The organism is Sphingopyxis sp. DBS4, assembly GCF_024628865.1.
Taxonomy (GTDB): domain Bacteria; phylum Pseudomonadota; class Alphaproteobacteria; order Sphingomonadales; family Sphingomonadaceae; genus Sphingopyxis.
Genome location: NZ_CP102384.1, coordinates 814,942 through 872,384, shown reverse-complemented (window position 1 = coordinate 872,384; position 57,443 = coordinate 814,942). Strand labels below are relative to the sequence as shown.

50 protein-coding genes and 2 riboswitches (2 of these 52 only partly in view) are annotated in these 57,443 nt (G+C 65.0%); of the genes, 28 read left to right on the top strand and 22 right to left on the bottom strand.

What is annotated here, in order from left to right; genetic code table 11:
- Positions 1-1,034: the 3' portion of a TonB-dependent siderophore receptor gene (locus NP825_RS03990; protein WP_257548631.1), read on the top strand. The gene continues 2,023 nt to the left of window position 1, outside the view; the window shows 1,034 of its 3,057 coding nt (coding positions 2,024-3,057); its start codon lies off the left edge, out of view; the stop codon is at positions 1,032-1,034.
- 208 nt (positions 1,035-1,242) lie between these two features.
- Here the strand turns inward: NP825_RS03990 and NP825_RS03985 are convergent, their stop codons facing one another.
- Positions 1,243-2,640 (bottom strand): L-serine ammonia-lyase, encoded by a 1,398-nt coding sequence (locus NP825_RS03985; protein ID WP_257548629.1) that lies wholly within the window; start codon positions 2,638-2,640, stop codon positions 1,243-1,245.
- Positions 2,641-2,660: 20 nt separating this feature from the next.
- Positions 2,661-2,723, bottom strand: a riboswitch (glycine riboswitch).
- 3 nt (positions 2,724-2,726) lie between these two features.
- A riboswitch (glycine riboswitch) is annotated at positions 2,727-2,814 on the bottom strand.
- Positions 2,815-3,397: 583 nt separating this feature from the next.
- Between NP825_RS03985 and NP825_RS03980 the strand changes: the two genes are divergently transcribed.
- Positions 3,398-3,790, top strand: a complete 393-nt coding sequence (locus NP825_RS03980; RefSeq protein ID WP_257548627.1) for a VOC family protein — start codon at positions 3,398-3,400, stop codon at positions 3,788-3,790.
- Positions 3,791-3,817: 27 nt separating this feature from the next.
- Here the strand turns inward: NP825_RS03980 and NP825_RS03975 are convergent, their stop codons facing one another.
- Positions 3,818-4,240: an SgcJ/EcaC family oxidoreductase gene (locus NP825_RS03975; protein ID WP_257548625.1), complete on the bottom strand. Its 423-nt coding sequence runs from the start codon at positions 4,238-4,240 to the stop codon at positions 3,818-3,820.
- A gap of 90 nt (positions 4,241-4,330) precedes the next feature.
- On the opposite strand from NP825_RS03975, the gene NP825_RS03970 reads away from it, so the two are divergent.
- Positions 4,331-4,813 carry a GFA family protein gene (locus NP825_RS03970; protein WP_257548623.1) on the top strand — a complete coding sequence of 161 codons (483 nt, stop codon included), beginning with the start codon at positions 4,331-4,333 and terminating at the stop codon, positions 4,811-4,813.
- Between the two features lie 15 nt (positions 4,814-4,828).
- On the opposite strand, the gene NP825_RS03965 is transcribed toward NP825_RS03970, so the two are convergent.
- Complete coding sequence (locus NP825_RS03965) at positions 4,829-5,305, bottom strand: methylated-DNA--[protein]-cysteine S-methyltransferase (protein WP_257548620.1); 477 nt, start codon at positions 5,303-5,305, stop codon at positions 4,829-4,831.
- A gap of 110 nt (positions 5,306-5,415) precedes the next feature.
- Between NP825_RS03965 and purT the strand changes: the two genes are divergently transcribed.
- From purT to NP825_RS03950, 3 genes are all read left to right on the top strand, one after another.
- A complete protein-coding gene (purT, locus tag NP825_RS03960) occupies positions 5,416-6,597 on the top strand; it encodes a formate-dependent phosphoribosylglycinamide formyltransferase (RefSeq protein ID WP_257548618.1) in 1,182 nt (393 codons plus the stop codon).
- Between the two features lie 335 nt (positions 6,598-6,932).
- Positions 6,933-9,746, top strand: a complete 2,814-nt coding sequence (polA, locus tag NP825_RS03955; protein WP_257548616.1) for a DNA polymerase I — start codon at positions 6,933-6,935, stop codon at positions 9,744-9,746.
- A 5-nt stretch (positions 9,747-9,751) separates the two neighbouring features.
- Positions 9,752-10,249, top strand: coding sequence for a hypothetical protein (locus NP825_RS03950; RefSeq protein ID WP_257551280.1), 498 nt, complete (start codon positions 9,752-9,754; stop codon positions 10,247-10,249).
- Here NP825_RS03950 and NP825_RS03945 read toward each other — a convergent pair whose 3' ends face one another.
- A complete protein-coding gene (locus NP825_RS03945; protein ID WP_257548615.1) occupies positions 10,250-10,876 on the bottom strand; it encodes a DUF805 domain-containing protein in 627 nt (208 codons plus the stop codon).
- A gap of 195 nt (positions 10,877-11,071) precedes the next feature.
- Here NP825_RS03945 and NP825_RS03940 point away from each other — a divergent pair, with 195 nt between their 5' ends.
- Positions 11,072-11,743, top strand: coding sequence for a CDP-alcohol phosphatidyltransferase family protein (locus tag NP825_RS03940; protein ID WP_257548614.1), 672 nt, complete (start codon positions 11,072-11,074; stop codon positions 11,741-11,743).
- 10 nt (positions 11,744-11,753) lie between these two features.
- Here NP825_RS03940 and NP825_RS03935 read toward each other — a convergent pair whose 3' ends face one another.
- Positions 11,754-12,644: a prephenate dehydratase gene (locus tag NP825_RS03935; protein ID WP_257548613.1), complete on the bottom strand. Its 891-nt coding sequence runs from the start codon at positions 12,642-12,644 to the stop codon at positions 11,754-11,756.
- A gap of 167 nt (positions 12,645-12,811) precedes the next feature.
- Between NP825_RS03935 and NP825_RS03930 the strand changes: the two genes are divergently transcribed.
- The 7 genes from NP825_RS03930 to rnd all read left to right on the top strand — a co-directional run bounded on the left by NP825_RS03930 (position 12,812) and on the right by rnd (position 20,644).
- On the top strand, positions 12,812-13,480 hold the full coding sequence (locus NP825_RS03930; protein WP_257548612.1) for a cytochrome c family protein: 669 nt from the start codon (positions 12,812-12,814) through the stop codon (positions 13,478-13,480).
- The gene (locus NP825_RS03925) at positions 13,480-13,917 is read left to right on the top strand and encodes a cytochrome c family protein (protein WP_257548611.1); all 438 of its coding nucleotides are present in this window, start codon (positions 13,480-13,482) and stop codon (positions 13,915-13,917) included. Before NP825_RS03930 ends, NP825_RS03925 begins: the two co-directional genes overlap by 1 nt.
- A 407-nt stretch (positions 13,918-14,324) precedes the next feature.
- Complete coding sequence (locus NP825_RS03920) at positions 14,325-16,502, top strand: TonB-dependent receptor (RefSeq protein WP_257548610.1); 2,178 nt, start codon at positions 14,325-14,327, stop codon at positions 16,500-16,502.
- Between the two features lie 2 nt (positions 16,503-16,504).
- Entirely contained in the window at positions 16,505-17,854 is a 1,350-nt protein-coding gene (locus NP825_RS03915) for an MFS transporter (protein ID WP_257548609.1), read from the top strand.
- Entirely contained in the window at positions 17,851-18,567 is a 717-nt protein-coding gene (locus NP825_RS03910) for an SDR family oxidoreductase (protein ID WP_257548608.1), read from the top strand. The genes NP825_RS03915 and NP825_RS03910 overlap by 4 nt, the downstream gene beginning before the upstream one ends.
- Positions 18,568-18,588: 21 nt before the next feature.
- Positions 18,589-19,350, top strand: coding sequence for an SDR family oxidoreductase (locus NP825_RS03905; RefSeq protein ID WP_257548607.1), 762 nt, complete (start codon positions 18,589-18,591; stop codon positions 19,348-19,350).
- Positions 19,351-19,456: 106 nt separating this feature from the next.
- Positions 19,457-20,644, top strand: a complete 1,188-nt coding sequence (rnd, locus tag NP825_RS03900) for a ribonuclease D (RefSeq protein ID WP_257548605.1) — start codon at positions 19,457-19,459, stop codon at positions 20,642-20,644.
- A 113-nt stretch (positions 20,645-20,757) separates the two neighbouring features.
- Here rnd and NP825_RS03895 read toward each other — a convergent pair whose 3' ends face one another.
- The 4 genes from NP825_RS03895 to NP825_RS03880 all read right to left on the bottom strand — a co-directional run bounded on the left by NP825_RS03895 (position 20,758) and on the right by NP825_RS03880 (position 26,604).
- On the bottom strand, positions 20,758-22,215 hold the full coding sequence (locus NP825_RS03895) for a Ppx/GppA family phosphatase (protein WP_257548603.1): 1,458 nt from the start codon (positions 22,213-22,215) through the stop codon (positions 20,758-20,760).
- 33 nt (positions 22,216-22,248) lie between these two features.
- Positions 22,249-24,420 carry an RNA degradosome polyphosphate kinase gene (locus NP825_RS03890; RefSeq protein WP_257548601.1) on the bottom strand — a complete coding sequence of 724 codons (2,172 nt, stop codon included), beginning with the start codon at positions 24,418-24,420 and terminating at the stop codon, positions 22,249-22,251.
- Positions 24,421-24,670: 250 nt separating this feature from the next.
- Complete coding sequence (locus NP825_RS03885) at positions 24,671-25,333, bottom strand: DnaA/Hda family protein (RefSeq protein ID WP_257548598.1); 663 nt, start codon at positions 25,331-25,333, stop codon at positions 24,671-24,673.
- Entirely contained in the window at positions 25,333-26,604 is a 1,272-nt protein-coding gene (locus NP825_RS03880) for a heavy-metal-associated domain-containing protein (RefSeq protein WP_257548596.1), read from the bottom strand. The genes NP825_RS03885 and NP825_RS03880 overlap by 1 nt, the downstream gene beginning before the upstream one ends.
- 85 nt (positions 26,605-26,689) lie before the next feature.
- On the opposite strand from NP825_RS03880, the gene purM reads away from it, so the two are divergent.
- The 3 genes from purM to cls all read left to right on the top strand — a co-directional run bounded on the left by purM (position 26,690) and on the right by cls (position 30,540).
- Complete coding sequence (gene purM / locus NP825_RS03875; protein WP_257548593.1) at positions 26,690-27,796, top strand: phosphoribosylformylglycinamidine cyclo-ligase; 1,107 nt, start codon at positions 26,690-26,692, stop codon at positions 27,794-27,796.
- 120 nt (positions 27,797-27,916) lie between these two features.
- Positions 27,917-28,897: a phosphoribosylglycinamide formyltransferase gene (gene purN / locus NP825_RS03870; protein ID WP_257551277.1), complete on the top strand. Its 981-nt coding sequence runs from the start codon at positions 27,917-27,919 to the stop codon at positions 28,895-28,897.
- Positions 28,898-29,094: 197 nt separating this feature from the next.
- Positions 29,095-30,540 carry a cardiolipin synthase gene (cls, locus tag NP825_RS03865; protein ID WP_257548591.1) on the top strand — a complete coding sequence of 482 codons (1,446 nt, stop codon included), beginning with the start codon at positions 29,095-29,097 and terminating at the stop codon, positions 30,538-30,540.
- 60 nt (positions 30,541-30,600) lie between these two features.
- On the opposite strand, the gene ndk is transcribed toward cls, so the two are convergent.
- The 4 genes from ndk to NP825_RS03845 all read right to left on the bottom strand — a co-directional run bounded on the left by ndk (position 30,601) and on the right by NP825_RS03845 (position 33,736).
- Positions 30,601-31,023, bottom strand: a complete 423-nt coding sequence (gene ndk / locus NP825_RS03860; protein WP_179499098.1) for a nucleoside-diphosphate kinase — start codon at positions 31,021-31,023, stop codon at positions 30,601-30,603.
- Positions 31,024-31,111: 88 nt separating this feature from the next.
- Positions 31,112-31,633, bottom strand: coding sequence for a hypothetical protein (locus tag NP825_RS03855; protein ID WP_257548587.1), 522 nt, complete (start codon positions 31,631-31,633; stop codon positions 31,112-31,114).
- An 80-nt stretch (positions 31,634-31,713) separates the two neighbouring features.
- Positions 31,714-32,178, bottom strand: a complete 465-nt coding sequence (locus NP825_RS03850; protein ID WP_257548586.1) for a DNA polymerase III subunit chi — start codon at positions 32,176-32,178, stop codon at positions 31,714-31,716.
- Between the two features lie 112 nt (positions 32,179-32,290).
- Positions 32,291-33,736: a leucyl aminopeptidase gene (locus tag NP825_RS03845; protein WP_257548585.1), complete on the bottom strand. Its 1,446-nt coding sequence runs from the start codon at positions 33,734-33,736 to the stop codon at positions 32,291-32,293.
- Positions 33,737-33,867: 131 nt separating this feature from the next.
- On the opposite strand from NP825_RS03845, the gene NP825_RS03840 reads away from it, so the two are divergent.
- From NP825_RS03840 to rsmA, 4 genes are all read left to right on the top strand, one after another.
- Positions 33,868-36,171, top strand: coding sequence for an LPS-assembly protein LptD (locus tag NP825_RS03840; RefSeq protein WP_257548584.1), 2,304 nt, complete (start codon positions 33,868-33,870; stop codon positions 36,169-36,171).
- Between the two features lie 169 nt (positions 36,172-36,340).
- A complete protein-coding gene (locus NP825_RS03835; protein ID WP_257548583.1) occupies positions 36,341-37,681 on the top strand; it encodes a peptidylprolyl isomerase in 1,341 nt (446 codons plus the stop codon).
- On the top strand, positions 37,681-38,700 hold the full coding sequence (gene pdxA, locus NP825_RS03830) for a 4-hydroxythreonine-4-phosphate dehydrogenase PdxA (protein ID WP_257548582.1): 1,020 nt from the start codon (positions 37,681-37,683) through the stop codon (positions 38,698-38,700). The genes NP825_RS03835 and pdxA overlap by 1 nt, the downstream gene beginning before the upstream one ends.
- The gene (gene rsmA / locus NP825_RS03825) at positions 38,697-39,545 is read left to right on the top strand and encodes a 16S rRNA (adenine(1518)-N(6)/adenine(1519)-N(6))-dimethyltransferase RsmA (protein WP_257548581.1); all 849 of its coding nucleotides are present in this window, start codon (positions 38,697-38,699) and stop codon (positions 39,543-39,545) included. Before pdxA ends, rsmA begins: the two co-directional genes overlap by 4 nt.
- A gap of 530 nt (positions 39,546-40,075) precedes the next feature.
- Here the strand turns inward: rsmA and NP825_RS03820 are convergent.
- From NP825_RS03820 to lipA, 5 genes are all read right to left on the bottom strand, one after another.
- Positions 40,076-40,621, bottom strand: coding sequence for a hypothetical protein (locus tag NP825_RS03820; RefSeq protein ID WP_257548580.1), 546 nt, complete (start codon positions 40,619-40,621; stop codon positions 40,076-40,078).
- A gap of 1 nt (position 40,622) precedes the next feature.
- Positions 40,623-44,837: an RHS repeat domain-containing protein gene (locus NP825_RS03815; RefSeq protein WP_257548579.1), complete on the bottom strand. Its 4,215-nt coding sequence runs from the start codon at positions 44,835-44,837 to the stop codon at positions 40,623-40,625.
- A gap of 38 nt (positions 44,838-44,875) precedes the next feature.
- Positions 44,876-45,103 carry a hypothetical protein gene (locus tag NP825_RS03810; RefSeq protein ID WP_257548576.1) on the bottom strand — a complete coding sequence of 76 codons (228 nt, stop codon included), beginning with the start codon at positions 45,101-45,103 and terminating at the stop codon, positions 44,876-44,878.
- A 239-nt stretch (positions 45,104-45,342) separates the two neighbouring features.
- Positions 45,343-45,786, bottom strand: coding sequence for a type II toxin-antitoxin system RatA family toxin (locus NP825_RS03805; RefSeq protein ID WP_257548574.1), 444 nt, complete (start codon positions 45,784-45,786; stop codon positions 45,343-45,345).
- On the bottom strand, positions 45,787-46,719 hold the full coding sequence (lipA, locus tag NP825_RS03800) for a lipoyl synthase (RefSeq protein ID WP_257548572.1): 933 nt from the start codon (positions 46,717-46,719) through the stop codon (positions 45,787-45,789).
- 62 nt (positions 46,720-46,781) lie between these two features.
- Between lipA and NP825_RS03795 the strand changes: the two genes are divergently transcribed.
- The 5 genes from NP825_RS03795 (at position 46,782) to NP825_RS03775 (ending at position 51,220) form a co-directional block, all read left to right on the top strand.
- On the top strand, positions 46,782-47,420 hold the full coding sequence (locus NP825_RS03795) for a carbonic anhydrase (protein ID WP_257548569.1): 639 nt from the start codon (positions 46,782-46,784) through the stop codon (positions 47,418-47,420).
- Positions 47,421-47,433: 13 nt separating this feature from the next.
- Positions 47,434-48,012, top strand: a complete 579-nt coding sequence (locus NP825_RS03790; RefSeq protein WP_257548567.1) for a DUF2846 domain-containing protein — start codon at positions 47,434-47,436, stop codon at positions 48,010-48,012.
- A gap of 245 nt (positions 48,013-48,257) precedes the next feature.
- Complete coding sequence (locus NP825_RS03785) at positions 48,258-49,436, top strand: VWA domain-containing protein (RefSeq protein WP_257548565.1); 1,179 nt, start codon at positions 48,258-48,260, stop codon at positions 49,434-49,436.
- Between the two features lie 124 nt (positions 49,437-49,560).
- A complete protein-coding gene (locus NP825_RS03780) occupies positions 49,561-50,367 on the top strand; it encodes a lipid II flippase Amj family protein (RefSeq protein ID WP_257548563.1) in 807 nt (268 codons plus the stop codon).
- Positions 50,348-51,220, top strand: a complete 873-nt coding sequence (locus NP825_RS03775; RefSeq protein WP_257548561.1) for a DUF817 domain-containing protein — start codon at positions 50,348-50,350, stop codon at positions 51,218-51,220. Before NP825_RS03780 ends, NP825_RS03775 begins: the two co-directional genes overlap by 20 nt.
- Here NP825_RS03775 and NP825_RS03770 read toward each other — a convergent pair.
- Genes NP825_RS03770 through NP825_RS03760 form a run of 3 tightly spaced genes read right to left on the bottom strand, consistent with a single transcriptional unit; the run spans position 51,205 to position 54,235 of the window.
- Positions 51,205-52,455, bottom strand: coding sequence for a Xaa-Pro peptidase family protein (locus NP825_RS03770; RefSeq protein WP_257548559.1), 1,251 nt, complete (start codon positions 52,453-52,455; stop codon positions 51,205-51,207). The genes NP825_RS03775 and NP825_RS03770 overlap by 16 nt on opposite strands.
- Positions 52,456-52,463: 8 nt before the next feature.
- Positions 52,464-53,669: a DUF1343 domain-containing protein gene (locus tag NP825_RS03765; protein ID WP_257548557.1), complete on the bottom strand. Its 1,206-nt coding sequence runs from the start codon at positions 53,667-53,669 to the stop codon at positions 52,464-52,466.
- The gene (locus tag NP825_RS03760) at positions 53,666-54,235 is read right to left on the bottom strand and encodes a DOMON-like domain-containing protein (protein ID WP_257548555.1); all 570 of its coding nucleotides are present in this window, start codon (positions 54,233-54,235) and stop codon (positions 53,666-53,668) included. Before NP825_RS03760 ends, NP825_RS03765 begins: the two co-directional genes overlap by 4 nt.
- A gap of 180 nt (positions 54,236-54,415) precedes the next feature.
- Between NP825_RS03760 and tyrS the strand changes: the two genes are divergently transcribed.
- Both tyrS and NP825_RS03750 read left to right on the top strand, forming a co-directional pair.
- Positions 54,416-55,642, top strand: coding sequence for a tyrosine--tRNA ligase (gene tyrS, locus NP825_RS03755; protein WP_257548553.1), 1,227 nt, complete (start codon positions 54,416-54,418; stop codon positions 55,640-55,642).
- 76 nt (positions 55,643-55,718) lie between these two features.
- Positions 55,719-56,060 carry a PilZ domain-containing protein gene (locus NP825_RS03750; protein WP_257548544.1) on the top strand — a complete coding sequence of 114 codons (342 nt, stop codon included), beginning with the start codon at positions 55,719-55,721 and terminating at the stop codon, positions 56,058-56,060.
- On the opposite strand, the gene recG is transcribed toward NP825_RS03750, so the two are convergent.
- Positions 56,057-57,443, bottom strand: the 3' portion of a protein-coding gene (gene recG, locus NP825_RS03745; RefSeq protein ID WP_257548542.1) for an ATP-dependent DNA helicase RecG. The gene runs 680 nt beyond the window's last position; the window shows 1,387 of its 2,067 coding nt (coding positions 681-2,067); the start codon falls outside the window, past its right edge — the gene reads right to left on this strand; it ends in the stop codon at positions 56,057-56,059. The genes NP825_RS03750 and recG overlap by 4 nt on opposite strands.

Genomic DNA, 57,443 nt, shown 5'->3' with positions numbered 1-57,443 from the left:
TCCGCGCCCCGACGATCTATGAGCTCAACCTGGCCGACCAGACCTCCTTCTTCGGCTATTTCGACCCCTGCCAGCGCTACGGCGACGGCGCGAGCGACGCCGTCGTCCAGAATTGCCAGGCAGAGGGCTTCGCGCCCGATTTCTCGCCGATCAACGACGGCATCCTCGGGGTCAGCGGCGGCGGCAAGGGCCGGCTGAAGGCGGAAACCTCGACCAACTTCAACGCCGGCGTGGTCATTCGTCCGGGCTTCGCGAACCTCCAGCTCGCGGTCGATTATTACGACATCAAGGTGAAGAACGAAGTCGACACCTTCGGCGTCAGCAATATCGTCAACAGCTGCTATAATCTGACCGGCGCGCAGCGTGACAGCTTCTGCAGCCTGATCACCCGCGATCCCGTGACGCGAGCCATCTCTCAAGTCGACGATCGCTACATCAACCTGTCGCAGCAGCGCGCCCGGGGCATCGATTTCGCGCTCCAGTTCGGCTTCCCACTTGGGACGGACGCCAATCTCGGGTTCGAGATCCGGGGTACGCGCGCCCTCGAAAATTCGATCACGCGCGACGCGCTCAGCCCCGAGCTCGACCGCAACGGGCTGTCGGGCTTTCCCAAGCTCACCGGCTATGCCGAAGCGCATCTCGACTACAAAAAGCTGACCTGGTTCGTCGGCGCCAATTATGTCGGCCGCGTCGACGACACCCGCTATTGGGAGGAACAGGGCGCCTTCATTCCCGGCACGGATCATTTCCGCTTCTATGGCGCCTATGCCGGCCGGAATGTCTACGGCAATTCGAACGATTTCGCCGAGGTTCGCGAAAAGCTGTCGGTCGCCGCCTATGTGACGGCCTACACCTCGGTTCGCTGGCAGATTCTCGACAAGACGACATTGCTCGCCGGGGTCAGCAACATCTTCGACCGGAAGCCGCCGGTGATCGGCCCCGATGCCTATACCTATCGGATCGGATCGGTCGCCGGGAATCAGTATAATCTGACCGGGCGCACCTTCTTCATGCGTCTCAACCAGTCATTCTGAGGTCCGGCCCTCCTTCCATCGACGCAGACCATTGTTCGCGTCGATGGATTCGGAGCGGCTGCCAAGAATTGGCGGCCTTGATCGTGCGGCCCCGGTGGTGGCCTGTCCGTCGAATTGCCCTGACACGCTGAAGCTTCGATGATATTCTTCACCTCGCCACGCATTTGGCGCTCAGCGCCCGCACCCGGCGGGGAATGTTACCAGCCCGTCAGCATTCGACGACGTTGACGGCCAGACCGCCAAGACTCGTTTCCTTATATTTCGAGCGCATATCCTCGCCGGTCTGGCGCATCGTCTCGATGACTGCATCGAGCGGGACGACGTGCCGGCCGTCGCCCTGAAGCGCGAGGCACGCGGCATTTATCGCCTTGACCGCCCCCATTGTGTTGCGTTCGATACAGGGAATCTGAACGAGCCCGCCGATCGGGTCGCAGGTCAGTCCGAGATTATGCTCCATCCCGATTTCGGCGGCATTTTCAATCTGCTCATTGGTGCCGCCGAGCGCGGCGACGAGGCCTGCGGCCGCCATCGAGCACGCGACGCCCACTTCGCCCTGACAGCCCATTTCCGCAGCCGAGATCGACGCGCGCATCTTGTAGAGGAATCCGATGGCGGCGGCGGTCGCGAGCAGGATGCGGCTTCCCTCGCGCGAAGCGCCCGGGGTGAAGGATTCATAATATTTGAGGACCGCCGGCAGCACGCCCGCCGCGCCATTGGTCGGGGCAGTTACCACGCGGCCGCCCGCGGCATTTTCCTCGTTCACGCTCAGTGCGAACAGACTGACCCATTCGAAGATCTTGGTGGGGTCGTTCGAGGGGGCCTTGGCCAGCAGCGCATGGTGCAGCGACCGCGCGCGGCGCGGAACGTTGAGGCCGCCGGGCAATACGCCCTCGCCGCGGCACCCGCGCTCGATGCAGGCGAACATGGCGTCGCGCACAGCATCGATGAAGGCAATCGTCTCGACCGGCGCGCGCCACGCCTCCTCGTTGGCGAGGACGATGTCGGCTATCGCAAGCCCGTGGGTCCGGCCGATTGCGAGCAGCTCCTCCGCCGAGCCGAACGGGTAAGGAAGGGCGACGTTCGACCGTGCCTCCGCCTCGCCCTCACAGCGTATCGCGCCACCGCCGACCGAGAAAAAGGTGCGGGTCAATTCCTCACCGAAGGCATAACGGGCCGTGAACCGCATCGCATTCGCATGTCCGGGCAGAAATTCTCCGCGCCGGAAAATGAGGTCCGCTGTTTCGTTGAATGCGACCGGGCAACAGTCAGCGAGCCGAAGTGAATGGCACTCCCTTATCGCCGCAACGATCTCTTCGACCCGATCTGGATCGATTTCTTCCGGAAGCCGGCCGGACAATCCAAGCAGGATTGCCCTGTCCGTCGCATGCCCCTTGCCGGTCAGCGCAAGCGAGCCGAACAGCTCGCAAGAGACGCGCGCAGGGTGGCCTTTGCCCATCGCGAGCCGGGCGAATTGCGCGGCTGCGCGCATAGGTCCCACCGTGTGGGAACTCGACGGCCCGATCCCGATCGTGAACAGATCAAAGATGCTGAACGCGACATTCGTCGTATGAATCTGTGCGGACACCGGCGCCTCTCCTGCCGGCATTCGCCGGACATCAGCGCCCCTTCTGTCTGCTTGCCTGAGATCGCTATCCCGTCGGCGGACGCACTAAGCGTCACTTTCCAGAATTCCATTGCCGCATGGTCCTTCTGCCTGAGAGTTTCCGGGGCGGTTGCTCCTTCGGCGCCGGAAATATCCGGTCTCTCCCACATCGGCGGATCGACCATCGCGCGCGGCGATCATTGTGTCAACGCTCTGTTTCATCCGATAGCAGACATCACCGAGGTGCATGGGAGTGGTCTGCCCGCGAAGGCGGGCACACCATTGTTAGTGAAAACCCCCCTGGTGCAACGGCATCTTTGCGGAATCCCATAGACTGTAGCGCGCCGTGAAGAGGTCGTGGTCCGGTCTCAACCGATTGACCGCTTTCGGGTGTGGCCGCTTGGCTCACTCGCGGCCCGTACAACAAATTCTCAAAGCGCTGATTCGTCCGGTCGAGACCCAATGTCTACCCAAAGGCGCCTCCCCCGAAGCACGGCGAATATCAATGGAAACGGGCGCCGCCGCAGAAGAAACCGTTGCAAATTCACGCAAATTTGTGCCTGATTGCAGAGTTCCGCCCAGTTTTCGGGCAAACCAATATATCTCGAAATAGGGATTTGGCCGAATCGCGAAATTTCTCCTTATTTTTCATAAGCATAGATTTTTTGACGGACTGCTACTCGGTCATTTCAGACTAAATATTTTTCTGTCGCATTTCCAATGCGTTACAGCGCGCTGAATTATTGAGTGGGAGTGATCCATGTCCATCGCCTATATCACCATCGGCACCAACGACATGGCGCGGTCGCGGCGCTATTATGATGCGGTCATGCCGCATCTCGGCGGCCGGCTGGAGGTCGACTATGGCGACCAGGCTTGCTGCTATGCGATGCCGAGCGAACAGCGCGTCTGGATCGGCAAGCCGAACGACGGATTGGCGGCGGCTCCCGGCAACGGAATCATGCCCGGTTTTCTATGCGAAAGCCAAGCGGCGGTGGACGCGGCCCATGCCGCTGCGCTGGCCTGTGGTGGCACCAACGACGGCGACCCCGGTCCGCGCCCACTTTATGGGCCGGACTTCTATGGCGCCTATGCCCGCGACCCCGAAGGCAACAAGATGAGCTTCGTCTATTTCGGAGCGCCGCAGAGCTGAGCAGACGCCGGCAGAGCGAACGGCGGCTCAATCGCGCAATATCGGCTCACCCGTCCGCGGATTGACCAGCGTCACATTCTCGAGCGCCTGGATTTTCCATGCGCCATCGCGCCGGGTCACGACCGCAAGAATCATCGTGTCGACCCGATGCGGCCCCACCGGATGCGCCGCGCCCGCGCTCAGCCGCGACCATATGTGCAGGATCGCGGCATCGTCCGAAATCGGATCGACGTCGGCGACCTCGTTGGTCAGCGTCGAATCGCTGTAGATCGTCTCGTGGATCGGGGCATGGCCCGCGACGATCTGTTCCACCCCGCGCCAGTAGGTGCCGAAGCGATTCACGAAGCTCGCGTCCACATGGAACAGCGCGGCGAACGCCGCCATGTCGTGCCGGTTCCATGCGTCCGCAAATCGCGCGGCGATACTCGCCGGTCCTTCTTCCTGAACCATATGACCCTCCGGACGGCCGAGCGGCTCGACGGCGCAACGCCCATTGTCCTATCCTGTCTTCCCGGCGAAATCGACAAGCGAGTCGCAGTCATGGACAGGATCGAAACCGAAGCCTCGGGCGGCTGCCAGTGCGGCGCGGTGCGCTGGCACATCACAGCGGTGCTCGACACATCGCATATCTGCCATTGCCGCATGTGCCAGAAGGCAGCGGGCAATTTTTTCATCGCGCTGATCGGCGTCCCGCGCGATGCGATCGCCTGGACACGCGGGCAGCCGGCAACCTTTGCCAGTTCGGACAAGGCCGCGCGCGGTTTCTGCCGCGACTGCGGAACGCCGCTCACCTACGACTATCACGAGAGCAGGCATATCAACCTCACGACCGGATCGTTCGACGAGCCCGAGCGGTTTCAGCCCAAGGTCCAGTTCGGCCTCGAAGCCCGGCTCCCCGTTTTCGAGGATCTGCCGCTGAAGGCTGAAGGCACGACCGAAGAGACGATGGCCGCCTATGTCGGGGCGATCAGGGCGAGCAACCACCAGCATCCCGATCGCGACACCGATCGCTGGCCGCAATAAGCAGTCGCGCGCGGCCTATTGCTCAAGTTCGAGCAGATATTTCTTCGCGTCGAGCCCGCCGGCGAAGCCGGTCAGCTTGCCCGTCGATCCGACGACGCGGTGGCAGGGCGCAATGATCGAAATGGGATTGCGGCCGTTGGCGGCGCCGACCGCGCGCGAGGCGGTCGGCCTGCCGACCTGCTGCGCGATCTCGCCATAGCTGCGCGTCTCGCCGAACGGGATGGTGAGCAGCGCGCTCCACACGCGTTTCTGAAAATCGCTTCCCGAAAAGGAGAGCGGCACGTCGAACGTCCGGCGCTTGCCGGCAAAATATTCGCCGAGCTGGCGTTCGGTTTCGACGAGCACCGGATGCTCGGCATCCTCGGTCAGCGGCCCCAGCTGGACGCGGCCCGGCCGGTCCTTCTCCCAGAGGATCGCGGCGAGCCCCTTGGCGTCGGCGACGAGGGTCAGTTCGCCGACCGGCGACCAGATGGTTTTGAAAGCATGCGTCATAGATTCGATCCTGTCATTCGCTGTCGCGCTTTGGCGATGAGCTTCCTATGGCAGGGGCGACGCGGCGACGCGTCCCGAATCTTGCGCCCAACCTCGACGGAAAGACAGCCATGACCCCCACCGCCAAAATCCTGCTCCTCGGCTCGGGCGAGCTTGGCCGCGAATTCACCATTTCGGCAAAGCGGCTCGGCTGCCATGTCGTCGCCTGCGACAGCTATGACGGCGCGCCGGCGATGCAGGTCGCCGACGAGCGCGAGGTCTTCCCGATGCTCGACGGTGACGCGCTGCGCACCGTGATCGAAAAGCACCGCCCCGATCATGTGGTGCCCGAGATCGAGGCGATCCGCACCGAGGTGCTCGCCGAGCTCGAGGCCGAGGGTTTCCATATCGTCCCCTCGGCCCGTGCCGCGCGGCTCACGATGAACCGCGATGCGATCCGCAACCTTGCCGCGAGCGAACTGGCGCTGAAAACCTCGACCTTCGAATATGCGACGAGCCGCGAGGAACTCGCCGCCGCAGCGGTGCGCGTCGGCTTTCCGCTCGTCGTCAAGCCGGTCATGTCCTCATCGGGCAAGGGCCAGAGCACGGTGAAGGACGCCGCGGGCATCAACGCCGCGTGGGACTATGCCGCCGCCGGGATGCGCGGCGACCGGCTGCGCGTGATCGCCGAGGCGTTCGTCGATTTCGATTATGAGATCACTTTGCTCACGATACGGCACAAGGACGGCGTCAGCTTCTGCCCGCCGATCGGCCATCGGCAGGACCGCGGCGATTATCGCGAAAGCTGGCAGCCCGCGGCGATGTCCGCTGCCGCGCTCGCCGCCGCGCAGCAAATGGCCGCCAAAGTCGTCGACGCGCTGGGCGGCCACGGCATCTTCGGGGTTGAATTTTTCGTGAAGGGCGACGCGGTCATTTTCTCCGAACTCAGCCCGCGTCCGCACGATACCGGGATGGTGACGCTGGTGTCGCAATCGCTGTCCGAATTCGACCTCCACGCCCGCGCGATTCTCGGGCTGCCGATTCCCGCCGTCACGGTACCGCATGCGAGCGCCAATGCGGTCCTGCTCGCCGACCGCGACGCGGCGGACTTCACCATCACCGGCCTCACCGAGGCGCTGGTTCCGCCGGACGCGAACACCCATGTCGATGTCCGCATTTTCGGCAAGCCGGTGACGCGCTCGTATCGCCGCATGGGAATCGCGCTCGCCCGCGTCGAAAGCGGCACGACCGACGAGGCGCGCGCGATTGCGGCGGCAGCGGCAGGAAAACTGAAGATCGGCTACCGGGAATAAACCCGCCGCACCGATCGGCGTTTTCGACCGGAAACCGACCTACCTTACATCGTCATCCCGGACTTGATCCGGGATCCATTCAACCGGCGCTGAGAGAATGGATCCCGGATCAAGTCCGGGATGACGAGAGTCTGAAAGTCGCGCGTAGCATCTCTTATCTTCGTCATTCCCGCGAAAGCGGGAACCCAGAGCGTGCGTCGGCTGACCCCACTCTGGGTTCCCGCTTTCGCGGGAATGACGAAGATAAGGATGTCCGCTCTCCACCTCAAAGCAACTGCAACGCCTCGCACGGACATAGCTAGGCCGCCCCGCATCCCCCTGCTACACCCCGCGCCATGTCCGAGAAGAATCATCTCTATCTGGTCGATGGCTCCAGCTACATCTTCCGCGCCTATCACCGCCTGCCGCCGCTGACGAACCCGAACGGAGTGCCGGTCGGCGCGGTCTATGGCTATACCACCATGCTGTGGAAGCTGGCAAAGGATCTGCACGACGCCGACGGGCCGACGCATCTCGCCGTCATCCTCGACCATAGCAGCCAGTCGTTCCGCAACGACATCTACGACCAGTATAAGGCGAACCGCCCCGAGCCGCCCGAGGATCTGCGCCCGCAATTCCCGCTGATCCGCGACGCGACGCGCGCTTTCTCGCTGCCGTGCATCGAGATGGCGGGGTATGAGGCCGACGACCTGATCGCTTCTTATGCCGAGGCCGCGGTGCGCGAGGGCTGGGACGTCACCATCGTCTCGTCCGACAAGGATCTGATGCAGCTCATCCGCGAACCCACGGACGGCTCGCCGCATGTCGACATGCTCGACACGATGAAAAACGTCCGGCTGGGCATGGAAGCGGTAAACGAGAAATTCGGGGTCACCCCCGACCTCGTCGGCGACGTGCTCGCGCTGATGGGCGACAGCGTCGATAACGTCCCCGGTGTGCGCGGGGTCGGTCCCAAGACGGCGACCAAGCTCATTCAGGAATATGGAAATCTCACTGCCGCGCTCGACGGCGCCGAGACGATGAAGGCCAGCAAACTGCGCGACAATCTGATCGAGCATCGCGGCATGGCCGAACTGTCGCGCATCCTCGTCGACCTCAAGCGCGACTGCCCCCTCCCCGACCCGCTCGATGACCTCAAGCTCGGCGCGATCCCGCCGGGGCCGCTCAAGCTGTTCCTCGACGAGCACGGCTTTCGCTCGCTGTCGGCGAAGCTCGACAATGGCGTCGCGCCGAGCGGCCCGCCGACGCTGCCGCGCGCGGGCGCCGCGCCCGCTGCGGCGTCCGCCGCTCCCTCGACGCCGACTCTCCCGGCATGGCCCGCGATCGATCGCACCTTGTACGAGACGGTGACGACGATCGAGGCGCTCGACCACTGGATCGAGGCCGCGCGCGCCGCGCATGTCGTCGCGGTCGATACCGAGACCGCGAGCCTCGACAGCGTCACCGGCGATCTTGTCGGGGTCAGCCTGTCGACCGGTCCCGGCCGGGCGTGCTACATCCCGCTCGGCCATGGCGGCACCGACATGTTCGCCGAAAAGCCCGAACAGATTCCGATGCAGGACGCGCTCGGGCGCCTGCGCGCGCTGTTCGCCGACGAGGCGGTGCTCAAGGTCGGGCACAATCTCAAATATGACATCGGCGTCCTCGCGCAGCACGGGGTCACCATCGCGCCCTATGACGACACGATGGTGATGAGCTTCGCGCTCGACGCGGGCAAGCACGGACACGGACTCGACGAGTTGGCGAAGCTCCACCTCGATCACATCTGCCTGACCTTCAAGGAGATGTGCGGGACCGGCAAGTCGCAGATCAGCTTCGCCGAAGTGCCGCTCGACCGCGCGACCCATTATGCGGCGGAGGATGCCGAGGTCGCGTGGCGCCTGTGGAAATTGCTCAAGCTCCGCCTGCCGATCGAGGGCGGGACGCGCATCTACGAGATGGTCGACCGCCCGCTCGCCGCCGTCGTCGAAGGGATGGAACGCGCGGGGATCATGGTGAACCGCGACTATCTGGCGCGCCTGTCGGGCGAGTTCGCGAACGACATGCTGCGCATGGAGGGCGAAATCCACGAACTCGCGGGGCAGCCCTTCGCGATCGGCAGCCCCAAGCAGCTCGGCGAAATCCTCTTCGACAAGCTGGGGCTGAAGGGCGGGCGCAAGGGCAAGTCGGGCGACTGGTCGACCGACCAGAACGAGCTAGAACGTCTGGAACGCGACGGCGTGCCGATCGCGCGCAAGATTTTGGAGTGGCGCCAGCTCGCGAAGCTCAAATCGACCTATACCGATGCGCTGCAAGGGCAGATCAACGCGAAGACCGGCCGCGTCCACACCAGCTACAGCCTCGTCGGCGCGCAGACCGGGCGGCTGTCGTCGACCGACCCCAATCTGCAGAACATCCCGATCCGCACCGAGGTCGGCCGCCAGATTCGCGACGCCTTCATCGCCGCGCCGGGCCATGTGCTGCTGGCCGCCGACTATAGCCAGATCGAACTCCGCCTCGCGGCGCATATGGCCGACGTGCCCGAACTCAAGCAGGCCTTCGCGCAGGGCCAGGATATTCACGCCGCGACCGCGATCGAACTGTTCGGGGAGGTCAACCGCGACACGCGCGGCAAGGCGAAGACGATCAACTTCGCGATCCTCTACGGCATCTCGCGCTGGGGTCTCGCGAACCGGCTCGAAGTGACGCCCGATGAGGCGCAGGCGTTGATCAGCCGCTATTTCGAGCGCTTTCCCGGCATCAGCGACTATATCACCGACACGCTCGAAACCGCGCGCGCGCGTGGGTATACTGAGACTTTGTTCGGCCGGAAGACCTGGTTTCCGCGCATCAAGGCCGCGAACCAGAACGAACGCGCGGGTAGCGAGCGCGCCGCGATCAACGCGCCGATTCAGGGTACCAGCGCCGACCTGATCAAGCGCGCGATGGCGCGGATGCCGAAAGCGCTCGACGATGCGAGGCTTGGCGACGTGAAGATGCTGCTCCAGGTCCACGACGAACTCGTCTTCGAGGCGCCCGAGGACAAGGCCGAAGCCGCGGGCGAGGTCATCCGCCGTGTGATGTCGGGGGCGGCCGAGCCGGTGCTGGCGCTGTCGGTGCCGCTCGATGTCGAGGTCGGCATCGGCAAAAGCTGGGGCGACGCGCATTGATCGGGGTGCTGCTGTTCGCCGCGGCGGTCATCGGCGATCCGGGTACCGCGCCGCCATCACCCGCCCCCGCAGCCGAAAGCGAGGCCGCGCCGCCCACGATCGCCGACAGCGACATTCGCGAATATGCCGCGGTCGCGGGGCGCAAGGTCGCGGGGCGACCGGTCGGCGGCCCCTATGCCACCGCCGACAAGCTGCTGCTGCTCGGCCGCGACGGCAAGGGCTATCCCGTCGTCGCCGCGAGCCTCGGCTTTCCCGCGCGCCAGTCGCTGCCCGCGCCGCCCGATGGCACGCTCGCCGTCGTGCGGCTGCACCAGAAATCCGAAACCGTCGTCCCGGGCCCCACGGCCGACGACCTCGCCTTCGTCGCCGCGAACAAGCTGCCGCTGTTCGTGATCGGCGAATGGGCGCGGCCGGCACCGATGTGGGAGGTCGCGTGGGTCGATGACGACGTGCGTTTCCGCATGATCGGCGAAGTCGGCGAAATCGGTCCCTGGCAGGAATGATTACCGACCGGGTGGCGGTCCGTACCGGTTCGGCGCATCGGTTCCCGCCCGCACCAGTTCGACAATAAGCCAGAGAAGGATCAGCCCGCCGACGATAGAGGGCCAATCGATCCCGGCCGATGCCTGCATCCTCGCGGGAAAGGACAACGCATCGGCGAAATCGGGCCGAGTCTTCGTCTCCATCTCCGCCAGGATTTGCGGCATCTGCTCCGCCATCGCCGCCATACGCCGCGCTTGCCCGAGGCCGGTCGCAAAGATGGCCCCCGGCAACGCCAGCGCCCACCAGCCTGCCCGGCCGCGATCATGCAATCGCCGCGCCGTTGCCGTCAGCAGCAACAGGGCGCCGAGCAGATAGAGCCCGATGTTCGCATAGGCCGCGGTCACCATTGCCCGCAGTTGAATCTGCATGAGGTGCATGCTGGCCGACGGATCGCGGGGATGCGTTGCAGCGGTCAGGTCAAGCGGCGGGATGGTCAGGACCAGTTGAACGATAAGCTGCACAACCACGAGCGGACCGAAAACGAGAAGCAGGAACAGCCAATATTGCTTTCGCGCGTCACGCCCTCGAGGGTCGAACAGACCGCCGAACCCGTGCCGCGCGATTTGCGCCATCGAAATCTCGGTCATATCCATCCCCCTTTGCGAGCCAGACTATCGGTTCGCGCCGGACCTGCCAATCGCCCAAACGCGCCGTTTCGGCGGCGAACCGTCGCAGCGATGCGCCATCGGCGCACTCGGCCTTTGCGGCTCCACGCCTTTGGTCTATGACGCCCCGATGACATTCCGCCGACATTTTTGCGACGGCGACGACGAAAGGCTTTCATGACGATCCCCCCGGCGGCCGGCGCGCCGACCCGCATCCAGCAGAATTTCCTCGCGCGCCACGAACGCCGTCTGCTCAACTGGATTTGCCCTCGCCTTCCCGCATGGGTCACGCCCGATCAGCTCACCACGCTCGGCTTCCTCGGCGCCGTCATCGTCGCCGCGGGCTATATGCTGAGCTGGATCGACGACGAATGGCTGGGGCTTTGCCTCGTCGGCTATATCGTCAACTGGTTCGGCGACTCGCTTGACGGCAGCCTCGCGCGCTGGCGACGGATCGAGCGGCCGCGCTACGGCTATTTCGTCGACCACAGCATCGACGCGGTCGGGACGCTGCTGATGGTCGGGGCGATCGGGGCCAGCCCCTATATGCGGCTCGACGTCGCGCTGATGGCGGTGATCGGCTATTTCCTGCTGTCGATCCACACTTTCCTCGCCGCGAAGGTCGTCGGCGAATTCCGCCTTTCCTACATGGCGGGCGGGCCGACCGAGCTTCGGCTGATGCTGATGGCGATGACCGTCACCATGGCGCTCGTCGGCCCCGGCGACATCGGCGGAACCAATTTCTCGCCCTTCGACCTGTTCGGCCTCGTCGTTGCGAGCATCCTCGTAACGATCTTCGTGGTGCAGAGCTTCGCAATGGCCCATATGCTCCGCGGACGCGGAGGGTAAGGCTCCGTCCCTAGGGCCTGAGGCGCGCCTGCGGATAGGTGCCGAGGAGCGACAGCGACTTGGTCTGGAAATCGAGTTCCTCGAGCGCGCGGTCGACGCGCTCGTCGCCCGGCGCGCCGACGATGTCGGCATAGAATTTGGTCGCCGCGAAGCTGCCCCCGACCTGATAGCTTTCGAGCTTGGTCATGTTGACGCCGTTGGTCGCGAAGCCGCCCAGCGCCTTGTAGAGCGCGGCGGGAATATTCTTCACCTCGAAGACGAAGGTCGTCATCAGCGGCACGCCGGCCGGCGGCTCCGCGAGCGGCTCGCGCGCGAGGACGACGAAGCGCGTCATATTATGGTCGGCGTCTTCCATCCCGGTGCCGTGCAGCGTCAGCCCGTAGAGTTCCGCCGCGTGCGGCGGTGCGAGCGCGGCGAGGCCGACCTCGTCGCTGTCGGCGACCCAGGCAGCGGCGCCCGCGGTGTCGCTGTGCGCGACCGGCGAGATATTGTTCGCACGCAGCCATTGGCGGCACTGGCCGAGCGCCTGCTCGTGGCTCATCGCCCGCGTGACGGGGCCAAGGTCGCGGCTCATCAGGCCATAGCGGATCGGCAGGAAATGCTCGCCGACGATGAACAGGCCGGATTCGGGCAACAGGAAATGGATATCGGCGACGCGGCCGTGCAGGCTGTTCTCGATCGGGATGATCGCGCGCTCGACTTTCCCATCACGCACCGCCTCGATCGCATCCTCGAACGAATAGCAGGGCAGCGGCAGCGAATCCGCGTCATATTCGCGCGCAGCCAGGTCGCTGTTCGCGCCGGGCGCGCCCTGAAAGGCGAGCCCGCGCGCCGGCTCGGCGAGCGCCGCCGCCCGCATTTCGTCCACCAATGCTTGTGCCGAAGCCGAATAACTGCCCATGACCGCCTTCCCGCGCCAGAAGCGCGGCGCATAGCGGCAGCGCCCTCAGCGCGCAACCGGCGCGGCATCGCATTTCATCCCCTTGCGCCGCGCTCCCCGCCCCAGTAAGGGAGCGTCCAAATCATAGACGCGCCCATGGGCGGGCGTTAGCGAACGGGGCTGCAAGCATGGACAATCGCAACAACACTATTGCCGGCTGGGTGCTGTTCGCCGGCATCTGCGCGCTGGGCCTGACGATCGGCTCGGGCATGTTGTTCGCCAGTCACAATCCCGAAAAGCCCGGCTTTCCGATCGAGGATGCCGAGGGCGGCGCAGGCGGCGGCGCGGCGGCCGTTCCGCTTCCCAACCTGCTCGCTGCGGCCGACGCCGCGAAGGGCGAGGCAGTGTTCGCGAAGTGCGCCGCGTGCCACACGATCAACCAGGGCGGCGCCAACGGCATCGGCCCCAACCTTTATGGCACGCTCGGCGAAGCGATCGGCCAGGGCAAGGGCGGTTTCGCCTTCTCCGACGCGCTCAAGGGCGTCGGCGGCAACTGGGACTTCGACAAGATGGACCATTGGCTGACCAGCCCGCGCAAGTTCGCAGCCGGCACCAAAATGTCGTTCGCGGGCCTGTCGAGCCCCGAAGATCGCGCCAACCTGATCGTCTATCTCAACGCGCAGGGTTCGAACCTGCCGCTGCCGAAGCCCGAAGCGGCGCCCGCGGGCGATGCGGCCGCCGCGCCGGCCGAAGGCGACAAGGCTGCGGCCCCGGCCGCCGAAGGTGCGGATAAAGCCGCAGCGGCCACTCCGGCAGCCGAAGGCGCCGCCCCCGCTCCCGCCGAAGCCAAGAAATAATGCGCCTCGCGCCCGTCGTGCTGGCGGGCGCGCTGATGCTCGCCGGCTGCGGCAAGGCCGGGCCGCCGGCCGATGCTGCGGCAACCACCGATAGCGCGTCGGCGTCCGATCCCGCACCCGCGATCGAACCGACCGCGGCGATGGGCGAACAGGTCTTCAAGCGCTGCGTCGCCTGCCACACGATCGACAAGGGCGGCTCCAACGGCATCGGCCCGAACCTTCATGGCGTCGTCGGCCGCGCGGTCGCCAGCCATGAGGGCTTTTCCTATTCGGGGGCAATGAAGGCCAAGGGCGGCGTCTGGGACGAGGCCGCGCTCGATCATTTCCTGACTGCGCCGATGAAGGCGCTTCCCGGCACCCGCATGGCGTTTGCCGGCATCGACGACGCCGCGGATCGCAAGGCGCTGATCCTGTATCTGAAAGCGCAGTCGGAATAGCCCTCGCCTGCGCCTGGGACGGGTATCGAGGCGAGACAAGCTGCCTGCCCAGGTCCGAATCGGCTTAGCCTCCTTGCGTCGGGTCCGGCTTGGACCGGCTTCGGCTGCGCCCGATACGAGCGAGCCATCAAGCAACGGGATCGACTGAGCAACCTCCGCTCCCGAAACGCCACCCGAACGCCTTGCCGCCCCTTATCGGGGGTGCTCCATGAAGCATGGCCGATGATGTTCGGCCAAAATAAAAACACGATATTTCAATATATTGAAAAATATCCCCCGCAGCATTGACAAAATTCCAAATACTTCGAATACTAACCATTATCGGCAATTGGCCGTCCGAGTTCAGGGCATACAGGGGAGATGATATGTTGCGAAAAGGCGTTTCGAGTTTTGCGATTGCAAGCGCCATGCTGATGTCGGCGGGCGTAGCGCAGGCCCAGCAGTCGGCGGCCGCGGATGCCAGCACCCAGGCCGCCGAAGCGGGCGCACAGGATCGGGATGGTGATATCGTCGTCACCGCGATGCGCCGCGAATCCTCGCTTCAGGATGTCCCGGCATCGATCTCCGCCCTGTCGTCGACCCAGCTTGAAAAATCGGGGATCACCGATAGCGGCGGCCTGCAATATCAGGTCCCCGGGCTGATGATCGCCAAGGATTCGGGACAGCAAGCCCAGATCTATATCCGCGGCGTCGGCAACAACCTCCAGGGCATCTCGGCCGGCAACAGCGTCGCGACCTATGTCGATGGCGTCTATGTTCCGAACAGCATCCAGGTGTTTCAGGAATTCAACGACGTCGAGCGCGTCGAGGTGCTCAAGGGACCGCAGGCGACGCTTTACGGCCGCAACGCGACCGGCGGTGCGATCAACATCATTTCCACCGATCCCAGCTTCACGCCGAGCGGCAAGGCCGACGTCTCGTTCGGCAATTACAGCACCCTCGCCGCGCGCGCATCGATCAACGCGCCATTGGTCGAAGACAAGCTCGCGCTACGCGTCTCGGTCCAGTCGGCCTATCACAAGGGCTATAACGAGAATATCTATCTGGGCCAGCGGATGCAGGGCCAGAGCTCGACCGGCGTGCGCGCGGCGCTGCGCTGGAAGCTGTCGCCCGATTTCGAGGCGATCCTGCGCGCCGACTACAGCAATTCAAACAACACCGACTATCTGAAGATCCGCAATCCCGAATCCTGGTGGTATCTGATCTCGCCGGTCGACCAATATGTCGACGATCCGCGCAAGGTGATGGGCGACGTCGGCGCGGCGCAACCGATCGAGAACGACGGCCAGTCGCTCCACCTGCGCTGGGACACCGGGATCGGCACGGTCAAATCGGTGACCAGCCGCCGTCATTTCGATTCGGGTCCGACCTTCCTCGATCTCGACCAGGTCGCGCTGCCGCCGGGAATCGTCAACGGGAAGCCCTATCAGGGTTCCTATCTCGGCGACATCACGACCTCGACCTCCTATTACCACGAAACCTATCTGGCGACCGACACGTCGAAACCGCTCCACGCCATCGTGGGATTCAACTATTTCCATGAAAATGCGCGTGAATTTCAGTACCAATATGCGGGCGGGCTTTCGTCCTACGACCGCTATGGCAAGACCGACGCCTATTCGGTTTTCGTCGATGCCAGTCTGGACGTGGCGCCGCAGTTCACGATCAGCGCGGGCCTGCGCTATTCGGACGAAAAGCGCGATTATCGCCAGCTTCGCATCATTCCGTCGGTGCCGTGGGTCAGCAACAAGGCAAGCTGGGACAGCTTCTCGCCGCGCGTCGGGGTCGAATTCCGGCCGAGCGAGGACGTGCTCCTCTATGCCAATGCGACGAGCGGCTTCAAGAGCGGGGGGTTCAACCTCCAGAACCCGCTCAACCCCTTCAAGCCCGAGAGCATATGGTCCTATGAAGGCGGCATCAAAGCCAGCCTGTTCGACCGCAAGCTGCGTACCAGCCTGTCGGGCTTCTATTATAGCTACAAGGACATTCAGGTCTCGCAGACGCTCGCCAATCTTCAGCGCGTGGTGACCAATGCCGGAACGGCGAAGATCTGGGGCCTCGATGCCGAGGGCAATTGGGCGGTGACGCCGAACCTGCGTCTGACCTTCGGCCTGTCGCTGCTCCACAGCGAATATGGATCGGCGATCCTGTGCGATTCGGTCATCGGCCCCTGCAATTCACCCGACGCGCCCGCGCTCGTCGACGTAAAGGGCAACCGCCTGCCGCGCGCGCCCGGGACAACGGGCAGCATTGCGGTCGATTACACGATCCCGCGCGAGGTCGCGGGCGGCGAAGTATCGCTGCATGTCGATGCCGCCTATCGCTCGCGCACCTATTGGACGCCGTTCGAATACAAGACGCATTCGGTCGACCCGCAATGGATGACCAACGCCCAGATCCGCTATGATCGCGGTAGCTGGTATATCGCGGGCTATGTGCAGAACATCTTCGACGTCCTCTATGTCACCAACGGCATCGGGTCGGGCAAGCTGTCGACCGCGAACGGACTGGTCGGGGAACCCGCCGTGTTCGACCGCTACGCCGCACCGCGAACCTATGGGGTCCGGATCGGCTTCAGCTACTAGGCATGGACGCGAGCCCTTCCGAGCTCCGCGCCGCTCCCGCGACCGGGGAGGATTACCCCTCCTCCCCGGTCGCGTGGAGCGCCGTCGCCGTCCTCTTCATCCTTGGCGCGGTCGCCTTTCTCGACCGCCAGATCATCTCGCTGATGGTCGACGACATCCGCCGCGACCTGGCGATTTCGGATTTCCAGATCAGCCTGCTCCAGGGCTTCGCTTTCGCGCTCTGCTATGCGGTGATGGGCATTCCACTCGGCTGGCTGGTCGACCGCTTCCCGCGCCGCCAGATCATCTGCATCGGCGTGATCGCCTGGGGAATTGCCGCCGCTGCGTGCGGCCTCGCGCGCAATTTCTGGCACCTCCTGCTCGCGCGCTTCGGCGTCGGGCTCGGCGAAGCGGCGCTCGCGCCGTCGGCCTATTCGATGCTGAGCGACCTCTTCCCGCGCGAATGGCTCACCACCGCCATGTCGGTCTTCGCGATCGGTTCGATCGTCGGGCAAGCCATCGCCTTCGCGATCGGCGGGCTGGTGATCGGCATGGCGCTGACCGCCGACGGTGGCCTTTCGCTGCCGCTGGTCGGCGAAGTGCGACCGTGGCAATTCGTCTTCATCGTCACCGGGCTTCCCGGCATCGCCTTCGCCCTGCTCGTCTTCCTGTTTCCCGAGCCGGTGCGGCGCGGTCTGCGAGGCGGCGGCAAGGCCGGTTTCGGCGAGGCGTTCCGCTTCATCGCCGAGCGCGGCCGCTTTTTCACCTGCCACTTCCTCGGCTATGGCGCGGTCGCCGCGATCGCCTATGGCACCATCGCCTGGGTGCCCGCGCATCTGATGCGCGGTTTCGGCTGGTCGGTGACACAGACCGGCTTCACCATGGCGGCGCTGACCGCTCTTGCCGGCTCGTCGGGGCTGCTCGGCATGGGGATGTTCGTCGACCGGCAGATGGCGCGCGGGGTGCGCGACGCGCATTTCCGCTTCGCCGTGTGGTTGTCGCTGACCATCGCGCTGTGCGGCGCGATCGGCTTTTCCTCGTCCAGCATCGTCCTTTTCTTCCTCTTCTATACGGTCCTCAAGCTGCTCGCGCCGATCGGCGGCATGGCGTCGGCGTCGATCCAGATCGTCACGCCGAACGAACTCCGCGGCACGGTGTCGGCAATCTATCTGTTCGTCGTCACGCTGCTCGGCGCAGGAACCGGCCCGACCGTGGTCGCGACCTGCACCGAGCTGATCTTTCACGACCCCGCGAAAGTCGGGCTGGCGATGGCGCTGACCTGCGTCGTATTGGGCCTGTTCGCGGCGGCTTGCTTCGCGCTTGGCCGCCGCCAGATGCGCGAGGCGGTGGAGATGGCAGAGGTTTGGGCATGAGCGAAGCACCCGGCTTTGCCGACTTCGCGTCGCAGCGGTTTCTCGTCGTCGGGGGAAGTTCGGGAATCGGCCTCGCCACAGCCCGGCTTGCCGCTACCCATGGCGCGAAGGTCAGCGTTGCGGGCCGAAACCCGGACCGCGCCGAGGCAGCCGCCGCAAGCATCGGTGCGGACACGGAATATGCCGCCTTCGACATGATCGACGAAGCGGCGGTGGAAGGCTTCTTCAGCGCGCATCTCCCCTTCGACCATATCGTCGTCACCGCCGCCGCGATCCGTTCCGCCCCCGTGCGCGAATTGCCGCTCGACACGGCGCGCGCGACCTTCGCTTCCAAATTCTGGGGGCCTTATGTCGTCGCCCGGTTCGCGCGGCTGACCGACGCGGGTTCGCTGACGCTCGTGTCGGGAGCCGCGGCGCGGCGCCCGCGCGCGGGCCGGGCGCCGGTGGCGGCCGCGAGTGCCGCAATCGAGGCGCTGACCCGCGTCCTCGCGGCCGAATTCGCGCCCGTGCGGGTCAATTGCGTCGCGCCCGGATTGGTCGACACGCCGATGCTGCGCGCAGCACGCGGCGCGAATGCGCCCGCTCCCGCGGTGCCGATGGCGCGTGTCGCATTGCCCGAGGAAATCGCGTTCCAGATACTGGCTTGCGCCGCCAATCCCTACATGACGGGGTCGATCGTCGACGTCGATGGCGGCCTGGCAACCACGGGCTAGTTGCAGCGAGGGGAACGAGCGATGCCGTTCAAGGGCAAGGTGGCACTCGTGACGGGGGCGGCGTCGGGTATCGGCCGGGCCACGGCGCTTGCTTTCGCCGAGGCAGGTGCCCGCGTCGCGCTTCTGGATGTCGATCGTTCGGGGCTCGAAATAGTCGCTCGGACCATAGAGACGCAAGGCGGCGAGTGTCTGGAATGCGCCTGCGACCTGACAGACGGCGCGGCTGTCCAGGCCGCCGCCCATGCCATCGATCGACGCTGGTCGCGCCTCGACTGCGCCGTGAATGCCGCGGGAGTCGAGGGGAAGACGTGCAACCTCCTCGACGAAGACGACGCGCTCTACGATCGCGTCATGGACATCAACCTGCGCAGCATATGGCAGTGCATGAAGATCCAGATTTCGGCGATGCTCGAAAACCCCGAGGGCGGCAGTATCGTCAATGTTTCTTCGGGCGCCGGTCTGGTCGGCTCCAGACGGTCGGCCATCTATAGCATGTCCAAACATGCGGTGATCGGCCTGACCCGCAGCGCCGCCCTGCAATATGCAAAGCGGGGTGTCCGCATCAACGCGGTATGTCCGGCGGGCGTACAGACCCCGATGGCAGAGCGCATCATCGCATCCTATGATGGGAACGCCCCGTCCGGAGGAGGCGCGCTCTATCCGTTGGGCCGATCGAGCACGCCCGAAGAAATCGCCTCGGGAATATTGTGGCTGAGCTCCCCGGGAGCCGCTTCTGCGGTCGGCACCGTGCTGGCCATCGATGCGGGTTTCACCGCGGCCTGACCCGCCTGAAGATTGGGGACGTGGGACGAGACCGCCACCCGCGCGACCTGAAGGGTGCCCCGAATTTTTCCTGCCCGTCGCGAAAAAGTCGCTGTATAGGCCCAATATGCAAATCCATCCGCTTATCGAAACCAGCGCAGCGCTCGTCGAATTTTTGGACCTGATCAAGACCAGCGATTTCGTCGCGGTCGATACCGAATTCATGCGCGAGAACACCTTCTGGCCCGAACTATGCCTGATCCAGGTCGCGGACAGCGAACATGCCGCAGCGATCGACCCGATGGCGCCGGGGATCGACCTGAAACCGCTGCTCGACCTGCTCGTCGACAATCAGGACGTGCTAAAGGTCTTTCACGCGGGCGGGCAGGATGTCGAAATCATCTTCAACCTGACCGGCAAGACGCCGCACCCGATCTTCGACACGCAAATCGGCCAGATGGCGCTGGGGCAGGCCGAGCAGGTCGGCTATTCCAACCTGGTCGAGGCGTGGATCGGGCTGCAGCTCGACAAGGGCGCGCGCTTCACCGACTGGAGCCGCCGCCCGCTCGACAAGCGGCAGATCGATTATGCGATCGGCGACGTGACCCATCTCGCGAAGATTTTCCCGATGATGCTGAAGAAGCTGATCAAGACCGGCCGCGGCCACTGGCTCGACGAGGAGATGGAGAAACTCGCCAACCCCGCCAACTACAGCATCGATCCCGACAAGGCGTGGCAGCGGATCAAGATTCCGTCGCGCAAGCCCGACGTGCTCGGGCGACTGAAGGCGCTCGCCGCGTGGCGCGAACGCGAGGCGCGGACCAAGAATCTCCCGCGCGGCCGCATCGTCAAGGACGAGACGCTCGCCGACCTCGCCGCGCATCCGCCGAAGCAGCAGGAAGGGCTGGGCGGGGTGCGCGGACTGTCGGCGACGTGGAAAGCGAACGACATCGGCGGTCGGCTGATGGACGCGCTCGCGAGCGCCAAGCCGCTGTCGAAGGAGGACATGCCCGATCGCGCGCCGCGCGGGCCGGGGCTCGGCAAGGAAGGCGCGCTGGTCGCGGACCTTTTGAAGCTGCTCCTCAAGATTCGCGCGCGCGAACTCAACGCAGCCGCGCGATTGATCGCGCGCAGCGACGATCTCGAAGCGCTCGCGGCGGGCGGCCGCGACGGCATCGCCTTGATGCAGGGCTGGCGCTACGATGTCTTCGGCCACGCCGCGCTCGACCTGGTCGAGGGGCGCATGGGTTTCGCCGTGAAAAACGGCAAGCTGGTGATGAGCGAAATCGACACCGCGACGGTCAGCGAAGTCTGACTAAAAGATCATGTGCCCCCGCGAAGGCGGGGGTCCATCGCCGGACGGTTCCATTCCGAGCCGGCAGGAGATGGGTCCCCGCCTTCGCGGGGACACGCTGCTTTCTTTCGCTATCAGAGCAACACCAGCTCCGGCTTCGCGTCGAGCGCCTGCGCGAGGATGCGCAGGCGGCGTTCGACCGATTCCCCCGCCAGATGATGCCAGCCGGCATCGAGACAGAGCCTGAGCTTGCCGTCGGCGAGCGCGATACCGCTCGCCTTCAAAGGCGCCTCGACGCCGCCGGTCAGCCGCTGCGCGAGACGGATCGCGAGGCCCCATTGCCGCGCCCGCGCCAGCCGTTCGTCGCTGACCAGCCGGCCCATGATGGGAAAATCGGCATCGGCACCGCCGAAACCCGCATACAGCGCGCGCGCGAGCAGGATGCGCCCCGGAATGTCGATGCTGCGCCAATTGCCGTGCAGACCGATCTCGGTGCCACGCTCAGCGCGAAAATCGGGGTTCGCAGACCAGGCGACATCGCTGAGCAGGCTCGCGGCGAGACGGACGCGGCTGTCGGCGACCGCCTCGTTCGCGAACAGCGGCGCGATCCATTCGGCGATCGCCCGGCCATGCGGCGCGAACCGCGCCAATCGACGCCCCTCGAAATCGGCGGCGATGATCAGCGGGTCCTGCGCACGCGTCTCGGCATCGAGCGCCTGGAACAGCAGGCCTTCGCGCAAACCCGAAGAAGACACCGTCATTTCGGGCACGTCGAGAATATTGACGAGCGCGGCGAGCAGCGCGGCAGCGTCGGGCAAGGCCGCCGCGCGGTTCGCCGCCATGCCGGGAATCGCGCGCAGTTCCTCGAAGCTCAAGCGCTTGGTCGCGCGGATCAGGCGGCGGAGCGCGGTACGCGGCAGCCTGTGCTGGTCGAGCACCGCGAGCGGATCTTTCGTCAGTTCGAGGTCGAGGCGCGACAGCGCGCGCCACGACCCGCCGACCAGATAGAGAGGCAGGCCCGACAGCCCGCCGTTCGGCCAGCCCGCGCTTTTCAGCATCTTGCGGATCGCGCGCTCGAACGCCTGTTCGCCATCCTTGCGTAGCGCGGGCAGGCGCAGCACGCCGAGCGGAAAGGAAGCGCGCCGCCCGACCGCGCCGTCGGCGACCTCGGCAAGCTCCAGACTGCCGCCCCCCAGGTCGACCGCGATCCCGCACGCGTCGGGGATCGCCGACAGCACGCCATAGCCCGCCGCCTCGGCCTCTTCCTCGCCCGACAGCAGGCGGATTTCGAGCCCCGCTTCGGCAGCGGCGGCGATGAAAACCGGGCCGTTGGCGGCGTCACGCACCGCCGCGGTCGCAACGCATTGCAGGTCGGTCACCCCCATATGCCGCGCGAGCAGCGCATAGCGGCGCAGCGCAACGAGACCACGCTCGGCATCCTCGGGCGCGATCCGGCCGTCGATCGCGAGCCCGCGGCCAAGCCCTGCCGCGACCTTTTCGTTGAAGATCACCGCCGGCGCGCGCGCTGGGCCTTCGTAAACGACGATGCGGACCGAGTTGGAGCCGATGTCGATCACCGCCGAGCGGCGCACGGCGTTCTTCGGGGAGCGGGAAAGGCTCAAAATCTATCGATCCTCGCGCATGGGAAAGTCGAGCGTGGGAACGTCATGCCGCTTGTGCAATGCGGTGCCGCGGCCCGACAGCGACGGGTTGTTCATGAAATAATGATGCAGGTTGAATGGCTTGTCGCCCGGAACCAGCCGGCGATAGGTGCCGTCTGGTTGCAGCACCCAGCTTTGCTCATTGTCGATCAGATTGGCGACGAGCACCTGGTCCAATATCTGGTCGTGCACGGTCGGATTCTCGATCGGGATCATATATTCGACCCGGCGATCAAAGTTGCGCGGCATCCAGTCGGCGCTGGAGATATAGAGCTTCGCGCCGCTGTGCGGCAGGCGCGCGCCGTTGGCGAAGGCCCAGATGCGACTATGCTCCAGAAAGCGGCCGACGACCGACTTGACGCGGATCGTCTCCGACAGCCCCGGCACGCCGGGACGCAGGCAGCAGATGCCGCGCACGATCAGGTCGATCGGCACCCCCGCCGCGCTCGCTTCGTAAAGCTTGTCGATGATGCCGGGATCGACGAGGCTGTTCATCTTCGCCCACAGGCCCGACGCCCCTCCCACCTTCGCGGCCGCGATCTCGGCATCGACCAGGTCGCACAGATGCTGGCGCATGTTGAGCGGCGACATGGTGATGAGTTCGAGCCGCTCGGGCTCGACATAGCCGGTGATGTAATTGAAGAGCTGCGCCGCATCACGCCCGGCGCGCGGGTCGGCGGTGAAAAAGCTCAGATCGGTATAGATGCGCGCGGTCACTGGATGATAATTGCCGGTGCCGAAGTGGCAGTAGGTGCGATAGCCCTGCCCTTCGCGGCGTACGACCATCGAGATTTTTGCGTGGGTCTTCCACTCGATGAAGCCATAGACGACCTGCACGCCCGCGCGTTCGAGCTGGTTCGCCCAAAGGAGGTTCTGCTCCTCGTCGAAGCGCGCCTTGAGTTCGACGATCGCGGTCACCGACTTGCCTGCCTCGGCCGCCTCGATCAGTGCGCGGATCACCGGCGACTGGTTGCCCGCGCGATAGAGCGTCTGCTTGATCGCGACGACATCTGGATCGGCGGCCGCCTGCCGCAGAAAGGACACCACGACGTCGAAGCTCTCATAGGGATGATGGACGACGATGTCCTTCGAGCGGATCGCCGCGAAGCAATCGCCGCCATGCTCGCGGATGCGCTCGGGAAAGCGCGGCGAGTAAGCGGGGAATTTGAGGTCGGGCCGGTCGATGTCGACGAGCGCCGACAGCGCCGCGAGACCAATGAAGCCGCCGATCTTGGCGACCATCGCCTCATGCCCCTGGATGTCGGCGTTGAGCACTGCGGCGAGTTCGGCCGGCATGTCGGCCTCGACCTCCATCAGGATGACGCGGCCGCGGCGGCGGCGGCGGATCGCGGTGCGGAACAGGCGGACGAGATCCTCGGCCTCTTCCTCGATTTCGATATCGCTGTCGCGGATGATGCGAAAGACCCCGAGCGAGCGCACCGCAAAACCCGGAAACAGCAGATCGGCGAACAGCTCGATCAGATATTCGATCGGCACGAAACTGCCCGGCTCCCCCGGCACCGGCACGAAGCGCGCCAGCGACGCGGGGATCATCACCAATTCGCGTACCGTATCGCCGGTCGCCTTGCGCTGAAGATCGAAGATCACGCCCAACCCGCGATTGGGGATGAAGGGAAAGGGATGCGCGGGGTCGAGCACCTGCGGGGTGAGGATCGGAAAGATCTGGTCGATGAAATATTGGCGCAGCCGGGTACGCAGCGCATCCTTGTCCGACCCGGCACCGTGCACGACGATCCCCTGTTCGCCGAGCTGCCGATGCAGCAATTGCCATTCGCTCTGCTGCTGGTCGACGAGGCGGTTCACCTCGGCCTCGATTTCGGCGAGCTGCTGCCCCGGCGAACGGCCGTCGGCCGACGGATCGTCGATCCCCTGAAGCTGCTGCCCCTTCAGCCCCGCGACGCGGACCATGAAGAATTCGTCGAGGTTGCTCCCCGAAATCGACAGGAAGCGCAGCCGTTCGAGCAAAGGATGCGCGGGATTGCGCGCCTCCTCCATCACTCGCCGATTGAAGGCGAGCCACGACAGTTCGCGGTTGAAGAAGCGTTCGGGCCCGAAGGAAGGGGGCGCCGTATCGGCGTCATTGTCTGCGCGTAGGGGGCCGCCGGCTATCGACATGTCGCTGCATCCTGTCTTTGGGGAGCGCGAATCCTGTTCCAACAGGCCCGAGGCAGCGAAATGGCGAACATATCGGGCGAAATCGACCGCAGGGAAGGCTGATTGCCTTTCCAAGGGCGATTTCGCCCGAGATGGAAGCCATTTCGCTGTCCCTTCGGGATTTGACCGATTTCGCTCATTGCGTCGTCAGCCAGTCTTGAAATATCGACATATTCCTACGCCTGTCTTCCTAGCACTGAGCGAAATCGCTTCAAACCTCGGGCCTGTTGGAACAGGATTCGCGCTCCAATAAATCGGGATCGATCAGCCCCTGTGACAGTAATGTTTCACGAATAAGACGAATGCCGATGCCGCGCCCTTTTTCGAGCGAAGCGGCGTCGAGCGCCGCGACGATGCGGTGGATCATCGCATAGCTGCGCTCCATGCGCGGCACGATGTAGGACGGCACTTCGGGCGCGATCGCGATGCCGCGCTGCGCGAACAGCGCCTCGATCAGGTCGCGGGCGAGGCAATCGTCGGGCTCGCCGATCGTCAGCACCGGGACGGCGGCGAGGCGCGAGCGCAGATCGGGCAGCGCGATATTCCATTCCGCCGGCGGCGCGTCGGCGATGATGAGCAGCGGCGTGCCCGAGGATTGGGCCGCGTTCCAGGCGTGGAAAATCTCTTCCTCGGAGACGCTGGCGGGACCGTCGATCACGCGCCCGCCGGTCTCCGCCGCAAAGAGCCGACCCATCAGGCTACGCCCCGATCCGCGCGGGCCGGTCAGCACCGCGGTCCGCACCGGCCAGGTCGCGACATGGCGAAGGTAGCGCACCGCGTCGGCATTGCTCGCGCCGACGATCAGCGGTCCGTCGTTGGCGCCGCCGGCGCTCCAGTCGAGCGGCAGCGCGATCTGTCCCGAAGGCCCGGCCATCAGCGACTGATCCGCAGTTGCCCGCCGCCCTCCTGCACCTTGAAGCCGCGCGCGGCGAGCGCCGCCTTCAGGGCTGCGAGGTCGCCGCGGAAGCTGACGCGCATCACCGACGTGCCGCCGAGCGCAAGGCTGGTCGTCGACGCCGACTGGACCCCCGCGACGCCGCCGACCGCGCGTTCGGTCGCGGAGACCGAATCGACGTCGGGCGAACTATACTGGACGGTGAAGCTTTGCATCCCGGCGACGGGCGCGACGGGGGTGCTGCTGTCGGTTTCGGTCGGCAGCGCATCGTCCTCGGTCACCGTTTCCTCGGGCAGGTCGGCCTTTTCGACCGGCTTTTCGAGGACGAGATAGGTGTCGGTCCTGAGCACGCCCGCCGCGAGCGCGCCGGTGTAGATCGCATCCATCCGCGCGACCGCCTTCTCCATCATGTCGGGCAGCGCGGCGGGGCTCGGGCCGGTCATGGTGAAGCTGTCGATCAGCTTGTTGTCGGGGCCGAAGCGCGCGGTGAAGACGCCCCGGATCGGCCCGCCGGGATAGCTGTATTCGACCCGCGCGATCGGGATCAGCACGTCGGCGGCGCCATATTGGTCGAGGATCACGCGCCACCAGACGCGGCCGCGGCGGCCGGTCTGCCCCGGATTGAGCAGCAAAGTGTCGGCGCCGGTGCCTGCGGTGCGAACATAGTCGATCGCGCTCTGCCCCGTATTATATTCCGCCCAGGCGCGCTGCCATGCGCTGCGCTGCTCGAACACCTGCTCGATGCCGTCGATCGAATAGACGGGAATGACAAGCAAGGGCGGCGACCGCAAAGTGCGGCCGCTGACGCCGAGAATCTGCCCCGCGCGGACGCGGTCGAACTGGACGCCGAGCGTCGCGACATAGCGCCGCGGGCCGATCTGCTCTTTTTCGACGACGATCGCGGTGACGATGCCGTCGAGCACCGAATCGCCGAGCGCCGGGCCGTCGCTGCCGTTGATCCGCTTGTAGAGCTGCGCCCAGCCCTTGCGCTGCGCCTCGCGCCAGCCCTTTTCGCGCGCATCCTCGGCGTTATCGCCGACGACATCGACGGTGATCCCGCTCGCGAGGAAATCGCCGCTGCTGTTGATCGGGGTGATGCCGCGATCGCCGCGCGCGATCTGTCCCTCGACGAGGCCTGCGACCAGGACCGCCAGAAACAGCCCGAAAAGCGCCGCCCAGCGCCAATCGCGGGACACGAACGAGCGGAGCGGGAAACCGGGAGTCGAACGGGGGAAAGCAGCCGAGGTCATATCTTCTCTATGCTCTGCCCAAAAGCGCGGGCCCGGACAAGGAAATCATGGCAATTATCGGCTGGAACCGTTAGTCGCGCGTGCCATGGATTCCAAGCACAACCAGCCCGCCCCTTACACATATGCGCAGGCCGGCGTCTCGATCGAGACCGGCAATGCGCTGGTCCGTGCCATCGCTCCGCTCGCCCGAGCGACGCGCCGCCCCGGCGCCGACGCCGACCTCGGCGGCTTCGGCGGTTTCTTCGACCTCAAGGCCGCCGGGTTCAGCGATCCCTTGCTCGTCGCGGCGAACGACGGGGTCGGCACCAAGCTCAAGCTCGCGATCGATTCGGGCAAGCATGACGGGGTCGGCATCGATCTGGTCGCGATGTGCGCCAACGACCTGATCGTTCAGGGCGCAGAGCCTTTGTTCTTCCTCGACTATTACGCCACCGGCAAGCTCGACAATGATGTCGCGACCGAGGTCGTCGCGAGCATCGCCGAGGGTTGCAAGCAGGCGGGCTGCGCGTTGATCGGGGGCGAGACCGCCGAAATGCCGGGCATGTATTCGGACGGCGACTATGATCTCGCGGGCTTCTGCGTCGGCGCGGTCGAGCGCGACCAGGTGCTCACCGCCGACAAGGTCGCGGCGGGCGACGTCATTCTCGGCCTTGCCTCGTCGGGGATCCACTCGAACGGCTTTTCGCTCGTGCGCCGTCTCGCCGCCGACAAGGGCTGGAAGCTCGACCGCCCCGCCCTGTTCGACCAGACTATCCTGCTGATCGACGCGCTGATGGCGCCGACGCGCATCTATGTGAAGAGCCTGCTGCCGCTGGTGAAGATCGGCCGGATTCACGCGCTCGCGCACATCACCGGCGGCGGGCTGCTCGAGAATATCCCGCGCGTGCTGCCGAAGACGCTGCACGCGCATATCGACGCCGACGCTTGGGAACAGCCGCGGCTGATGGCCTTCCTGCAGGCGCAGGGGAATATCGAGCCCGAGGAAATGGCGCGCACCTTCAATTGCGGGATCGGCATGGCGGTGGTCGTGGCCGAGAGCGACGTCGCCGAGGTGACAGCGGCGCTGCAGGCCGCGGGCGAGACAGTGCACCGGATCGGGCATATCGCCGAGGGTGAGAAGGGCTGCACCGTGTCGGGCGGGTCGGAGACGTGGAGCGCGATGGGCGCGTGGAGCGCGACACATCATGCATAGGATCCTCCCCCACGGGGGGAGGGGGACCGCCCGCGAAGCGGGGGGTGGAGGGGCATGTGCGGTGTCATCCATCCTCAAGATGTCGCACGACTCCGCTTGCGCCCCTCCACCATGCTTCGCATGGTCCCCCTCCCCGTTCCGGGGAGGATCGGTGTGAAAGCCCGCGTCGCCGTTCTCATCTCCGGCACCGGCACCAATATGGCGGCCTTGCTCTATGCCGCGAAGGCCGAGGCCTGCCCCTATGAACTCGTGCTCGTCGCCAGCAACAACCCCGATGCGGCGGGACTGGCGCTCGCCAACGCCGAGGGCATCGCGACGTGGGCACACGCACACAAGGGCATGGACCGCGACGCCTTCGACGCGCTGGTCGACGAACAGCTCCGCGCGGCCGGCGCCGACTATGTCGCGCTGGCGGGCTATATGCGCATCCTGAGCGACGATTTCGTCACGCGCTGGGCCGGACGGATGCTCAACATCCACCCGAGCCTGCTCCCCAAATACAAGGGGCTGAACACCCACCAACAGGCGATCGACGCCGGCGATACCCATGGCGGATGCAGCATCCATGTCGTCACCCAGGCGCTCGACGACGGCCCGGTGCTGGCGCAGACGCCGGTCGCGATCGCGCGCGGCGACACCGCCGAAAGCCTCGCGCGGCGGGTCCAGTTCGCCGAGCATCAGCTTTACCCCGCCACCCTCGCCGCCTTCGTGTCACGCGAGCGCTCGCCCGACTGGCTGCTCGGCCGCCTCCGCGAGTTGGCGATGGCGCTGCCCGAGGCCGACGAGACGACCTCTCACGGCATGCCCTGCTTCGGGATCGTCAAAGGCAAGAAGTTCGCTTATTTCACGCACGATCATCATGGCGACGGCCGGACCGCGCTGCTGGTCAAGATCAGCGGCGCCGACGAACAGGCACAGCTCATCGAACTCGACGAAGCGCGCTATTACCGCCCCGCCTATTTCGGCGACGGCTGGATCGGCATCCGCCTCGATCTCGGCGATACCGACTGGGACGCGATCGGCGAATGGCTCCGCAAGAGCTGGCTCGCGATTGCGCCGAAGAAGCTCGCGGGACTGATGGCGGTGACTGAGGATTTTTAGAGCGCGGCGCGTTAAATCGCCCCCCCAATTCGGTTCGTGTCGAGCGAAGTCGAGACACCCATCAGGCCAGGCGCTACCTCAATGGGTGTCTCGACTTCGCTCGACACGAACGGGACGATGGGTCAGATTAAAGGCTTGCCCCTCACCCCAAAATTTCGCGCTGGCCTTTTCCACCGAAGCGCGGTGAATTGGGGGTAATGGAATTCGATTTCGCCCTGATCCTGTCTGCGGCCTATATCGCCGCTTTCATCGTCATCATGGGGCGGATCATCCTGCGGCCGCAGCGCGAGCCCGCGTCACGGCTCGCCTGGCTGATCGCGACGATCGCGGTACCGGTGGTCGGCATCCTCGCTTACCTGCTGCTCGGCGAAGCGCGGATCAGCGCCAAGCGACGCGCGCGCTATGCCGCGATCGAGGCGCATCTGCCGCACCCCCACGAGCGCGCCGAGGTACGCCGCGCGCTCGCGCGCAGCGCCTGGGCTGCGCCCTTCGCGCTCGCCGAGACGGTCAATGCGCTGCCCCCGACCGCCGGGAACCGCGCGCGCCTCGCGGCGGACAGCAACGCCGCGATCCGCGAGATGGTCGACGATATCGACAACGCCAAATCGACCGTCCACCTCTGCTTCTATATCTGGCTTGCCGACCACAACGGCTTCCGGATCAAGGACGCGCTGGTCCGCGCGGCGAAGCGCGGGGTGAAAGTGCGCGTGCTCGCCGACGCGCTCGGTTCGCGCGGCTTCATCCGCTCGGCCTATTGGATCGAGTTGCAGAATGCGGGAATCGACGCGCGAATCGCGCTGCCGATCGGCGGCCTGATCTGGACGCTGATCCGCGGCCGCTTCGACTTGCGCAATCACAGGAAGCAGCTGATCGTCGACAATCGCATCGCCTGGTGCGGCAGCCAGAATCTCGCCGATCCCGAATTCCGGATTAAGTCCAAATATGCCCCGTGGGTCGACATCATGACGCGCTGGGAAGGCCCTGTCGTCCGCGATTGCCAGTTCGTCTTCGCCGCCGATTGGGAAAGCGAGCGCGGCGACGACATCGGCGACCTGCTCCGCGACGGCGCCGAACCCGAACCCGCACAAGTGCCCGGGATCGCGGCACAGGTGATCGGCACCGGCCCCAATCTCCGCTATGCCGCGATGACCGCCTGCTTCACCTCGCTCATCCATTCGGCGCGGCGCGAGATTGTCGTCACCACGCCCTATTTCGTGCCCGACGAGCAATTGCTCTTCGCGCTGCTCGACTGCGCACGGCGCGGGGTCGAGACGGTGCTGGTTCTCCCCAAGCGCAACGACAGCCGCATCGTCGCGGGCGCAAGCCGCAGCTATTACGCCGATCTCGTCGCGGCGGGGGTGAAGCTCTACGAATATCGCTCCGGCCTGCTCCATGCCAAGACGATGCTCGTCGACGGCGAGGTCGCGCTGATCGGATCGGCCAACCTCGACCGGCGGAGCTTCGAGCTCAATTTCGAGAATAATATCCTGCTGCGCGACAAGGCGTTCGCCGCCGAAATCCGCGCGCGTCAGGCCGAGTATATCGCCGCATCGGACCGCGTGACGGCTCAGGACGTCGCGGACTTCGGGATCGTTCGGCGGTTGTGGCAAAATCTCGTCGCGACGGTGAGCCCGCTGCTCTGAACGCAAAAAGGGCCGCCGGATCGCTCCGGCGGCCCCTTGCGGCCTTGCGGCTTGGATCGTTTAGCCGACGATCTCTTCGGGCTTGAAGAAATAGGCGATTTCGATCGCCGCATTCTCGTCGCTGTCCGAACCGTGGACCGTGTTCGCCTCGATGCTCTCGGCCAGTTCCTTGCGGATCGTGCCGGGGGCGGCGTCCTTGGGGTTGGTGGCGCCCATGATGTCGCGGTTGCGCTGCATCGCATTCTCGCCTTCCAGAACCTGGACGACGACCGGGCCCGAGGTCATGAATTCGACGAGTTCACCAAAGAAGGGACGCTCCTTGTGGACCGCGTAAAAGCCTTCGGCCTGCTCGCGGGTCATGTGGATGCGCTTCGAGGCGACAACGCGAAGGCCGGCGTCTTCCAGCATCTTGGTGACGGCGCCGGTGATGTTGCGACGCGTCGCGTCGGGCTTGATGATCGAAAAGGTGCGGGTGACCGCCATGGGAAAGCTCCTGGGTTGGTATTTTCTGCAATGCGCGCGCCTCTAGCCGCGCTTTTGCTGCACTGCAAGGTCGGAGCGCAGTCAGCCCCTACCCGCCCGAACCATAGGTGATCGCGCCATTGACCATGTCGCCTTCCTGCGTCGCGGTGACCTGGATCGTCGTCTTTTCGTCGCCGGGCTTTTCGGCGCCGATGATCATCGTGTCGTCGGCGGTCATTTCGGATTTGACCTTGAGTCCCGCCGCCTCGATCTGGCTGCGGTAATGGGCGACGACGTCGGCGACCTTCGCCTTGACCTCGAACCCCGCCATGCCGCCTTTCCTGCCTTCGGACGACCCGGCGAATCCGCCGGTCATCTTCGATCCCGGATAAGGAGTGAGGCCCGCGGGCAGTTTGGCGTCTGTGCCGAAACGAACCTCGCCATCCTCGGTCTTGACGGTAACATTGCCCTCTTCGCCGTCCTTGCTCCCGCTGACCTTATATTCGGCGGTCTTGCCTGTCGCGGGATCGGTATAGGTGCCGCTGGCGACCTCGCTCTCCGATTTCGAGCCGCAACCCGCGACGAGCAATGCCATGACGGCGGCGAGGGCGAGATTCGTGCGTATAGTCATTCCAAGCTCCTGAAAAATCATGGGGTATGATCTGCAACGCAACGCGTCCGCTGTCCGTGACCCATGTCACAGCCGAAAGATCAGGGCCCTTCGGACCAGCGGCCGCGATCGTCCTGTTTCCAGAAACGATTATCGACATCCTCGCGCGCCGCGAGCGCACGCCATGTCGCGCGGGCGTCGTCGATGCGGCTGTTGTCGAAAAGCAGGAAGGCCCGCGCGAAACCAAGCGCTTCCTCGCGCCACTCTCCGTCGGCAAGCGCGACGTGCGTCGCGCCGTTGGGCGCGTCAGCGGCGATCGCACCCGAAAGCAAAATCGGCTCGATCGCCTCGTCGGGCGAACCGGCAGGACCGTGCGGAAGAAAGCTCGCGGGCTGGAGCGTCCAGAGCGCGCCGTCGATCGCCTGCCGCTGCATCGCCGGGGCCGCGACCACCAGCAGGCGGTCGCCATTGCCCAGAACCCGCGTAGCAATGGCGGGCAGCACCCGCTCGACGGGGTCGCGGGTCAGCCGGTAGAAATCGACGCGAGGTATCTGCTGTTCAGTCATTGCGACCCCGGCGAAAGCTGGGGGAAGTAATCTCCAGCCATCGACCTCGCGCAAGGCCGATGGCTGGAGATTGCCGCGTCGCTTCGCTCCTCGCAATGACGGGTATAGTGGATCACCCCTCGTGATGATCCGCAATGAAACGATCGAGCAGGCGCACGCCGTAACCCGTCGCACCCTTGCCATAGACCGGGCCGTCCTTGTCGGCCCACGCCATGCCCGCGATGTCGAGATGCGCCCAGGCGACGCCTTCGTTCACATAGCGCTTGAGGAACTGCGCCGCGGTGATCGAGCCGCCTTCGCGCGGGCCGATATTCTTCATGTCGGCGATCGGACTGTCGATCAACTTGTCGTAAGCGGGCGACAGCGGGAAGCGCCACAGCTTGTTGCCGCTCGCCTCGCCCGCCTCGAGCAGGTTCGCCGCGAGTGCTTCGTCGTTCGTGAACATCCCCGCATATTCGTGGCCGAGCGAAATCACCATCGCCCCGGTCAGGGTCGCGAGATCGACGACGACCTTGGGATCATAGGCCTTCTGCGCCCAGGCGATCGCGTCGCACAGGACAAGCCGGCCCTCGGCGTCGGTGTTGAGCACTTCGACCGTCTGCCCCGACATCGTCGTGACGATGTCGCCGGGGCGCATCGCATTGCCGTCGGGCATATTCTCGACGAGGCCGACGACGCCGACGACATTCGCCTTCGCCTTGCGTCCGGCGATCGCCTTGATCGCGCCCGCGACTGCGCCCGCGCCGCCCATGTCCCACTTCATCATGTCCATGCCCGGTCCGGGTTTCAGGCTGATGCCGCCGGTGTCGAAGGTGACGCCCTTGCCGACGAAGACCACCGGCGCCTCGCCCGGATTGCCGCCGTTCCAGCGCATCGCGAGCAGCCGCGGCGGGCGGGTCGAGCCCTGCGCGACGCCGAGCAGCGCGCCCATGCCGAGCGCCTTCATCTGCCGCTCGTCGAGCACTTCCAGTTCGACGCCGAGGTCGGTCAGATGCTGGCAGCGTTCGACGAACGTCTCGGGATAGAGGATGTTCGGCGGCTCGGCGACGAGCGTCTGGGTCAGCGCGACGCCGTCGGCGACCGCCGAATAGCGGCCCCAACGCGCCGACAGGTCGCCCGCCGGCGACGCGATCACGATCGTCTTCAGGCTCGGTTTCGCCGTATCGGCCAGCCGGGTGCGATAGGTGTCGAGGCGCCAGTCGCGCAGCCGCGCGCCCATCGCGAAGGCGAGGACGTCATCCTCGTCGCTCTGCCCCGCGCTCGCGAAGTCGACATGGACCGCCGCCACGCCGCTCGTCTGCAGCCTGGCCGTCAGCGCCGCGCCGCCGCGTTCGAGGTCGTGCGTCGTGCCGTCGCCGATTCCGACCAGCAGCAGCCGCTTCGCCTGCTCGCCGTCGAGCGCCGCGGTCTCCGCGACCGCGCCCGCCGCGCCCTCGAACCGCGCCTGCGCCGCCGCCGCGCCGAGCAGCGCGCCGAGCTTGGCGGCCTCGCCCTTGCGGACCGGAAAAGCGACAACGTCGGCAGACGCATCGATTTGCGCGACAAACTGGATGTCCATGCCTTAACTTTCTCATGCGATGATTGATTGGAACGTGCCGGACCGATAGGGGTTTCGCCTGCGAGTTGCAAAACAAAGCAGCCGGCCCGGCACGGGTGGACACTAGATAAGGCGTGGGACAAATATATCAAATGAGCTGGGCTTTGTTCCATCGGTCCTCCCGCGCACAGCCGCTCTGGCTTGCGACCGCGAGCGGCGTCGCCCTCATGGCGTGCCCGGTCGCCGCGCAGCAGACAGCCGAACCGCCCGTCGTGCAGGCACCGCAGGACCAGCCCGATCTTCAGGACCGTGACGTCCCGGCCGATACGGTCGACGCTCCCGCGCCCAAGTCCGACGAACAGATCGGTTTCGCCGCCGACAACCTCAACTACGATAATGAGACCGACATCGTCGTGGCCGAGGGCAATGTCGAGATGAAGCGCGACACGGTCGAGATGCGCGCCGACAAGGTGACCTGGAACCGCAAGACCGGCGAGGTCGTCGCCGAGGGCGATGTCGCGCTAAAGAATCCCGAGGGCGACACCGCCTATGGCGACCGCATCGTCCTGACCGACACGCTGCGCGACGGGGTGGTCGAGAATATGCTCGTCGTGCTCGATAACGGCGCGCGCCTCGCGGCGGTGAAGGGCACGCGCTTCGACAACGGCAATATCGAGCTGGAGAACGCCGCCTACACCCCCTGCCCCGTCGAGGACGGGTCGGGCTGTCCCAAGAAACCGAGCTGGCAGATCCGTGCCGTCCGCGTGATCTATGACCGCGGCAAGAACAAGGTGCGCTACAAGGGGGCGCGGGTCGAGATTTTCGGCCTGCCGCTGATTCCGCTGCCGGGGCTCAGCCATCCCGCGAACAGCGAGGCGGGCAGCGGGCTGCTCGTTCCCGAAATCCGTCTCGACCGCACCAACGGCTTCGAGATCGCGATGCCTTATTATCTGCGCCTCGCGCCCGACCGCGACATCACGATCACGCCGCATCTCTACACCGGATCGGTGCCGATGATCGAAGGCGAGTTTCGCGCGCTCACCGACATCGGCTCGTTCCGCATCAACGGCTATGCGACCCACAGCTCGGTCGTTCCGGTATCGGGGCAGGTGATCGACCCCAACCGCCAATTCCGCGGCTATCTGGAAAGCGCGGGCAAATTCCAGTTCGATCCGCGGTGGAGCCTGTCCTATTCGGGCCGCATCACGACCGACCGCACCTTCATGCGCCGTTACGATATCAGCCGCGACGACCGGCTGCGCTCGACCTTCGAGCTCGAACGGATCGGCGGACAGAGCTATTTGTCGATCGCGGGCTGGGCGACCCAGACGCTGCGACGCAACGACGTGCAGGGCCAGCAGCCGATCGCGCTGCCGATCATCGACTATCGCCAGCGGCTCGCCGACCCGCTGCTCGGCGGACAGATCGAATTGCAGCTCAACACGCTGGCGATCGCCCGCACCGCAGGGCAGGACACGCAGCGCGCCTTTGCCGGCGCGACCTGGAATCTGCGCGGCCTGACCGGCCTCGGCCAGGAGGTCGTGCTGACCGCGATGGTGCGCGGCGACGTCTATCACAGCGATGAAAATCTGCTGACCGCGATCCCCGGCTATCGCGGCAAATCGGGCTGGGAAGGCCGCGGCATCGCGGCGGTCGCCGCCGACATGCGCTGGCCTTTCGTCGGCGAATTTCTGGGCGGCACCCAGACGCTGACTCCGCGCGTCCAGATCGTCGCCACCCCCAGTCTCAAGAACCTCGATATCCCCAACGAGGATTCGCGCGCCTTCGACCTCGAGGACAGCAATCTGTTCGCGATCAACCGCTTCAACGGCTACGACCGCTTCGAGGACGGCGCGCGCATCACCTATGGCCTCGAATGGAATTTCAGCCGGCCGGGCCTCAACATCAACAGCATCATCGGCCAAAGCTATCGTCTGTCGGACAAGCCCAGCCTGTTTCCCGACGGCACCGGCCTCACCGACCGCACGTCGGACATCGTCGGCCGCACCACCATCGCCTACAAGGATTTCCTGCGGCTGACGCACCGTTTCCGGCTCGACAAGGATAATCTGGCGGTGCGGCGGAACGAGATCGATGCGATGATCGGCAGCCGCTCGACCTATGCCGTGCTCGGCTATTCGCGGCTCAACCGCGACATCCTGCTGCTCGGCGAGGATCTGCAGGATCGCGAGGAAGTGCGCGCCGGCGGCCGCGTCGCTTTTGCAAAGAACTGGTCGATCTTCGGATCGGCGATCGTCGACCTGACGCGCAAGAGCGACGATCCGCTGGGCGTCGCCGACGGCTTCGACCCGATTCGCCACCGCCTGGGCCTCGCCTATGACGACGAATGTCTGTCGATCGCGCTGACCTGGCGTCGCGACTATATCGACACCGGCGACGCGCGCCGCGGCAACAGCTTCTCGTTCCGCATCGCCTTCCGCAATCTGGGGTTCTAACGAGGGCGGCTTCCCGCGCCGGCATCGGCATTGCTTGGCCGCTCAGCTTCCATTCAGCGTCGCGAAGCTAGATCGAACCCCAGTTATGGCATGCTGGCGCGGATTGCGCTGGACCATCGGGCGTGTCCGCTGATACGGAGCGTGCCGGTATTTCTCGAATAGGATGGCAATGACCAAATTTTCGACCATGATCGGGCTGATCACCGTGGCGGCCGTGGGTGTGACGCCGGTGCTGGGCCAGACCGTCCCCGACACCGAAGTTCCAACGACGAGCCTGAATATCCCGGGCAACGTCAAGCTTTACGGCGACGACAAGCCGAACGTCTATCGCCCCTCGGCGACGGTGAACGGCGAGATCATCACCGCGACCGACATCGAACAGCGCATGGCGCTGATCCGCATCGCGAACAGCAATGTCGACCTGCCGGAAGATGAATTGCAGCGGTTGCGCCAGCAGGTGTTCAGCAACCTGATCGACGAGAAATTGCAGATTCAGGAAGCCAAGGCCGCGAAGATCGAGATCGACGAGAATGTCATCAACGAGCAATTCGCCCGCCTGGCCGCGCGCTTCAAGCAGACCCCCGAGGAATTTTCTCAATATCTCGAATCGAAAGGATCGGCCGCCGCGGCCGTGAAGCAGCAGATTCGCGGTGAATATGCCTGGGACCGCCTGCTGTCGCGCAACATCCAGTCGACGACCAACGTGTCGACCGAGGAAGTCGATTCGATCGTCAAGCAGATGAACGAGGCCAAAGGGCAGGACGAATTCCACCTCGGCGAAATCTATCTGTCGGCGACGCCCGAAAATGCCGCCGCGGTCGCCGAGAACGCGCGCAAGATCATCCAGGCGCTCCAGGCCGGCGGCAGCTTTGCCGCCTATGCCCGCCAATTCTCCGAAGCGTCGACCGCGGTCGTCGGCGGCGACCTCGGCTGGGTTCGCGGCGGCCAGTTGCCCGCCTCGATGGCGAACGCAGCGCAGGAGATGGGGCCGGGCCAGCTCGTCGGCCCCCTCGAGGTGCCGGGCGGCATATCGATCCTGCTGATGATCGACCGGCGTCAGGTGCTGACCGCCGATCCGCGCGACGCGGTGCTCAGCCTGAAGCAGGTCTCGCTCGACTTCGCACCGGGCACGAGCGAAACGCAGGCAGCCGCGCTTGCGAGCAAATTCGCCGAAGCGACGCGCGGCATCGCCGGGTGCGGCGGCGCGGACAGCGTCGCGGCCTCGCTGGGCGCGCATGTCGTCGCGCGCGACAATATCGCGATGCGCGCGCTGCCGCCGCAGTTGCAGTCGACCCTCGCGACGATGCAGGTCGGCCAGACGACGCAGCCCTTCGGCGCGGCGAACGAAGGCATCAGCGTATTGGTGCTGTGCGGCCGCGAGATGCCGAACAGCGTCGCCGAACCCGATCGCGCCCAGATCGAGGAGAAAATCCTCGAGGACAAGGTGAACAAGCGGGCCCAGCGCTATCTGCGCGATCTCCGGCGCGACGCGGTGATCGAATATAGCTGATGCCTGATATCGACGAGCGACGGCCGATCGCGGTCACCATGGGTGACCCGGCCGGCGTCGGCCCCGAAGTCGCCGCGCGGGCCTGGGCCGCGCGGCGCGAGCATGATTTGCCGCCTTTCGTCGCCATCGGCGACATCGCCGCGATCGAGGCCGTTTGGGACGGCCCCGTGGCGCGCGTCGGCGACATGGAGCAGGTGGTGCGGGCGTTCGGCACCGCCCTTCCCGTCTGGCATCTCGAGGACAGCGGTGCCTTGACCCCCGGGCACCCGACCCCGGCCGGCGCGACCTGCGCGCTGCACGCGCTCGAAACCGGGATCGGCCTGACCCGTACCGGTGCGAGCGACGCGTTGGTCACAGGGTCGGTGTCGAAACATGCGCTGCACGGCATCGGCTATACCCATCCCGGCCAGACCGAATTCATCGCAGAGCGCTGCGGCGTCACCGCGACCAATGCGGTGATGATGCTCGCCGGGCCGGCGCTGCGCGTCGTGCCGCTGACCGTCCACATTCCGCTTGCCGAAGTGCCCGAGCGGCTGACCGCCGACCTGATCGTCGCCAAGGCGCGCATCGTCGCGCGCGGCCTGTCGCGCGATTTCGGCATCGCCGCCCCGCGCCTCGCAATCGCGGGCCTCAATCCGCACGCGGGCGAGAGCGGCCGGCTCGGCGACGAGGAAATCCGCATCATCGCGCCCGCGGTCGCGCAGCTCGCCGACGAGGGCGTCGCCATCGACGGACCGCTTGCCGCCGACGCTCTGTTCGCCCCCGGCATCCGCGAGCAATATGACGCGATCCTCTGCGGCTATCACGATCAGGCGCTGGCGCCGTTCAAGGCGCTGCATTTTCACGACGGGGTCAATCTGACCCTGGGGCTGCCGATCATCCGCACCTCGCCCGACCATGGCACGGCGTTCGACATCGCGGGCACCGGCCGCGCCGATCCGCGTCCGACCATTGCCGCGATCGCGATGGCGGCGCGCATGGCGACCGCCCGCGAGCGCAGCAGCGCGCCGGCGAAGTGACCGCCGCGCCCAATCGTCCGCTCCCGCCGCTGCGCGAGACGGTGCGCGCGCATGGCCTGTCGGCGAGCAAGGCGCTGGGGCAGAATTTCCTGTTCGACGAGCAATTGCTCGATCGCATCGCGGCGCTGCCCGGCAACCTCGACGGCCAGACGGTGTTCGAGGTCGGCCCCGGCCCCGGCGGCCTGACGCGCGCGCTGCTCCGCGCGGGCGCGCAGGTGATCGCGGTCGAGCGCGACGACCGCTGCCTGCCCCTGCTCGGCGAGCTTGGCGAAGCGTTCGACGGGCGGCTGACGGTGATCCCCGACGATGCGATGGCGATCGACGCCGATGCGCTCGCGGGCCGGCCCTATCATATCGTCGCGAACCTGCCCTATAATGTCGGGACCGCGCTGTTCACGCGCTGGCTCGAGCCGAAAAGCTGGCCGCCGCTCTGGAAATCGCTGACTTTGATGTTCCAGCAGGAGGTCGCCGAACGCATCGTCGCGCCGGTGGGAAGCAACGCCTATGGCCGGCTCGCGGTGCTCGCCCAATGGCGCTCGAGCGCGAAAATCGCGATGAAGGTCCACCGCTCGGCCTTCACCCCGCCGCCGAAGGTGATGTCGGCGATCGTCCATGTAACGCCCGTCGAAGAACCCGAAGGCGTCGATCCGCGCATCCTGTCGAAGCTCACCGAAAAAGGCTTCGGCCAGCGGCGCAAGATGCTGCGGCAGAGCCTCAAAGGCATGGCGGGGGCGGTCGAGGCGCTCGACGTGCTCGGCATCGCCCCGACCCGCCGCGCCGAGACGGTCAGCGTGGCGGAATGGGTCGCGCTGGCACGCGCGCTGAGCGGGTCGGCGACCGCCTGATCTCGGCATGGCGGGATCCTGCGTAATCACAGGTCAGCGTCAGCACCCCGCCCGGGTAGCTCATCGTCAGCCGCTGATCCGCCGTTAATTAGTGCACTGTCACCGTAATTCCGTAATTCTGTCTGTCACCGTAATTCATTTAATTAGAGAGTTTCGTTTCTATTACTGTGATTACTTATCATTATCTCGCCACACACACCACATCTATCAAACACCTGAGAGGAAACCGGTAATCGCGTCCCAATGATCCGCTTATCCCAGAGCGGGGTTGAGCAGTTCTGGCAGTGATATAAACCTAAGGAAAAGACTATTGGAAAGGTCGCGATCGCGGACCAGATTGAATGCAGCATGACAAATTCACACAACGAGAGAAGCGGCATTATCTGGGCAATAACGAGATGAATTTTCGTGATCAGAACTTTCACGCTCAACAACCCGATTCATATAAGGTTGAATTACGGAATTATGGTGACAGGTTCAACAATCCCTTATTTCATTAATTAGGGAATTATGCACCTGTCACCGTAATTCTAATTACATATAGTCTTAAATGTGTCATCCGTGAGATTGTCGTTTGTAGCCGACGCCATAGGGATAATGTCTATATTTAAATTGGCAGACTTATTTTCTTCATCTATATTATATAATTCAAAAGATATTAAAATACCACGAAGCGATGATTTTAGAAAATATGAATGTGGAGCACATTTTTTGACTTCAGAGAACCAGAAAAAAGCTGGAGTAAACTGGAGAGATTCTCCATAAATTCCGAGCATGGTGTATTCATTCTCTCTGCTAAAATCTTTCACATAGCAGCTAAGATCAGAAACTGGGTCAGTTCCCTTGCGCGAAGCAAATTTCTCGCGACTCTCGTCGTCGAGAGAGTAGCAAGATATTTCCAGCACCTGCTTACCGTCACGATTCGATACCGGAAAATGGACCTCATATCCTTCTCTGGCAAAGCTTGCCTTCGATGAGAAATGCGATTCCTCAATTTGATCGGCTAAAGAGCTCGAAGTTCCAGCGCAAGAAGCCAAAATTACGACAAAGACTATAATTCGAAACGGATTCCTCATTCTATCGCGTTCCTGTCTGAGTGGTCCCATCCGGGCAACCCAATGGACTATCGATCGGGATTGCTAATATTATAGAAGTGGCTTGAGCGATATCTACTATTGTTGACGGCCCTTCCGCATGCCCCGTAATCAGTTCAATATACAATGCTCCGTTCGCCCTATTAAGCAAAACACCTTGCGGGTCAGGACCCAAGTCCGTATTTCCTGCAGTATCATCAAGACTAGAAAACCTCTGCCCTCCGCCAGTTACGCCACCCACTAATGCTCCTTGACTACGAAGCATTGGTCCTGCTGTATGCGTTCCAGTCCATTGGCTCGGAATAATCCCTGCTGCGCCAGATCGGATCGGACGCAACATTCCTCCTCGCCGTCCGACATGCTTTGGATTGCCCGCATAGACTAGCGCACTGCCAGTGCAAATCTTGTACTTTGGCTTACCATTCTTCGCTCCTCCTCCGCCGTCATTCCGATTTGCATAGTCGACGATGATGTCGATTGCTTTAAATATGTTGCGAACTGGAAACCAGAAACCGCCCCCATTTACAACGATCGGTGGGCATTGGACACCGCCTGTCGCCTCACCTGTGTTTTCATCGCACAGCCCCGTCGGATCGATCCCATTCACCGGATCGGAGCCGACATAATTATACCAGTTCATGCCATCGGCGTAACCGATGGGATCGGTCTGCAGGAACCGCCCCAGCGTCGGCGAGTAGATGCGCGCCTTGTAATACCACATGCCTAGCTCGGGGAGCCACGTCTGACCGGTGTAGCCGAACCGCCCGATGTTGCCGGGGGCCGGGATGCCGTACTCGTCATAGGCGTTGATATGGATGGTAGCACCCGATGAGTCGGTAACGCTGACGACGGAGCCCCGCTCGTCGGCCATCAGGAACCGCCGCGTCGTGTTGCTGACGGTGCTGCCCTCGTACCAGACGATCGGCTCGTCGACGCCGGGGCCATGGACGTAGCGCCGCTGCACTGCGTTCGATCCGTTATACTCGCCGATCAGGTCGGCGCCGTCGTAGAGGAACCGCGTTGTCACACCGCCGCCCACCGTCTGGTACAGGCGCCCTAACGGGTCGTAGCCGAGGGTTGCGCTCGACGGACCCGTCTTGAGCAGGTTCTCGCTCGTGTAGGTAAAGGCGTTCGTTCCGTCATTGGTGAGGTTGCCGCGCCCGTCATAGGTGAACGCCGTCGAGCCGATGTTCATGATCCGGTTGAGCCCGTTTATCGTGTAGCTGCGGTCGACATTGTAATGCGCCTGCCACGCATAGGCGTCGTTGCTCCGGCTCACGCTCGCGATCTGGTCCGCCGGGTTGTAGGTGAACGTCTGCGTCAGGTCGTGCGTCGTCGCGGCTCCGCCGAGATTGTTCGTCAGCGTCGACAGCCGCGACGCCGCGTCATAGGCGAAGCTCTGCACGCTGCCGTTGCCATAGGTCACGCTCGTCCGCCGCCCGAGGTCGTCATAGGCATAAGACGCCAGCACCCCCACGCCCGAGGTCGCCCCATTCTCGCGGATTTTCGTGACGTTCCCCACCGGGTCGTAATCATAGGTCAGCGTCAGCACCCCGCCCGGATAGCTCATCGTCAGACGCCGGCCCGCCGCGTCGTAGGTGTAGCCGGTCGTCCCCAGCGGCCCCGTCTGGCTCGTCAGCCGCCCCAGCGCGTCCTGCACGAAGCTCAACGTCTGCGTCCCCTGCACCGCCCCCGTCGCGCGGCTCAGCAGGTCGTAGCTGTAGCTCGTGTCGGGTTCGGTTCCCGGCAGATCCTTCGCCGTCACCCGTCCCAGCGCGTCGTAGGTATAGCCGATGCTCGTCCCGTCGCGCAGCCGCCGCTGCGTCACGCTACTCCGCGCGTCGTAGCCGAGCTGCTCGTAATCGCTCGCATTGCTGCTGTTCGCCCCCTGCGTCGTCACCGGATAGCGCGTCTGCGACAGGCGGTCGAAACCGTCGTAGATATAGGTCGTGCGGTTGTTCTCCCCGTCGATGACATAGCTGAGCTGCCCGTTCGCGGTATAGGCGCTGGTCACGGCGTTCGCCGCCTCCGCCGTTCCCACCGCCGTCTCGACCTTCGTCACCTGCCCCGCATCGTCGTAGCTCGTCCGCGTGATCCGGTCGGCGCCCGCGCTGCCCGTCGTCCCCGCGGTGCAGGCGCTCGCGGGCAGCGACGCGAAGACCGCCGGGTTCATCCGCACCGCCGCGCAGCCGAGACGCCCCAGCGCGTCATAGCTATATTGCGTCAGCCCATAGGTCGTGCTGCCCGATACCAGCTTGCTGACGCTCGGCCGGTGGTTCGAATCATAGGTGACATTCTGCTGATAGCTGAGCGCGAAGGCGGCCCAGTCGGTGTCCGACGTCCCCGCCACCGTGCCATAGTCGGTCCCGACCACCGCGCCGCGCGGCGCATAGCGATAACGGATCGCGCTGCGCAGCCGCGGCCCCGCCCCGTCGGGATCGGGCGCGATGATGCCGACCAGCCGGTTGTTCGCATTGTAGCGATAGGTGACCGTGTCCGCGCTGCCCGCCAGCGGCCCGTCGATCGTCAGCAGATTGCCGCGCGCGTCATAGCTCATCGTCGAGGTCGCGCTGACGCTGCCGTTGCCCGCCGCGTCGGTGATCGAGGTTATGTTGCCGTTCGTGTCATAGGCCATGACCGTCCTGACCTCGTCGGCCGTCCCCGCGCAGCTCGCCGTCGTGCGGCACTGCGAGATGCCCGTCACCTTGTAGGCGCCGCCGACCTGCGTGTAGCTGTAGCGGATCTGCGGCGAAACGCCGCCGACCGCGGGCCCGGTGACGCTCGTCACCCCGCCGTGCGTCGCGTCATAGGCATAGCTGGTGACCTTGCCCAGCGGGTCGGTGACGCTGGTCGGCTTGTTGCACGTCAGCGGGTTCGAGCAGGTCGCGGGGAAGGCGGCGGTGCTGACGATGTCGGCGAGGCCCGATCCCGGCTTTGCGACCAGCCGCGTCTCGGTGATGTTGCCGCGACCGTCATAGGTGTATTTGATATAATTGCCCTCGGGGAAGGTCTTGCGCGTCATCCGTCCGGCCGTGTCATAGGTATAGCTGACGGTGTCGCCATTCTCGTCGGTGACCGACGCCGGGCGGTCGACGCCCGTCGCGTGGACGATCACCCGCGTCTTGCCGTCGGGATCGGTGATCGTCGTCCGGCGGATGCCGCCCACGACCGTCTCCGCATAGCTGCGCGTCACGCCGTTCTTGGTCGCGGATATGACCGAGCCGCCGCTGCTCGTCGTGTCGAGCGACGGGGTGGTGTCGCCGGGCTGCTGGACGCTGCCATCGGTCACCGTCGTCACCTCGCCCGACGGGTCGGTTACTTCGGTGACGCCGGTCGACGGGGTCGCATAGCTCACCGTCGATTGCGGCACCGTCGTACTGACCGCGGTGTTGTAGAATTTAGCCGCGGTGCGCGTGAGCCACGATGCGGGCGGCGGCGCGCTTCCCGAACCGTGCGGGAAAAGGCCGCTGCCCACATAAGCGAACTTGATCTGATAGCCATAGCTGTTGGTGACCATCCACAGCCGTTTGCCGTAGACGGTGGTCGGCGTCGTCCCCTGCGGCACCCCCGGATAGCTGTAGCGCCCGAACATCAGCGTGACCGTCCGGCCGCCGGGCGCGGTGATCGTGGTCGGCAGCAGCTCGCAGCTCAGCGCCGTGCCTTCGGAACCGCAGAAATTGGTGATGACCCCGTCCGAACTTCCCGGCGCATTCTGGTCGGTGAAGGTCACCGACGTGCCGTCGGGGTGGCGGTAGGTATAGCTGTTGGTGCTGTCGGCGGTCAGCGTCGCGCCGTTGGCTTTGGAGGCAACGCCGTTGACGAACGTGTCGGCGGTCCCGTCGGCCAGGCCGATGCGGATGGTCGTCGTCGTTCCGCTCCGCGTCAGGATGAAATAATAGCCGTCCCACTGCGTCGGCGCGAACTGGTTGTTCTGGCGTGTCAGGGAGAGCTTTGCGTCGCCCGAGCCGATCGACGCCTCGGGCACGTCGAGGACGAGGTCGCCGGTGATCACGTCGACCCCGTTCGCGTCGAGATTGCGGAACGCGGGCGACGCCTGCGCCAGCGCCGCCTGCGGCCCGCAGGCCCCGGCCAGCAGCAGCAGCGCGGCCGCCGCGCGCGCGAGCCAGTCGCCGATCCGCCAGCAGCCGGTCCGTCCCCCGGCCCGCTTCCCGATCCCGCCGTCGCCCCGATTTCGCATCCGCTTCCCCCTTTGCCGAAAAACCCCGTCGCGTTCGATCAGGGCGGCGGATTGGGCGAATTGGTTACCTTCAGCCGGGTGCGGTTGTCGGCCTTGTCGTGCGTATATTCGACGGTGACATTATTGTTCACCGTGCCGGTGCGAACCACCTTCACCAGCCGGCCCCTGGCATCATAGCTGTAGGTGACGGTTTCGGTGGCAAGAGCCGGGACCGCGGCCGAAACGGCAATGGCCACCGCACAAGTCATGATTTTCGATGATCTCATCGTCGTCTCCCCAACGACTCATTGGGATCAGCGAAGGCTGGACCCGCCCTTCAGCTTCGTCAACATGCAGAAATATGCACATTAGATGCTTTGCAGCCGTGCATCGGAAAGACGCGCAGATTCCTTCCCAATGGATTTCGTCATCGCGGCGGTGGGCTTCGACATTGATCGTCCAGCGCACCGGCTCCCTGGCTGCGCCCGCCTTCGCGGGAAGGACGAAAAAGGCCGCTACCGCCGGCTCACGAAGGAAGAGCGGCGTAGAGCTCGCCCGCACGCGCTTCGAACGCCGCGATCATCTTGCGGAGCGCCTTGTCGAACATCTGCCCGGCGAGCGTTTCGAAGACGCGGCTGCGGAATGCGAAATCGACCATGAAATCGACCCGGCACCCTCCGCCCGCCAGCGGCGCGAAATGCCATTCGTTGCTGAGATGCTTCATCGGGCCGTCGATATAGCTGACCGTCACCGCGCGCGGCCGTTCCTTGTGGACGCGGCACGAGAAGCTTTCGCGCAGCCCCTTGAAGCCGACGATCATGTCCGCGACCGCCTCATGCTCGCTGTCGCTGCGGAGGCGGAGCGCGACGACCCACGGCAGGAATTCGGGATAGCGCGCGATGTCGGTAACGAGCGCGAACATCTGTTCGTCGCTGTAGGGAAGCTCGCGCGTTTCGTGGTGCCGCGGCAATCAGCCCACCCTGGCGCGGGCGAGTTGCTCCTCGCGCGCGACGCGCATCCGCTCGAAGTCGTCGCCGGCGTGATAGCTCGACCGCGTCAGCGGCGACGAGGCGACCTGCAGGAAGCCCTTGGCACGCGCGATCTGCGCATAGGCGTCGAACGCCTTGGGGGTCACGAATTCGGCGACCTTGGCATGGCGCGGCGTCGGCTGCAGATATTGGCCCATCGTCATGAAATCGATGTCGGCGCTGCGCATGTCGTCCATCACCTGATGCACCTCCATCCGTTCTTCGCCAAGGCCGAGCATGATGCCCGACTTGGTGAAGATCGACGGATCGCGGCGCTTGACGCTTTCGAGCAGGCGCAGCGACGCATAATAGCGCGCGCCGGGGCGGATCGTCGGATAGAGCCGCGGCACCGTCTCCAGATTATGATTATAGACGTCGGGCCGCGCGTCGACGATCGCCGCGACCGCGCTTTCGGGCTTGTTGCGGAAATCGGGGGTCAATATCTCGATCGTCGTCTTCGGCGTTTCGCGGCGCAGCGCCTCGATCACCTTGACGAACTGGCTCGCGCCGCCGTCGGGCAGGTCGTCGCGGTCGACCGAGGTGATGACGATGTGCGTCAGCCCCATCTTCGCCGCCGCCGCCGCGGTATGCTCGGGCTCCAGCAGGTCGACGGGGCGCGGCATCCCCGTCTTGACGTTGCAGAAGGCGCAGGCACGCGTGCAGGTGTCGCCGAGGATCATCACCGTCGCATGCTTTTTCGTCCAGCATTCGCCGATGTTCGGGCACGCCGCTTCCTCGCACACGGTGTGCAGGCCAAGGTCGCGCATCAGCCGTTTCGTCTCGGCGTAGCCGGGGCTGGTGGGCGCCTTGACGCGAATCCAGTCGGGCTTGCGAGGGCGCTGAAGAGGCTGGGGCGGCTGTGCGGGAGCGTTCATCGCGTCCACATAGTCGCGCGCGCGCCTCTTCTCAACCTCTCAACCTATGCTAAGGGGCGTCCATGACTCGCTTTGCAGAATTGATCGAAGGCTACCGGCGTTTCCGTAACGGCGGCTGGCAGGAACAGCGCGACCGCTGGGAACAGCTTGCCGAGGGGCAATCGCCCAAGGTGATGGTGATCGCCTGTTCGGACAGCCGATCCGAACCGTCGCAGATATTCGATACCAATCCGGGCGAGATTTTCGTCGTCCGCAACGTCGGCGCGCTGGTGCCGCCGTTCGAGACCAATCCCGGCCGCCACGGCGTCTCCGCCGCGCTCGAATTCGCGGTCCAGTTCCTGAAGGTCGAGGAAATTGTCGTCATGGGTCACGGCATGTGCGGCGGCTGTCACGCGGCGCTCCACCGGACGATGGAGGGTGCCGAGCCCGGACGCGGCGGCTTCATCGCCCACTGGATCGAGATGCTCGACGATGCGAGCGCCGAAATCCGCGCGCGCTATCCCGATTACGACAACCGCGAGGCAGGCCGCGCGATGGAAATGGCGGCGGTGCGGGTCAGCCTGGCGAACCTGCGCACCTTCCCCTGCATCCAGGAAAAGGAGCGGAAGGGAACGCTTCGCCTGCGCGGTGCATTCTTTGCGATCAACGATGGCGTCCTGCATGTGATGGACGAGGAAACGGGGGTCTTTGCCCCCGCCTGACAGGGGAAAGACGATGAGCAAGAATGCCATGTGGCTGACGATCATTTTCGCAGCCGCGATTTTCGGTGCGTTTCTGGGGCCTTCGCTTGCCAGCGTCCTTTCGCTGGAAACCATGCTGATCCTGGCCGTGGTGCTGATCGGCGGGATCATCATCTTCTGCATCTGGGCGCTGTCGAGCAACAAGGGCGGCCAGAAGGCCGAAACCGCGGCGCTTGCCGAAGCGCGCGCGATGCAGGCACCCGCGGGCAAGGCGCGCCTCTACATCACCCGCCGCGGCTTCGTCGCCGCGCTGCAGGGGATGGACGTGACGCTTGATGGCGTGGCGAAAGGCCAGATCAAGTCGGGCCAGATGCTGATGGCCGATGTCGAGCCTGGCACGCACCACCTCCACGTCTCGACCGCCAAGGCCAAGCTCGCGAAGCCTGCCGAGATCGAGGTGGATGTCGGTGCCGGCGGCGTGGTCGTGATCGACGCGATGATCGAGATGGGCGCGCTCAAGGGCAGCGTGAAGCTGACGCGCCTCGATACGGCGAAAGCGCGCGAGAACGTCAACGCGACCAAGCTGATCCTGTGGGAAGTGCCGGGCGCCTGAGGCGGCTCGAAACCGCAGCGACATTCCGGCGGCCGGTAGCCGACTGGCTCGGCGCGGGGAGCGGAGGTTCTTTTCTTTCGTCATTCCCGCGAAAGCGGGAACCCGGAGCGTGCGTCGGCTGACCCGCATTCCCGAATTGCGCATGACGTTACGCAGTTTTCCGCCCTTTCTCTTCGACTCGCGGCGCCACTTTCCGTAAACGTAAAGTGATTGCGCCCGGCGCTCCGACAGGTTAACCCTGCCCCATGTTTTTCGGCTTCCTCGACGAGCTTCGCGCCGCTGGCATTCCCGCCAGCCTGAAAGAACATCTGCTATTGCTGGAGGCGCTCGACCGCGAGGTCATCGACCGCAGTCCCGAGCAATTCTATTATCTGTCCCGCGCCATCTATGTGAAGGACGAGGGGCTGCTCGATCGCTTCGATCAGGTGTTCAACAAGGTTTTCAAGGGCCTGCTTACCGATTACGGCCAGAACCCCGTCGATGTCCCCGAGGAATGGTTGAAGGCGGTCGCCGAGAAATATCTGACTCCCGAGGAGATGGAGGCGATCAAGTCGCTCGGCGACTGGGACGAGATCATGGAGACGCTGAAGAAGCGGCTCGAGGAACAGCAGAAGCGCCACCAGGGCGGCAACAAATGGGTCGGCACCGGCGGCACGAGCCCTTACGGCAATTCGGGCTATAATCCCGAGGGGGTGCGGATCGGCGGCGAGAGCAAGCACAAGCGCGCGCTGAAAGTCTGGGAAAAGCGCGAGTTCGCCAATCTCGACAACACCAAGGAGCTCGGCACCCGCAACATCAAGATCGCGCTCCGCCGTCTGCGCAAGTTCGCGCGCGAGGGGGCGGCCGACGAGCTCGATATTCCCGGCACGATCGACGGCACCGCGCGGCAGGGCTGGCTCGATATCCATATGCGCCCCGAACGGCGCAACGCCGTGAAACTGCTGCTGTTCCTCGACGTCGGCGGATCGATGGACCCCTTCATCAAGCTGTGCGAGGAATTGTTCAGCGCCGCGACGAGCGAATTCAAGAATCTCGAATTCTTCTATTTCCACAATTGTCCCTATGAAGGGGTGTGGAAGGACAACAAGCGCCGCTGGTCCGAACGCCACCAGATGTGGGACATCCTCCACAAATACGGCCATGACTATAAGCTGATCTTCGTCGGCGATGCGTCGATGAGCGCCTATGAAATCACCCATCCGGGCGGCAGCGTCGAGCATTTCAACGAGGAATCGGGCGCTGTCTGGATTCAGCGCATGACGCATGTCTATCCCGCCGCGGTGTGGCTGAACCCGGTGCCCGAGGCACATTGGGGCTACACCCAGTCGGTGAAGCTCATCAAACAGCTCATGAGCGACCGCATGTATCCGCTGAGCCTTGCCGGGCTCGACGATGCGATGCGCGAGTTGACGCGGAAACATTGATCTGCACTTCCGTCATCCCGGCGAAGGCCGGGATCTCACCGGAGCATTATTGCGCGAGGTCGAGATCCCGGCCTTCGCCGGGATGACGATTTCTCTGGCCGCAATCATGCGCTAAGGCGCGAGGATGATAGACCTCCCCCTCGTCACCATCCTTCTCCTCACCGGCTTCATCAACCTGATCGGCGCGCTCGCCTATGCCGCGCGCATCGCGGGGGTGCGGACGCGGCGGATCGCGATGTCCTTTGCGCTGTTCAACATCCTCGTACTCTTCTCGCGCACCTCGAACAGCTTTCTCGGCCCCTTCCTCGCCAAGCGGATCGAAACGCGCATCCACGACGGATCGGGCGCATCGCTGTTCATCGACATGCAGTTCGTCCTCGCCGCCGCAAGCGTCGCGACCTTGATCGGCATCCTGCTCGTCCCCACCGGGCAGCGCATGTTCGCCGCCGCGATCGGCTGGTATCAGGACAATCGCTCGACGACGAAGCTCGCGCTGAAGGCCGCAAGCCCCGCCGGGTTGCGCACCCTGCGCCAGTCGCTTCGTTTCCCCAGCCTCGCGCATCTCAAAGGGTGGCACATGCCGCAAGGGATCGGCTGGGGCGTGCTGATCGCCAATTGCCTTGCGCAGTCGCTGCTCGCGGTCGGCGTCGTCGCGTCGCTCTACGCCGGTTATCTCGCGCCCGAATTCCGGGTCACCGCGTCGCAGCTTTCGGCGCTGATCAACGGCTTCGCGACGATCCTGCTGTTCGCCTTCATCGACCCGCAACTGTCGGTGATGACCGACGATGCGGTCGAGGGCAAAGTCGACGAGGGCGATTTCCGCCGCGCGATCACCTTCATCTCGCTGAGCCGTCTTGCCGGAACGGTGCTCGCACAGGCGCTGCTGCTCCCCGCGGCAACGCTGATCGCCTATGTCTCCGTGCACGTCTGAGGCGCCGCGCAGCCACAGCCGCTTCCACGCCGTCCGCGCCCGCCTCGAAGCGATGGCCGTCGAGCCGGGACCGCGCGGCTGGTTCCTCGAATTTATCGTCTTCGGGTTCAAGCAAGGCTGGGCGTGCCTGTTCGGCGGCCTGATGCTCGCGCTGCTGCTGGGTACGCATCTTTTCTGGCCCGAAAGCGCGCCGATCCACCGCTACGACGCGATCACTATCGGGGCAGTGCTGATCCAGCTCGCCATGCTCGCCTTCCGGCTCGAAACGCCGAAGGAAGCCATCGTCATCCTGATCTTCCACATCGTCGGCACGGTGATGGAGCTCTTCAAGACCGCCGCGGGATCGTGGCAATATCCCGAGGGCAGCCTGCTCCACATCGGCGCGGTGCCGCTGTTCTCGGGCTTCATGTATGCCGCGGTCGGCAGTTACATCGCGCGCGTCTGGCGCATCTTCGATTTCCGCTACACGCGTTACCCGCCGCTCTGGACGAGTTACGTCCTCGCCGCCGCCATCTATGTCAATTTTTTCGCGCACCACTGGCTGCCCGACATCCGCTGGCTGCTGTTCGCGGCGACCGCCCTGCTCTTCTGGCGCTGCCAGGTGTGGTTCCGTCCGCTCCACGTCCACCGCCGCATGCCGTTGCTCGTTGGCTGGGGCCTCGTCGCGCTGTTCATCTGGTTCGCGGAGAATATCGGCACTTTTGCCCGCGCCTGGACCTATCCCAGCCAGAAGGACGGTTGGCACATGGTCGGGGTCGAGAAGCTTGGAAGCTGGTATCTGCTGATGATCATCAGCTTCGTTCTGGTGAGCCTGGTTCAGCGCCCGAAAGCGCCCGATCAGCCAAAGGGCTGATCGATAGAGGGCGGCGGCTCGCTGAACCACTCCGGCCTGCTGTCGGTCATGTAAAAGCAATCCTCGATGCGGATGCCGAATTCGCCGGGGATGTAGATGCCCGGCTCGTTCGAAAAGCACATGCCGGGTGCCAGCTTCATCGTCTCGCCGCGCACCAGATTGACCGGCTCGTGCCCGTCGAGCCCGATGCCGTGCCCGGTGCGATGCGAGGTGCCGGGAAGCCGGTAACCCGGCCCCCAACCGAGATTCTGGTAAAAGGCGCGCACCGCATCATCGACGCTGCCCGCCGGCGTGCCGATCTTCGCGGCGGCGAAGGCGACATCCTGCCCCTTGCGCATCTCGTCCCACACTTGCCGCTGGCGCGGGCTCGGCTTGCCGTAAACGAAGGTCCGCGAAATGTCGGACTGATAGCCGTGCACCGTCGCGCCGCAGTCCATCAGCACGACCTCGCCGTCGCGCACCGCCTGCGGCTTGCCGCTGCCATGCGGATAGGCGCTCGCCTCGCCGAGCAGGATCAGCTCGAACTCGCTCGCACCGCCGAGCGCCACCGTCGCGGCACGCATGATCGCGCCGATATCGGCGGGCGTCATCCCCGCCTCGATCCGCGGCGCGGTGTGGCGATAGGCGGCGACGGTGATGTCGTTCGCGACCTGCATCAGCGCGATCTCGGCCGCCGACTTGTGCATCCGGCACCCGCGCACCACCGGCGCACCGTTGACGACGCCTGCACCCGGCATCGCCTTCTGCAGCCCGTCGACAGCGAAATAGCGCACCGTCTCCTCGACCCCGATCCGTCCCTTGGCGAGGCCGCGCTTGCCGAGCCAGACCGCGATCGCCGCGAGCGGATTCTCGTCCTCGTTCCAGGTCAGCACCTCGGCCGGCACGCCCAGCGTCTCGCGCACCGACGGCTCCTCGAAGAAGGGCGTGACGATCGCCACCTCGCCCTCGCGCGTCAGCACCGCGGCGGTCAGCCGCTCGCTCCGCCACCATTCAACCCCGGTGAAATAGATGAGGCTCGACCCCGGCTCGATCAGCAGCGCGCCGATGTCGTTTGCGCGCATGAGATCCTTCGCCTTGGCGATCCGCGCCATGCGCTCGTCGGTCCCGATCGGGACCGCCTTGGCGGCGAGGTTGGGCAGGTCCGCCGTGTCGGCGGCAAGAACCGATGCCGGCAAACTCGCGGCCAGTCCGCCGAGCGTCGCCGTTCCGAGAAACTGCCGTCGATCCATCGCCATCCCTCTCCTCAATAAATGAGCAAATCCGCAATCTCCTCGCGCCACGCCGCCTCGTCGGGCAGCGCGAGCGCGTCGAGGTCACCCGGCGCCGCGCCCGCATCGTCGACCCATTCACGCAAGTCCGGCCCGCCGTTGATCACGTCGATCGCGAGCACGTCGTCGGTATATTCATATTTGAAATCCTTGCCGCGCCAGATCGGATAATCGGAATAGAGGCTGCGGATCGCCTTGAACCCCAGCGCCTGCACGCGCCACGGCCGGAAGGCCGCAGGATCGTACCAAGGCCCCTCGGCATGAACATGAACGCCGCTGTTGAGCTGCCCGACATGCTTGTGAAAAGTCGGCTGGAACCAGATATCGCGCAGCTTGCACCCGGCGAGCCATTCGGGCGCGAGCCGGTGCATTTCGGCGATCACCGCCTTCGCATCGATATCGGGCGCGCCGAACAGTTCGAGCGGGCGCGTCGTCCCCCGCCCCTCGCTCAGCGTCGCGCCCTCGACCATCACCGTCCCGGCATAGGCGCGGGCCATGTTGACGTTCGCCGCATTGGGGCTGGGGTTGATCCAGATGCGGTCGGTGGGCCAGCCGAAGCCGGGGCCGTCGGGCTCCCAGCCCTCCATCCCGATCACGCGGTACTCGACGTCGAGCCCGAAATGACGGATGAACCAGTGTCCCATCTCGCCCATCGTCAGCCCGTGGCGCATCGCCATCGGTCCCGCGCCGACGAAACTCTCCCACCCCGCGCGCAGCAGCGTGCCTTCGACCGGGCGCCCCGCCGGGTTCGGCCGGTCGAGCACCCACACCGCCTTGCCGTGCGCCGCCGCGGCTTCGAGAATGTAGAGCAGGGTCGTCACGTAAGTGTATATGCGGCAACCCAAATCCTGCAGATCGACCAGCATCACGTCGAACGTATGCATCGACTGGCCGCTCGGCCGCCGCACCTCGCCATAGAGGCTGAACACCGGCATGCCATAGGTCGCATCGGTGAAGTCGGGCGACTCCATCATATTGTCCTGAAGGTCGCCGCGCACGCCATGCTGCGGCCCGAACACCGCGGTGATGTCGATCCCCGCCGCGACAAGCGCGTCGAGGCTGTGCGTCAGGTCGGCGGTGACCGAGGCGGGATGCGCGAGCAGCGCGACGCGCTTTCCCTCCAGCGGCGCGCGAAGCGCGGGGTCGGCGAGCAGGCGGTCGATGCCGAAGGAAACAGTCATGCCGCGTCGGGTGCCCCAAGCGTCACCCTAAAGCAATCGGGATGATGAAAGTCGGGTTTTCCGGGCGGATGGCAAAGCGCCCAATAGCTTTTGGTGCCGTCGACTTCCTCGATCACCGCCGACAGCGCGAGCTTCGAGCCCTTGTCGGGGAAAATCCCCGGCTCGATGCGCAGCGCATAGCGATCGGCGCTCCGCTCGGCCTCCATGCGCCAAGGGGCGAGCGGATCGGCGCGCAGCAGCGAACGGTAATCGTCGAACTGGTAACAGGCCCAGCGCCCGTCGGGCGCATAGTTGAACTCGGTATAGTCGGGCTGGCCTTCCTCGGTCAGGAACGCCTCGAAGCAGGTGCTTTGCCAGAGCCCGTCGGCCCCGCCGTCGGCGATGACCAGCTCCCCCTCCCCCTGCGGCAGCACGACCGCGCCAATCTCTCCATCGATAATGAAGCGAAGCGCGAAGCCATCGTCGAACGACAGCCCGATCTCGACCGCGATCGACCGTACCGCTTTTGCGGGCGTGTCGGGGTGGCAGAGGAGGGCAATGCGTGAGTTGCTTTCGGGGTCGGACACTCACTCTCTCCGTTTGTCCTGGGCTTGTTGCAGAACATGGTTCTTCGTCACCCCGGACTTGATCCGGGGTCCCGCTGTCCTTCTTGAGTAAGCGGGACCCCGGATCAAGTCCGGGGTGACGATGATGAAGATATGAACAGGTTGGGTTTGCGCCTTTCGCGTGCTAAGCGCCCGCCCGCTATGACCCATTACAAATCCGACCTGCTGCGCCTGCTCGACGAGCGAGGCTATATCCATCAGATGACCGATGCGGAAGGGCTCGATGCGCTCGCCGCGAAGCAGGTCGTCCCGGGATATATCGGTTTCGACGCGACCGCGCCGAGCCTGCACGTCGGCAGCCTCGTCCAGATCATGATGCTGCGCCGCCTGCAACAGACGGGGCACAAACCCGTCGTGCTGATGGGTGGCGGCACGACGCGGATCGGCGACCCGACCGGCCGCGACGAAAGCCGCAAGATGCTGTCGGACGAGACGATCGCCGCGAACATCGCCTCGATCCGCACGATCTTCGAACCCTTCCTGACCTTCGGCGACGGCTCGACCGACGCGGTGATGGTCGACAATCAGGACTGGCTCGGCAAGCTCGGCTATATCGAACTGCTTCAGGAAGTCGGCACCCATTTCACGATCAACCGCATGCTGACCTTCGATTCGGTCAAGTTGCGGCTCGAGCGCGAACAGCCAATGACCTTCCTCGAATTCAATTACATGATCCTGCAGGGATATGACTTCCGCTATCTCTCGAAGGAACGCGGGGTGCGGCTCCAGATGGGCGGGTCGGACCAGTGGGGCAATATCGTCAACGGGATGGAACTGGGACGCCGGATGGACGGGGCCGAGCTTTACGGGCTGACGACTCCGCTGCTCACCACCGCCGCGGGCGCCAAAATGGGCAAGACCGCGGCGGGCGCCGTGTGGCTCAATTCGGGACAGCTGCCCCATTTCGATTATTGGCAATATTGGCGCAACTGCGACGACCGCGATGTCGGCAAGTTCCTGAAGCTGTTCACCGACCTGCCGATGGACGAGATCGCGCGGCTGGAAGCACTCGAAGGCGCCGAGATCAACGAGGCGAAGAAGATCCTCGCCAACGAAGCGACCGCGCTCTGCCGTGGCGCCGAAGCGGCGAAGACTGCTGCCGATACCGCCGCGCAAACCTTTGAAAAGGGACAGATCGGCGGTGACCTGCCGCACGTTGCGGCGCCGGCGGACGGCATCACCATCGTCGACGCCTTGCGCGAGCTCGGCTTCGCGACGTCGAACAAGGAAGCGCGGCGCAAGCTCGACGAGGGCGCGGTCAAGGTCGAAGGGGTCGTGGTCCGCGATCCGCAGCATCGAATCCAGCCTGCGGGCGCCGACGTTCCGGTCAGCCTGGGGGCGAAGAAACACGGCCTCGTGACCCGCTGATGCGGCGAAGCGCATTTACCGATTCTTCAGCAATGGCGTAGAACGATCCATGGCAAACGACAAAGGTCCGGGACGTATGCGTAAGATCGATACCAACAAGGCCCATTATGTCGGCCTCGACCAGCGGATTGCACCGCGCAGCGACGTCTATTGCCGTCTGCCCTTCGTGCTGCCCGACGGGCGCCAGGAAATGTGTACCTGCGTCAACATCAGCGCCGACGGCATGCTGATGCGTTACGAGCGCGGGCTGGAGATCGGCGACCTCGTCGTCTTCCGCATGCCGATCATCGGCCGCACCGCGGCGAAAGTGATCTGGTCGCTCGGCGGCAAGACCGGCGTCCAGTTCGAAAAATCGATCGCCGCCGAAGATTATCTGCCGATGATCCGGGCGATGGGCGCGCGCGGGGACGTCAACTAACCGCTCCGCAGCAGCGGCACCGCTGCGTCGCGCTCGAAGAGGTAGAGGCAGAGCCGCACCGCCTCGCCGCGCACGCCCTCCATGCCGCCGTCGCGCTCGACGAACAGCCGTGCATCGTCGTGGGCAACCGGCAGCAGCCGCACCAGTTGCTCGGGCGTCGCGACGCGGTAATCGGCGTCGCCCGACTGCTTGAGCCCGAGCAGTTCGCCGCCGCCGCGCAGTTCGAGATCCTTCTCCGCGATCAGGAAACCGTCGTTCGTCTCACGCATCAGCGCCAGCCGCTCGCGCGCGGTTTCGGACAGATTGGGCGAGCGCAGCAGCAGGCACACCGATTTCGCCGCCCCGCGCCCGACGCGGCCGCGAAGCTGGTGGAGCTGCGCGAGCCCGAAATTCTCGGCATGTTCGACGATCATCAGGCTGGCGGCAGGCACATCGACCCCGACCTCGATCACCGTCGTCGCGACGAGGACGCCGATCTCGCCCGCCTGAAAGCGCGCCATCACGTCGTCCTTCTCGGGCCCCTTCATGCGGCCGTGGACAAGCCCGACGCGCGCCTCGCCAAGCCGCGCGCGGAGCAGCGTCGCGCGTTCCTCTGCCGCCGCGAGATCGCTTCCTTCGCTCTCGGCGACGAGCGGGCACACCCAATAAGCCTGCGCGCCGGTCGCCAGATGGCGGTCGAGCGAGGCCACCACTTCATCGAGCCGCTCGACCGACACGACGCGCGTATCGACCGGAGTGCGGCCGGGCGGCATTTCGTCGAGGCGGGAGACGTCCATCTCGCCATGATTGGCGAGCAGCAGCGTGCGCGGGATCGGGGTCGCGGTCATCACCAGCAGGTGCGGCGGGCGCTGCCCCTTCGCGGTCAGCATCAGCCGCTGCGCGACGCCGAAGCGATGCTGTTCGTCGACGACGACGAGCGACAGATCCTTGTAGGTCACCGCCTGCTGGAAAATGGCGTGGGTGCCGACGAGAATGTCGATGCTGCCGTCGGCAAGCCCCATCAGCGTCGACTCGCGCGCCTTGCCCTTGTCGCGCCCGGTCAGGATCGCGAGATTGACCGGCAATCCGCCCAGCATCCGTTGCAGCGTCGCAAAATGCTGGCGCGCGAGGATTTCGGTCGGCGCAAGCAGCGCCGCCTGCGTTCCCGCCTCGACCGCGGTCAGCATTGCGCGCAGCGCGACGAGCGTCTTGCCCGACCCGACGTCGCCCTGCAGCATCCGCAGCATCGGCCGGTCCTGCGCCATGTCGCCCGCGATCTCGCGCCCGACGCGCTCCTGCGCATTGGTCAGGCCGAACGGCAGTTGCAGCGCATCGATCAACCGGCCGTTGCCGGCGATCGGGCGGCCCTTGCGCGCGCGCAGCCCTTCGCGGATCAGCATCAGC

Excerpts from the sequence above, each read along its gene's own strand:
- NP825_RS03930 (WP_257548612.1), top strand. The coding sequence starts at position 12,812 with ATGGACAATCGCAACAACACTATTGCCGGCTGGGTGCTGTTCGCCGGC.
- purM (WP_257548593.1), top strand. The coding sequence starts at position 26,690 with ATGGATTCCAAGCACAACCAGCCCGCCCCTTACACATATGCGCAGGCC.
- NP825_RS03815 (WP_257548579.1), bottom strand. The coding sequence starts at position 44,837 with ATGCGAAATCGGGGCGACGGCGGGATCGGGAAGCGGGCCGGGGGACGG.
- NP825_RS03970 (WP_257548623.1), top strand. The coding sequence starts at position 4,331 with ATGGACAGGATCGAAACCGAAGCCTCGGGCGGCTGCCAGTGCGGCGCG.
- NP825_RS03945 (WP_257548615.1), bottom strand. The coding sequence starts at position 10,876 with ATGACCGAGATTTCGATGGCGCAAATCGCGCGGCACGGGTTCGGCGGT.
- purN (WP_257551277.1), top strand. The coding sequence starts at position 27,917 with ATGGTCCCCCTCCCCGTTCCGGGGAGGATCGGTGTGAAAGCCCGCGTC.
- NP825_RS03940 (WP_257548614.1), top strand. The coding sequence starts at position 11,072 with ATGACGATCCCCCCGGCGGCCGGCGCGCCGACCCGCATCCAGCAGAAT.
- NP825_RS03780 (WP_257548563.1), top strand. The coding sequence starts at position 49,561 with ATGATAGACCTCCCCCTCGTCACCATCCTTCTCCTCACCGGCTTCATC.
- ndk (WP_179499098.1), bottom strand. The coding sequence starts at position 31,023 with ATGGCGGTCACCCGCACCTTTTCGATCATCAAGCCCGACGCGACGCGT.
- NP825_RS03820 (WP_257548580.1), bottom strand. The coding sequence starts at position 40,621 with ATGAGGAATCCGTTTCGAATTATAGTCTTTGTCGTAATTTTGGCTTCT.
- lipA (WP_257548572.1), bottom strand. The coding sequence starts at position 46,719 with ATGAACGCTCCCGCACAGCCGCCCCAGCCTCTTCAGCGCCCTCGCAAG.
- purT (WP_257548618.1), top strand. The coding sequence starts at position 5,416 with ATGACCCCCACCGCCAAAATCCTGCTCCTCGGCTCGGGCGAGCTTGGC.
- tyrS (WP_257548553.1), top strand. The coding sequence starts at position 54,416 with ATGACCCATTACAAATCCGACCTGCTGCGCCTGCTCGACGAGCGAGGC.
- NP825_RS03975 (WP_257548625.1), bottom strand. The coding sequence starts at position 4,240 with ATGGTTCAGGAAGAAGGACCGGCGAGTATCGCCGCGCGATTTGCGGAC.
- NP825_RS03770 (WP_257548559.1), bottom strand. The coding sequence starts at position 52,455 with ATGGCGATGGATCGACGGCAGTTTCTCGGAACGGCGACGCTCGGCGGA.
- NP825_RS03810 (WP_257548576.1), bottom strand. The coding sequence starts at position 45,103 with ATGAGATCATCGAAAATCATGACTTGTGCGGTGGCCATTGCCGTTTCG.
- NP825_RS03785 (WP_257548565.1), top strand. The coding sequence starts at position 48,258 with ATGTTTTTCGGCTTCCTCGACGAGCTTCGCGCCGCTGGCATTCCCGCC.
- NP825_RS03910 (WP_257548608.1), top strand. The coding sequence starts at position 17,851 with ATGAGCGAAGCACCCGGCTTTGCCGACTTCGCGTCGCAGCGGTTTCTC.
- NP825_RS03915 (WP_257548609.1), top strand. The coding sequence starts at position 16,505 with ATGGACGCGAGCCCTTCCGAGCTCCGCGCCGCTCCCGCGACCGGGGAG.
- NP825_RS03920 (WP_257548610.1), top strand. The coding sequence starts at position 14,325 with ATGCTGATGTCGGCGGGCGTAGCGCAGGCCCAGCAGTCGGCGGCCGCG.
- NP825_RS03890 (WP_257548601.1), bottom strand. The coding sequence starts at position 24,420 with ATGTCGATAGCCGGCGGCCCCCTACGCGCAGACAATGACGCCGATACG.
- NP825_RS03880 (WP_257548596.1), bottom strand. The coding sequence starts at position 26,604 with ATGACCTCGGCTGCTTTCCCCCGTTCGACTCCCGGTTTCCCGCTCCGC.
- NP825_RS03845 (WP_257548585.1), bottom strand. The coding sequence starts at position 33,736 with ATGGACATCCAGTTTGTCGCGCAAATCGATGCGTCTGCCGACGTTGTC.
- cls (WP_257548591.1), top strand. The coding sequence starts at position 29,095 with ATGGAATTCGATTTCGCCCTGATCCTGTCTGCGGCCTATATCGCCGCT.
- NP825_RS03965 (WP_257548620.1), bottom strand. The coding sequence starts at position 5,305 with ATGACGCATGCTTTCAAAACCATCTGGTCGCCGGTCGGCGAACTGACC.
- NP825_RS03855 (WP_257548587.1), bottom strand. The coding sequence starts at position 31,633 with ATGACTATACGCACGAATCTCGCCCTCGCCGCCGTCATGGCATTGCTC.
- NP825_RS03985 (WP_257548629.1), bottom strand. The coding sequence starts at position 2,640 with ATGCCGGCAGGAGAGGCGCCGGTGTCCGCACAGATTCATACGACGAAT.
- NP825_RS03935 (WP_257548613.1), bottom strand. The coding sequence starts at position 12,644 with ATGGGCAGTTATTCGGCTTCGGCACAAGCATTGGTGGACGAAATGCGG.
- NP825_RS03750 (WP_257548544.1), top strand. The coding sequence starts at position 55,719 with ATGCGTAAGATCGATACCAACAAGGCCCATTATGTCGGCCTCGACCAG.
- NP825_RS03850 (WP_257548586.1), bottom strand. The coding sequence starts at position 32,178 with ATGACTGAACAGCAGATACCTCGCGTCGATTTCTACCGGCTGACCCGC.
- NP825_RS03905 (WP_257548607.1), top strand. The coding sequence starts at position 18,589 with ATGCCGTTCAAGGGCAAGGTGGCACTCGTGACGGGGGCGGCGTCGGGT.
- NP825_RS03840 (WP_257548584.1), top strand. The coding sequence starts at position 33,868 with ATGAGCTGGGCTTTGTTCCATCGGTCCTCCCGCGCACAGCCGCTCTGG.
- NP825_RS03775 (WP_257548561.1), top strand. The coding sequence starts at position 50,348 with ATGTCTCCGTGCACGTCTGAGGCGCCGCGCAGCCACAGCCGCTTCCAC.
- pdxA (WP_257548582.1), top strand. The coding sequence starts at position 37,681 with ATGCCTGATATCGACGAGCGACGGCCGATCGCGGTCACCATGGGTGAC.
- rnd (WP_257548605.1), top strand. The coding sequence starts at position 19,457 with ATGCAAATCCATCCGCTTATCGAAACCAGCGCAGCGCTCGTCGAATTT.
- NP825_RS03980 (WP_257548627.1), top strand. The coding sequence starts at position 3,398 with ATGTCCATCGCCTATATCACCATCGGCACCAACGACATGGCGCGGTCG.
- NP825_RS03765 (WP_257548557.1), bottom strand. The coding sequence starts at position 53,669 with ATGACTGTTTCCTTCGGCATCGACCGCCTGCTCGCCGACCCCGCGCTT.
- NP825_RS03790 (WP_257548567.1), top strand. The coding sequence starts at position 47,434 with ATGAGCAAGAATGCCATGTGGCTGACGATCATTTTCGCAGCCGCGATT.
- NP825_RS03835 (WP_257548583.1), top strand. The coding sequence starts at position 36,341 with ATGACCAAATTTTCGACCATGATCGGGCTGATCACCGTGGCGGCCGTG.
- NP825_RS03795 (WP_257548569.1), top strand. The coding sequence starts at position 46,782 with ATGACTCGCTTTGCAGAATTGATCGAAGGCTACCGGCGTTTCCGTAAC.
- polA (WP_257548616.1), top strand. The coding sequence starts at position 6,933 with ATGTCCGAGAAGAATCATCTCTATCTGGTCGATGGCTCCAGCTACATC.
- NP825_RS03925 (WP_257548611.1), top strand. The coding sequence starts at position 13,480 with ATGCGCCTCGCGCCCGTCGTGCTGGCGGGCGCGCTGATGCTCGCCGGC.
- NP825_RS03885 (WP_257548598.1), bottom strand. The coding sequence starts at position 25,333 with ATGGCCGGGCCTTCGGGACAGATCGCGCTGCCGCTCGACTGGAGCGCC.